Here is a 57,671-nt window from a genome sequence, read left to right on the forward strand (position 1 = left end):
ATTTTAATGAGGTGACTTTTGTGAACAAAGGACAGCGCCATATACGCATCCGTGATATTATTACAAATAACGAAATCGAGACACAGGACGATTTAGTCGATCAGCTGAAAAATGCCGGATACAACGTCACTCAAGCAACGGTTTCACGAGATATTAAAGAATTGCATTTAGTAAAAGTACCGTTACAGGACGGTCGTTATAAATATAGTTTACCAGCAGACCAACGTTTCAACCCAATTCAGAAATTGCATCGTTCGTTGGCAGATGCTTTCGTTTCGATTGATGGAGCTTCACATTTTCTAGTAATGAAAACATTGCCGGGGAATGCGAATGCAATCGGATCATTGCTGGACCATCTGGACTGGTCGGAAATTTTAGGAACGATTTGTGGAGACGATACGATTTTAATCATGTGTCGAACAGAGGACGAACGTGAAGAAATAAAAAATCGCTTATTAGATATGCTGTAAACCGAGGTGGAATGGTTTGTTAAGAGAATTAAGCATTCGAAATTTTGCTATTATTGATGATTTAACCGTTAGTTTTTTCGGTGGTTTAACTGTTTTGACAGGTGAAACAGGTGCCGGAAAGTCGATCATTATTGATGCGGTTAATATATTGGCTGGCGGACGCGGCTCTACCGAGTTTATCCGCCACGGAGAAAAAAAGGCGGAACTGGGCGGATTATTTCATGTAAATAATAGTCTGCATCCGATTTTTGCGAAACTCGAAGAACATGGGATTGAATCTGAAGAAGATACGATTATTTTACGACGTGATTTGCATGATTCAGGAAAAAGTGTTTGCAGAGTGAACGGCAAACTTGTTCCATTATCTGTTTTACGGGATATTGGCGGCAGTTTAATCGATATTCATGGTCAACATGAAAATCAGGAGCTTATGGATGAAAAATTCCATATCAATTTACTGGATCATTATGCACATAATATGCTTCAGCCAGTGAAAGCGAAGTACGATGAAGCATATGAAGCGTATCGTCAATTAAAAAGAGAAGTGGCCGAGCTAAGTATGGACGAGCAGCGAATGGCACAGCGCATTGATTTATATCAATTCCAAATCCAGGAATTGGAACAGGCCGGCTTAAAAATTGATGAAGAAGAGGCATTGGATGAAGAACGCCTCCGTTTAATGAATTTCCATAAAATATTTGAACGTGCGAACATTGCGTATTCAGCGATTTCCGATGATGGAACAGGACTGGATTTCATCGGTAATGCGATGAATGCACTAGAAGACATTGTGGCACTTGATCCGAATTTCAAAGAGGCTTCAGAAGCGGTCACTTCAAGTTTTTATGCATTGCAGGATGCGGCATATCAGGTAAAAAATGTACTCGATGATTTAGAGTATGACGCAGAGCGGTTGAATGAGGTTGAGCAGCGTCTTGCTTTATATCAAACTATGAAACGTAAGTACGGTACGACAGTTGAAGAGATATTAACGTATCATGAAAAAATTGAAGAAGAGTTAAGCCAGCTTATGAACCGTGATGAAACATTGCAGAAAAATGAGCAATTGCTGGCGAAAATGGAAGCAGAACTAAATGAAATTGCCGTAGAGTTGACGACAATTCGCAAAGAAAATGCAATCAAGCTAAGTGATGCGATTATGAATGAGCTGCGTATGCTTCATATGGAAAAAGCGCAGTTTATCGTTAAATTTGAGCCGCTGAATCAGCTGGACGCGAACGGCAAGGATTTTGTCGCATTTTACATTTCTACAAATGTTGGAGAACCACCGAAGTCGTTACCTAAAGTCGCTTCCGGCGGGGAACTTTCGCGTATGATGCTGGCGCTGAAAACTATATTCTCTTCGTCAAACGGCATTACGTCAATTATTTTCGATGAAGTCGATACGGGTGTAAGCGGACGTGTCGCTCAGGCTATTGCCGAAAAAATTGCCGCAATTTCAGTTAATTCACAAGTTTTATGTATTTCTCACTTGCCGCAAGTTGCCGCAATGGCTGATCATCATTACTACATTAAAAAGCAAGTTGAGCATAACCGTACATTTACTTCAATTACGGAAATGGAAGAAAAGGAACGAATTGTGGAAATCAGCCGCATGATGAGCGGGGCAGAAATCACAGATCTGACATTACAACATGCTTCAGAATTAATCCACATGGCCAATGAACGTAAGGAAATGATGAATTAAATATACAAAAACCGTCTAAAATTTAAAAATTTTTAGACGGTTTTTTATTTTTTAAAACGTATAAGTTTCAAGGTCGCGGAGCAGCAAGGATTACAACGAATACATACTAATTTTTCCTCATATCAACAAAATTTTTCCGTTCATAACTCCGTCAAATTTTCACATAGTAAGCGCATAGAGGAGGTGAAGAATGATAAAAAAATGGTCGATACTCGTTGCATTGCTTTTTATGTTATCACCAATAGAAGTATTGGGGAAATCATTAATTCCAATGGGCCATTCAATTGGCGTTCAGTTGGAGATGCCTTATGTAATAGTTGCACAGGACGTATTATTGGAAAATAGTGAGTGGTTGAAAAAGGGAGAACATATTTTAAAACTTAATGGTGAAAAAGTAAGCCAGTTAGAAGACATTGCCGGCAAAGGCGAATCATTTACACTGACCGTTGAAAATGGAAAGCAACAACGAGAGATCAGCGTATCAGCTCATGAACTGGTGCATTTAAAACCATTTTTAAAAAGTGAAACAGATGGAATAGGGACGTTAACGTATATCGATCCTGAAACGATGGAATACGGAGCGCTTGGACACCAAATTGTAGATTCTACAATGAAGCAGCCTCCGAAATTCAATGATGGTGCAATATTTGAAGCATCAATATCACAAGTGAAGAAAAGTACGCCTGGACAGCCAGGTTACAAAATTTCAGTTGTTGATAAATCTCAAATGCCACTTGGTTCAGTAATAAGCAATGATGTATACGGTATTTTTGGTAATTGGAAACAATCTTTACATGACAGTTTGCATCCGCCGCTGGAAATTATACATGCAAATGAGTTGAAAAAGGGAAAAGCACAAATCTTAACGGCAATCGACGGGGAAGAAGTCAATTTGTTTAATATCGAAATTGACAAACAAACGGATAATACGTTTACTTTCAACGTCGTCGATGAACGTCTTATAAAGAAAACGGGCGGTATTGTTCAAGGGATGAGCGGAAGTCCTATTATACAGAATAACCAGTTTGTTGGTGCGGTAACGCATATGTTTATCGAAGAACCAACAAAAGGTGCCGGTATTCTTGTTATTGAAATGCTGAAAAAGAGCCCGTACTAAAATACTTTTGACTATACTTTTTTAATAAAGTGTAGTCTTTTTTTGATTTTTTCATTACAATAGTACATAATGATAAATCGACAAATGATGAACCATATATTTCCTTGTCGAGAAACAGAGAAAAGATAATACTTGTTACTTATTTTTTATGAAAGAAAAGGAAATTTAGTAATTCTGTCGAAACTTCACTAAAGGACAATGCAAAATAAGAGAGATCGAAAGACAACTGTCGCTCATTTTTGTTACAATTGTATTACACAGGAAGTTTGTACATTTGTAAGAAAGCTCATACAATTTGCCATTGTAATGAATATATAATAGATAGAATTATAAAAGGGGGATTTTATTTGTCAAAGGTGAAAATTGCGATTGCTGATGATAATCGCGAATTAGTTAAAATGATGGAAGTGTATTTTACGAATCATCCGCAAATTGAAATTGTTGCAACAGCTTCTAACGGAAAAATCTGTATTAAAATGTTGGAAGAGCATAAAATCGATGTTCTGCTATTGGATATCATTATGCCGCATTTGGATGGACTGGCTGTATTGGAAGAGATGTATAACGATGAACGTCATACACAGACTCAAGTCATAATGCTAACTGCTTTTGGCCAAGAAGATGTAATGAAGCAGGCTGTGAATTACGGTGCATCTTACTTCATGTTGAAGCCTTTTGAATTTGAACAGCTTGTTCAAAAAATTCTGCATTGTGCAGGCAAGAAAATTGAACAAGAAAAACGTACACCGGTTTTATCAACGAGTACTCCTGCAAAAATGGACACACGCTTATTAGATACAACGATTACAGGCATCATTAAAGAGATTGGTGTACCTGCACATATAAAAGGATACGCTTATTTACGTGAAGCGATCCAGATGGTTTACAATGATATTGAGTTACTAAGCTCGGTTACGAAAATCTTATATCCGGAAATCGCGAAAAAATTCGGGACAACCCCGTCACGTGTGGAACGTGCCATTCGTCATGCCATTGAAGTAGCCTGGAACCGAGGCAGCTATGAGAACATTTCGGAGCTGTTCGGCTATACAGTGCACCATATGAAATCAAAACCGACTAACTCAGAGTTTATCGCAATGATTGCGGATAAGATCCGTATTGAAATGGTAGCGAGTTAAGCGTTGGTATGACTGCCTTTGTAGCGTACAGGCTATCGGAGAATGACCGGTAAACTTAATATAAATACCGATTATATAACGGAATCAATAGCGCCTTCTAAGACAGTTTATTACGACTGTTTTGGGAAGCGTTTTTTCTATGGAATTAAGTCCGTTTTTAATCGAATTGATCGGTACATGCTTGATTGTAGTGGCAATAGGATTCTCAAAAAAGACGATGAGTTCATATGAACAGTCGTTAAAACTTTTTGCACGTTACTAATGGGATTCATTTAATATTGACGAAGTTTTGGAAATGACAACGGAGCATGTGCGAGCTTATATCCGTTCAATTGAGTGAAGAGGCAAGTTCGAGGTAAGCGCTGAGGAAAATCCTGTTAATTATCCTAAGCGTAGAGGAGATTACAGTAAGGCAGTAAGCAAAACGACCTTAGCAAATTATTTCCGTAACATTAAGGCGTTTTTGTCGGATCTATATAACAAGCAAACTACATAAAAATTTGTTAAAGAATAAAAAAATGGTTATATAGATAGTCAATTTGTATTTCTGACCAATCGTTGCTTAAAACATCGTTTAGGAAGTGTGTAGAACGTTCTTTAAGTCTTCATAGTCGGGATGTTGGTTTCTAAGTAGCTCCGCTAAATCCGTTGCCCCCCCAACGGCACTACGCTAAACTGCGCCGTCTGTAGTCAGTAAATTGTAAGCATCAAATTTAAAACACATCAACTCTTGAGGTTTATACAGGACGCACCATTCCATAAAACTCCGCAGCCTCTATATATTTCGCTACAATTCTTCAAAACTATCCGATTAATCCTCCTCAGTATAATCGATTAGCATTAGTTTTAATGCCCGTTTGCACTTGATATGCCAAATCAATCCTTTGGTTAGCAGTTTTTTAACGTCGATATTATCGGTATTAGCGATTAATATCCGTAATTTTTTAGTGCGTACTTTATGGAGCCGTATATCGTCTAAACATTTCCTTCTCTCAAGCTCATCCAAGTTAGCACCTCATTTAGTTTGGTTAACATTACCACATCGCGGATACATTTACACTATAAATCTTATTAATGCGCAGTGAAATTTAACTATGCAAGTAGTTAACCATCTCGCATCGCCTTAATTTAGCTCATGTATAAAATGGTGGAACCAGTGCACCATAAGAAATCAAAACCGAGTAACTCAGAGTTTATCGCAATGATCGTGGATAAGATCCCGTATTGAAATGGTAGTGAGTTAAATATTAGTTTAAGTGCGTTTTACCACGGAATCTAATTTTTTATTACGAGAATATTACTTTATTAATTAGCCTTCTTAAACAGTTTCTTTCGACAGTTTAAGAAGGCTTTTTTATGTCATTATGATATTCGATTTTTTTATACCGTTCCAAAGGAATTATCCATTCTATTTGCTATAATGGAAATGTCTTCATCAACGAATATGAACGTATCCTTGATTATTACATAACTATCAACTGCTTGAGCTAGATGCTCATCATTATCTAGTAGTTCTTTTAAATCTTCACTTACAAAATAACAGTCTTCCGAACTATCATAAGAGCAGTCTTCTATCTCACTAATACCGGCATCTTTAAAGTAATTATTCATTTCGTTCAAAATGTTATATAATTTTTTATCAGAGAAATACTTATATTCACTGCCATCAAACATCTTGATATATAAATATTCGAACTTATACTCACTCCATAGTTCATCCTCATTCATAAGTAACAGGAAAAGAAATCTTTCCTCTGCTTTATCATTTCTATAATAAATCTCTTCAGTATTCAACTCATAATTTTTAATCCTTTTTAGAAAAAGCCGTTTGTTATCAAGTACAATAACACTCATTTCATAACCATCCTTTTACATTCATTGGTAATTTATGAGCATTTTAACCTAAAAAGAGGTTTTTTAGACTTTGTGAAACTATAATTGATGTACATCATGTTACGCGAATAAAGAAATTTGTAATTAACGTTTAACAAAAAATTACAACGGGTAGAATTAAATAGTAAGGCTAAGAAATTATTCGTCTTCGTTTTTACCTCCTTTCTTTGGATAATATGTTTGAAAACGTATTATTCTTTTTGTGTCTAGCCGATGCTGGACACTTTTTTTGTTGTCATAGGATTTTAATATTAATTTCACATTATTAATATAATTTCGCAGTAGAATAGGGGGACAACAATAAGGAGCGATGATAAATGAAACGATGGAAATACGTATTGATACTTCTCGGCGTCCTAATGTTTTTTCTGCTTGTTAGATTTCCGCAAGATTTTGATGCATCTCCTACGACAACGGCCATTTCTCCGGATGAGGTTGTAAAAAAATATAAGGAAGAACTACATGTTCAACGTGAGACGTGCTATAACGATATATTGCTGCTTGGTACATTAAGTAACACACAGCTTCAAACGATGGAAATGGAGCTTGAAAATTATTTAAGTGAACTGGGCACTTTAAGAAACGAGATTATAGAAAATAATATAAACCATCAAAACTTAACCAATTCAATTGAACTAGATATACTAATGATTAATCGAACGCTTAGGGCTATTGAAACACAGGATGAAAAATATTTAAAAGACCTGTCAGATATGTATCATAATCTACTCCAATTCCAACATTCACTATAATAAAATATTATAGATGTTTCTAACTTATGAAATAGATACTTTACGACTAATTAGTGGACATGCTAAAAAACCTCCTTACAATCCAATTTTTAACTAAACAATTATCGGAATTATGTATATACTGTAATGTATGAGGAGGTGGAATGGCATGATTATTCATGAAAATCACTTTTTTGAGATAATAAAAAATGATAGGAAAGTATATATACAAACACGACAGCCAGGTTTTATGCTAAAAGACTTCGAAACGATTGTGCGCCAAAATCCTCGTATTAAATTAACGAATTTTGCATTATTAAAAGAGGGACTAAATGAAGTGACTGACACCCCCGTTGAAATCGGTATATGGCTTCCATCGATTGTAATCGAAGTTTCCCGAGATAAAATGTCGGCTTCGCTTTTTGTATATGAAACGGCGGAATATATTAAAGGGAATGTGCAATCCATACAAAATAAGGTTCAGAAGCTTCTAGCTGAAGATAACATAACGCACGGGATTTTAAATGTGAAATGGGAATCTATTGTCACTGCGAAGGCTACATTGATTGCGCAAGGAACTCCACCTGTCAAAGGGGCAGATGCACAAATTACCTATTTAGAATTACCTGAGCGAAAACCGGTTATAAGAGAAGATGGCAAAGCGGATTATTATGATATGAACTTCATTTATGAAATTGAAGAAGGCGCATGGCTTGGTGAGAAAATTCTTGCACAGCCAGGTATTCCGGGAACAAATATTTATGGGGAATCGATTCCTGCACCTCTGGGGAAAGATTTGCCGTTGAAATATGACCAGAAATCAGCATATGAAGTTGAAGAGGAAGGAAAAACGATACTTCGGTCGAAAATTAGCGGGGTAGTTGAAGAACACCAAGGAATGGTGAGAGTCAATCAGCATTTACCAATTGTCGGTGATGTCGGCATTGAAACCGGGAATATTGAATTTAATGGGTCTGTCTCGATCAAAGGAACAGTCCAGCCAGGCTTTTCCGTTGTTGCAAATGGTGACATTTCAATCGAACATCCGGAAGGTGTATCCGGAGCAAAACTGATTAAGTCCCTTTACGGAGATATTTTTATTCGAGGAGGCATATTCGGGTTAAGCGAAACACTAGTAGAAGCTGCCGGTGATATATTCGTTAAACATGTAAATGACGCCCATTTAGTCGCAGGTCAAAATCTGAATATTGGATTTTATTCATTGGGTTCGAATTTATCCGCACATTCCATTTTAGTTGATGAGCGTAAAGGGAAAATCATTGGTGGAACTGCAATCGCAAAAAGTACAATCGTTTCGGCTTTTACAGGGAACCGATTGGAAAGACCGACTGAATTAATTATTAATAGCATAAATAAAGCACAAAGTCTTGAGGACATCCAACACAAGGCATCAATGCTAAAATCAACGCAGGAAGATATATTACAGTTTGAGACACAAATAGAACGCATCCTTCCTGTTATACATACGTTAACACAACGACAATTGGCGGCACTGGAGCTAACAAAACAAAAGCTCGCTTCCAATAAAGAAACTGCGCAAAATTTAGATCGGGAAATTAAACAATTAATGAATGATTTGCGCAAAGTTAGTAAAGCAGAGATTCATGTGACGAAAGAAGCATATCCTGGTACATATATACAGATTGGCAAAAAGTCCACTGTTTTGACGTCTATAACAAATGGACGATTTTTAATAGAAAATGGAGAGTTGAATGTATAATGAATAACATACCCATTTTTGCCCACCGAGGGGCATCAAGCTTTCACTTAGAAAATACGTTTGCTGCCTTTAAAAAAGCGAAAGAACTAGGGGCAGATGGCATTGAACTGGATCTCCAAGTTTCAAATGATGGTATATTAGTGGTATTTCATGACAATGACTTAAAGAGACTTGCCGGTATTAACAAAATGGTTAATCAGTGCTCTTATGATGAGCTTATTCACTATAAATTAGGTCCGCGGTTTAAACGGCTGTTTCGACGTGATCGGATGATTGCCTTTGCCGACGTACTCGAGTGGGCGAATGCTGAAAAAATTGCGTTGAATGTAGAGCTTAAAGAGTCGTTAATAACGAACGAACATGTTCTGAAGGAATTACTGCAAACGATTAGCTTACCTGAAAATAGCCATTTTTCGTCATTCCATGATTCTCTGCTAAAACTTGTGAAAGAGATTCGCCCGGACATCGAGACAGGGTACATTATTACAAGGAAATTCTATTGGGCCACATTAGCGGAACAAAATTTTTTCGATGCGATACATGCACATAAACGTTACTATAAAGGGCAATATTTAGAGGCTTGTAAAGCGGCCAATATCAGCATGCGTTTTTACGCAATCCAGGGAAATGAATCTTTCTTAAAAAATCCCCATTCCATTGTAAAAGGGTGGATTACGGATTTTCCGCATTTAGTTCAGGAAGCCCAGATAAATCGACAAGTTTAATTATTTTAATGGAGGATGGAAGTCACTCCCTATTTACTTTTACCTTAATAATTTTGTGGAATGACGCTATAACATTACTTTTATTAAATGAATAATTAACTGAATATGCCAAAAAATCAAATTTCCCTATAAAGGGAAATTTGATTTTTTTGTCTTTATTTCTGCCAGCGCTCCGATACTTTACCGCGCTTGCGATCCCGGTGCAGTAAAAACCCTGCAAAAAATAAAAATGAAACGGCAAAAAATATGGCACCGACGATGAATTGTAACCAAATCCAAGGAAATGGTGAAATTAAAATACCGAATAATGTATCTCTCATAAACTTTATCCCGGCAGCCATTAAAATTGCAGGAATGACCAGTACGATAAATGCAGCCATACGTGCCATTTACAAACCTCCTCCAGACAAAAAACAGTAAAAGAAACAATGTCTGAGATTATTTTACTATCACTTAATTTTACAATGCAGGTAGAGAAAGTCAATAATCGGGTATAGATTCATAGAATGGAAATATGGGTATAGCCAAACAAAACTGAAATTACTATACTAAAATAGTAATTTCGAAAGTGTTTTCGTGCTATTTTCAAGTGTAATTTTAGATGTAAATTGTCCGAATATTCTAATTTAAATTAAATTAGAGATTTCTAGTTGCATCCTTTTAGATTTATAAGTATTGTAAAAATAACGATAATAAAGTTATACCATTTTAAGTATTTATTATCTTTAATTAACAGAAAATAATAATATACGAGAAAGTAAGCGCTTTCTTGAGTGGAGGGGTATAGTATTATGGAAATTTTCAAGTACATGCAGAAATATGATTTTGAACAAGTAGTCTTTTGCCAAGATGAGGCATCGGGGTTAAAAGCGGTCATTGCTATTCATGATACAACATTGGGTCCAGCTCTTGGGGGTTCGCGCATGTGGACATATGCCTCGGAGGAAGCAGCTATTGAAGATGCACTTCGTCTTGCACGCGGTATGACTTATAAAAATGCGGCGGCAGGCTTAAATTTAGGTGGCGGTAAAACAGTTATTATTGGAGATCCATTCAAGGATAAAAATGAAGAAATGTTCCGTGCATTAGGACGTTTCATTCAAGGTCTGAATGGTCGATATATAACGGCAGAAGATGTAGGTACAACAGTTGCAGATATGGATTTAATCCATGAAGAAACAAATTATGTAACAGGTATTTCACCGGCATTCGGCAGCTCTGGCAATCCATCGCCAATTACAGCGTATGGTGTATATTTAGGAATGAAGGCAGCAGCGAAAGAAGCGTTTGGAGATGACTCGCTGGCAGGTCGTAAAGTGGCAGTTCAAGGTCTTGGGAATGTTGCGTACACATTATGTGAATACTTGTATAATGAAGGAGCGAAACTAATCGTAACTGACATTAATCAGCAAGCAATCGACCGTGTCGTTGCAGACTTTGCCGCGGTAGCAGTAGCACCTGATGAGATTTACGCACAAGATGTGGATATTTTCTCACCGTGTGCTCTTGGCGCAATTGTAAATGATCAGACGATTCCGACGTTCAAAGCGAAGGTTATCGCTGGATCTGCAAACAATCAGCTGGCAGAATCAAGACATGGTAAAGTTTTGCATGATTTAGGGATTGTTTATGCACCGGATTATGTGATTAATGCAGGCGGTGTTATTAACGTAGCAGACGAGTTATACGGCTATAATCGCGAGCGTGCAATGAAGCGTGTTGAAACGATCTACACAAGCTTGGAAAAGATTTTTGCAATTTCAAAAGATGAAGATATTCCAACTTATTTAGCTGCAAACCGTTTAGCAGAAGAGCGTATTGCTCGTGTGGCGAAATCCCGCAGTCAGTTCCTTCAAAACGAAAAAAATATTTTAAACGGTCGCTAATATGCGATTACGAAAGAAGAACTTGATTTTGTAACTGGAAAAAGGGGTGTCGGTTATGGCGAAAGATTATGATGTCGTTATTTTAGGCGGAGGCACAGGCGGTTATGTAGCCGCGATCCGTGCGTCACAGCTCGGATTGAAAACGGCAATCGTCGAAAAAAATAAAATGGGGGGTACATGTCTGCATGCGGGCTGTATCCCGACAAAAGCATTGCTCCGAAGTGCGGAAGTATATGTGCAATCCAAAAAGGCACTCGATTTTGGAGTGGAAGTAAATGACGTCAAAATCGACTTTGAACGTGTCCAACAACGAAAGGCTACCGTTGTAGATAAACTTTACAAAGGTGTCCAGCACTTGATGAAAAAAGGAAAGATCGATGTGTATGACGGTTTTGGACGCATTTTAGGACCATCTATTTTCTCGCCGATGCCAGGTACGATTTCAGTGGAAATGAATGATGGTACAGAAAATGAGATGCTTGTGCCGCAAAACGTGATCATTGCGACTGGTTCTCGCCCTAGAACATTGGACGGATTGAAAGTTGACGGAAAAAAGATTTTCACATCAGATGAGTTCCTGACAATTGAAAAGCTTCCGAAGTCAGCCATTATTATCGGTGGTGGCGTAATCGGTGTCGAATGGGCGTCAATGCTCACTGATTTCGATGTCGAGGTCACGATTATCGAGCTTGGTGATCGTCTACTGCCGACTGAAGATGCAGCAATTTCCGCAGAGATGCTGAAATCTTTGAAGAAGCGCGGGGTAAACGTTCATTTCAATGTCAAACTCGATCCTTCGGCAATTGATACGAAGGAAGATGTATCAATTCAAGTGAATGATGAAACCATTTCAGCGGAAGTACTTTTACTTTCAGTTGGAAGGTTAGCGAACACTTCAAATATTGGTTTGGAAAACACGGAAATCGAACTGGATAATGGATATATTTCAGTAAACGAACATTTCCAGACGAAAGAACGTCATATATATGCTATAGGAGATGTTATCGGTGGAATGCAGTTGGCACATGTTGCTTCACATGAAGGAGTTCGTGCTGTCGAACATATTGCGGGACAGAATTCGATTCCACTGCATTATGCAAATATTGCACGAGGCGTCTACAGTAATCCGGAAGTCGCAAGTGTCGGCCTTACAGAAGAGCAAGCGAAAAACAACGGCTATAAAGTTGTGACAACAACATTCCCGTTTAAAGCGATCGGTAAAGCGATTGTTTATGGTGAAACAGCAGGCTTTGTGAAAGTAGTTGCGGATGAAAATTCGAATGATGTTGTCGGCGTCCATTTAATCGGACCGCATGCAACGGATTTAATTTCCGAAGCTGCACTTGGCTTGTTCTTAAATGCCTCACCATGGGAAGTTGGACAGATGGTGCATTTGCATCCTTCCTTAAGCGAAATTATTGGGGAAGCCGCGCTGGCGATTGAAGGCAAAGCGATTCATTTTTAATAGTGACAAGGGGGTATTTTATGACGGACACTAATATTACACATGAACAATTGGGATTGACGGATGAAGATGTACTGAAAATGTACGAAACAATGCTGATGGCACGACGTATTGATGAGCGGATGTGGCTGCTAAACCGTGCAGGCAAAATACCATTTGTTATTTCATGCCAAGGACAAGAGGCAGCTCAAGTAGGTGCTGCCTTTGCCCTTGATCATACAAAGGATTATATTGCGCCGTACTATCGTGATATGGGGGTTGTCCTTCATTTTGGGATGACGGCAAAAGATTTAATGCTTTCGGCATTTGCGAAAGCGGAAGATCCGAACTCTGGCGGGCGTCAAATGCCGGGGCATTTCGGGCAAAAGAAAAATCGTATACTTACGGGTTCTTCTCCTGTAACGACACAAGTACCACACGCGGTCGGTGTTGCACTTGCAGGGAAAATGCAGCAAAAGGACTTTATCACATTTGTAACACTCGGTGAGGGATCGTCAAACCAAGGAGACTTCCATGAAGGAGCAAACTTTGCGGGAGTGCACAAATTGCCGGTTATTATCATGGTAGAAAACAACCAATATGCAATTTCTGTTCCGGTTGAGCGTCAACTGGGCTGTGCACAAGTATCAGACCGTGCGATCGGCTACGGGATGCCTGGTGTAACGGTAGACGGTAAAAATCCGTTGGAAGTGTACAAAGTGGTGAAAGAAGCGGCTGATCGTGCACGTCGCGGTGAAGGGCCTTCATTGATCGAAACGGTTTCGTTCCGACTGACAGCCCATTCTTCGGATGATGATGATCGTCAATATCGTACAGCTGAGGATATTGCAGAAGGAAAAGCAAAAGACCCGATTATTTTATTTGAAACATACTTAAAAGACAACGGTATAGCGGACGATACGCTATTGGAACAAATGAACAAAAAAATTATGGATACTGTCAATGAAGCGACAGATTATGCAGAAAATGCAGCCTATGCCTCGCCAGAACATGCATTGCGTTTTGTGTATGCGGAAGGAGAAGATGCGTAATGCCGGTAATTTCTTATATTGATGCCATTAACTTAGCGATGAAAGAAGAAATGGAGCGAGATGACCGCGTCTTCGTATTAGGTGAAGATGTTGGGTTAAAAGGCGGCGTATTCAAAGCGACAACAGGCCTGTATGACCAGTTCGGCGAAGCGCGTGTACTGGATACACCGTTAGCGGAAAGTGCGATTGCCGGTGTTGCAATCGGTGCAGCGATGTACGGCATGCGTCCGATTGCTGAAATGCAGTTTGCGGACTTTATCATGCCTGCTGTAAACCAGATTGTTTCGGAAGCGGCAAAAATTCGTTACCGCTCAAACAATGACTGGAGCTGTCCGTTAGTTGTGCGTGCGCCATTTGGTGGGGGAATTCATGGTGCCCTTTATCACTCGCAATCGGTTGAAGCGATGTTTGCAGGAACTCCTGGATTGAAGATTGTCATTCCGTCAACACCATATGATGCAAAAGGACTGTTGAAGGCAGCCATTCGCGATCCGGATCCGGTACTGTTTTTCGAACATAAACGTGCATACCGCCTTATTAAAGGTGAAGTGCCGACAGATGATTATACATTACCGATCGGAAAAGCCGATGTGAAGCGTGAAGGCGATGATGTAACAGTCATTACCTACGGCCTGGCAGTACATTTTGCATTGCAGGCAGCAGAACGCCTGGCAAAAGACGGTATCGAAACGCATATTTTAGATTTGCGTACCGTTTACCCGTTAGATCAAGAAGCCATTATCGAAGCGGCAAGAAAAACAGGGAAAATCCTTCTTATCACAGAGGACAATAAAGAAGGCAGCATTATGAGTGAAGTGGCGGCCATCATTGCAGAACATTGCCTATTTGAACTGGATGCACCAATCAAGCGTCTCGCAGGACCGGATGTACCTGCAATGCCATACGCACCAACAATGGAAAAGTTCTTCATGATTAATCCTGACAAAGTAGAAAAAGCAATTCGCGAACTCGCTGAATTCTAGTTGATAGAATTGGGATTGTATAAGAATCCTAAATGAACAGCAAATGCCTATTAGTTAAAGGGGGATTGTTAAATGACAATTCAAAATATCGTCATGCCGCAACTTGGAGAAAGTGTGACAGAAGGTAAGATTGAACGCTGGCTTGTACAAGTGGGAGATAAAGTAAACAAGTATGATCCATTAGCAGAAGTAACAACAGATAAAGTTAATGCCGAAATCCCTTCTTCGTTTGCAGGGGTAATTACAGAGTTAATTGCAAACGAAGGCGAAACATTACCGGTAGGCGCAGTTGTATGCGCGATTGAAGTGGAAGGCTCTGAAATGCCGCCAGCGCCAGTAGAAAAAAGCTCGAATGTCAGCTCAGCAATTCTAAATGCCGGCTCACAGAAGAAAGAAGAAGAAAAACCGGCAGCGAAAAAAGAAGACAAACCGGTTCGCACAGAACGCAAGCCTGGTCGTTTTTCACCTGCTGTTTTAGCATTGGCAAATGAACATGATGTCGACTTGGCCGAGATTACCGGTACAGGTGTCGGTAATCGGATAACAAGAAAAGATGTTGAAGCTTATGTTGCTGCAGGTAAGCCGACAAGTCAGGATATTTCGAATGACGAACAACCAACAGCATTTGCTGAGCCAAAACAAGAATCGTCTTCGCAAGCGTCAGCACAAGGTACAACACAAGTTCCGGCAGCTGCGCCCCAGCCGAAACAGGAGATTCCAGTTGCTGCTGGAGACATCGAAATTCCGGTTACGCAAGTGCGTAAAGCAATTGCGAAAAATATGCTGCGCAGCACACATGAAATTCCGCATGCATGGATGATGATGGAAGTCGATGTAACAGAGCTTGTAGAATACCGTGACAGCATAAAAGAAGATTTCAAGAAAAAAGAAGGATTCAATCTGACGTATTTTGCATTTTTCTTAAAAGCTGTTTCCCAGGCGCTAAAAGAATTCCCAATCATCAACTCTGTTTGGGCGGAGGATAAAATCATTCAAAAGAAAGATATTAATTTATCGATTGCTGTAGCTACTGATGATGCGTTATTCGTGCCCGTCATTAAACATGTCGATGAAAAATCGATTAAAGGCATTGCAAAAGAAATTCATGAATATGCACATCTTGTACGCAATGGAAAACTGAAATTGGAGCATATGCAAGGTGGTACATTTACAGTCAACAATACCGGATCGTTTGGTTCTGTTCAGTCAATGGGCATTATCAATCATCCACAGGCAGCAATTTTGCAGGTGGAAAGTATTGTAAAAAGACCTGTAATAGTACAGGGGAATATGATTGCTCCACGCTCTATGGTGAATTTATGTTTATCTTTAGACCATAGAATTTTAGATGGTATGATTTGTGGTAAATTCTTATCTCGTGTGAAAGAAATTCTCGAAAATGTCGATAAACAGAAGATGTCAGTCTACTAAAAATGCCGTGAAAGCCTGTGAAATAAGGCTTTCACGTTTTTTTTCTCTTTATTGTCAGAACATTCTCGTGTAAACTATAGTACAGAAATATAACAAGGGGGGAAGCTACTTAGCGACCACATGTCAATGAATATGAAAGAGATCGAATTTCAAACAGCTAGCTATGAGAAGTGGAAGGAAGAAGCGGTCAAAGCATTAAAAGGAAAACCGTTTGAATCCTTATTTACAAAGACAATTGAAAATATCACGCTTGACCCACTTTATACAGAAGAAAGCTTAATCGAAAAATTGGGAGATCAACTGGATAAACAAGTATCAACAATCCGTTCTCTAACAAAACAGACGAGCTTCACTGTTGCACAGCAAATCGCTGGCAATGATGCAGCAAGCTTTTTTGCCAACATCGAGGATAGCTTATCGCGCGGCAATGAAATGATTACAATCAACAGCCCGGTTGCATTTGACTGGTCTGAACAGGACAGCGAAAAACTCGCTTCTTATTTATCGGAAAATTCATTTAAATTTACCGTCGCTTCTGCTGAAGATGCAGTGCTGGATGTGTTCAAATATATTGACGAAGCTAAACGTAATGACGTTGTAGGCTATATTGTTTCACCTGAAACATTAGAATTAGCTGACTATCCAAACGTCCGCACGTTTTGTGCAAATACGATTCCGTTCCATAATGACGGCGCTAATGCGGTACAAGAGCTTGCTGTTGCGCTTACACAAGCAGCTAAACTTGCTAATACGGCAGAAGATTTTAAAGCATTTGAACAGAAGTTTTTCGTACAGTTCGCTGTCGATACACAATTCTTTGCAGAAGTAGCAAAACTTCGTGCCTTTAAAGTATTATGGAAAGCGTTTGCTTCAGCATTCGGCAATGAAGCAAGCGCTGTCCCGGTCGCAGTGGAAACTTCGGTACGCAGCTTCTCGAAATATGATGTTTATGTAAACTTATTACGTGCAGGCAATGAAGCGTTCTCAGCAGCAATCGGCGGTGCAGATATTATTACGGTACATCCGCATGATGCATTGACAGGTGTTTCAGGGCAGTCGATCCGTATAGCGCGAAATGTTTCCCTTGTAACGAAAGAAGAGTCGCATGTAACGAATGTAATCGATCCATCAGGCGGTTCGTACTTTATCGAATCATTAACAGCAGACTATGTAAAAGAAGCATGGGCACTGTTTTTGGAAATCGAAATTGCTGGCGGACTGGAAGCATACGGTATCAATGCTCAAATCGAGGAAGTGTATGCGACACGTATGAAGCAAGTGGAAACACGCAAGCATTCACTAATCGGTACTAACATCTATGCAAACCCGCAAGATACAGTAGCAACAACTGAAAATGCTCAATTTGCAGGTGTAAAACGTCTTGCCATTCCATTTGAAAATTTGCGTGCCACGTATGCACAAACTGGATTCAAGACAGCAATATTAACATTCGGGGAATTGAAAAACTATAAGCCGCGCGCAGATTTTGTACAAGGATTCTTCGCAACAGCGGGCATTGTAGCATATCAGACAGCAGGCTTCCAAACAATCGAAGATGCAACAACTTGGCTGGCAACTGCCGACTATGACTATGTAGTCGTAGCTGCAACGGATGAAGATACTAAAGCCATTGTGCCGGCATTACTTGAAAACAAAAAACAATCGGTTGTGTTGGATGCAGCGGGTAAATTTAAAGAAGATGAAGCGGCGTGGACTGCAAATGGCTTAAACGGCTTTATTTATGCAGGTCAGAACATCGTTGAAAAGCTATCGGATGTCGTGATGAGCGTGAAGGGGGTACAACAATGAGTAAAGCAAATTTCGCTACTGTTGTCATTGAAGATGTATTAAAACAAGAGCAACTTACTTCTACAGGCTCGTACGTGACAAATGAAGGCATTGAAGTGAATTCTGTCTACAATAAAAAAGATATTCAAGACGCAAAACATTTAAAAGATGTGGCTGGTATTGCACCAAATACACGTGGGCCATACCCGACAATGTATGTAGCGCGTCCATGGACAGTGCGTCAATATGCAGGTTTCTCGACTGCGGAAGAATCAAATGCCTTTTACCGTCGTAACTTGGCAATGGGTCAGAAAGGGCTTTCAGTAGCATTCGACTTGGCAACACACCGCGGTTATGACTCGGATCACCCTCGTGTAACAGGGGATGTCGGAAAAGCCGGCGTTGCGATCGATTCAGTTGAAGATGCAAAAATTTTATTCGACGGCATTCCACTTGATCAAATGTCGGTATCGATGACGATGAACGGTGCAGTTTTACCGATTCTTGCATTCTACATTGTTGCAGCTGAAGAACAGGGAGTATCGCCTGATAAATTGGCCGGTACAATCCAAAATGACATTTTAAAAGAATACATGGTACGTAACACATATATTTACCCGCCGGCAATGTCGATGAAAATCATTGCGGACATATTTGAATATACGGCGAAATTCATGCCGAAATTCAACTCGATTTCCATTTCGGGTTACCATATACAAGAAGCGGGTGCGACAAATGATATCGAGCTTGCGTACACATTGGCAGACGGTCTTGAATATGTTCGTACAGGTTTAAAAGCAGGAATTGATATTGATGCATTTGCACCACGTCTATCGTTCTTCTGGGCGATCGGCATGAACTATTACATGGAAGTTGCGAAAATGCGTGCTGCACGTCGCATTTGGGCGCAAATGATGTCTACATTCAATCCGAAAAACTCGAAGTCACTTGCATTGCGTACCCACTCGCAAACATCAGGCTGGAGTTTAACAGAACAAGATCCATTCAATAACGTAACACGTACACTAATTGAAGCGAACGCAGCAGCGATGGGCCATACACAGTCGCTTCATACGAACGCGCTGGATGAAGCAATTGCTTTACCGACGGACTTCTCGGCTCGTATTGCACGTAATACACAGCTATTCCTGCAAGAAGAAACAGGAATGACAAAAGTTATCGATCCATGGGGCGGTTCGTACTATGTCGAAAAATTGACAGAAGAGCTGACAGAAAAAGCATGGGCTTTAATTGAAGAAATCGAAGCTCTTGGTGGAATGGCGAAAGCGATTGAAACAGGACTTCCAAAAATGAAAGTTGAAGAAGCAGCGGCTAAACGCCAGGCGAAAATCGATTCAAAAACAGAAACGATTGTCGGCGTAAACAAATACCGTCTTGCAGAAGAAGATCCAATCGACATTTTGGATATCGACAATGCGATTGTACGCGAATCACAAATTGCCCGCCTTGAAAAAATGAAGGCGACACGTGATGAAGCGGAAGTACAAAAACATTTAGCGCGTTTAACGAAAGCGGCTGAAGACGGCTCAGAAAACTTATTAGCCGTTGCAGTGGACGCAGCAAGAGCACGTGCATCATTAGGTGAAATTTCGGATGCGATTGAAGCGGTATCTGGCCGTCATAAAGCAGTTATCCGTTCAATTTCTGGTGTCTACTCTGCAAACTTCTCGGATGATGAAATGATTTCGGAAGTGAAGCAAATGACAGAAGACTTCCTGGAAGCAGAAGGTCGCCGTCCACGTATTTTAGTGGCGAAGATGGGACAGGACGGGCATGACCGCGGTGCAAAGGTTGTTGCAACTGGCTATGCGGACTTAGGTTTCGACGTCGATATTTCTCCGTTGTTCATGACACCGGAAGAAACTGCACAAATGGCAAACGAAAATGACGTTCACTGTATCGGTGTATCATCTTTGGCAGCGGGTCATAAAACATTAGTGCCTGAACTTGTAGGTGAGTTGAAGAAATTAGGTCGCGAGGACATTATCGTCATTTGCGGCGGGGTTATCCCAGCTCAAGATTATGACTTTCTGTATGAAGCAGGTGCAGCGGCTATCTTCGGGCCAGGTACTGTTATTCCAGTATCGGCAATTCGTATTATAGAAGAAATTTATAAAAAGTTAGGTTATGAGGAAGTGGCAGAGTAGTGATGCCACAAGAAGAGAAAAGCGCTTTATTTGTCATGGATGGTGTGAAGGGTGGTCATGATGGTATGAGCTATTCAAACCCGAAAAAGTTCAGGAAAAAAAAGCAGGAAACAATTGATCTGCAGACGCTGGCAAGCGAAGTACGTGCAGGTAACCGCACTTCGCTTGCCAAAGCGATTACGCTCATTGAAAGCTCGAACAATACCCATAAGGAAGAAGCACAGAAGCTGCTGCAGGAGTTATTGCCTTATACGGGCAATTCAATTCGAATTGGTATCACCGGTGTACCAGGGGCGGGGAAAAGTTCTTTTATCGAAGCATTCGGAACGATGCTGTGCAGAATGGGTAAGCGCGTTGCGGTACTTGCAATCGACCCGAGCTCGTCGCTTTCAGGCGGCAGTATTTTAGGGGACAAAACACGAATGGAAGAACTGGTACGCCAGGAAAATGCATTTGTGCGTCCATCACCGAGTGCCGGTACATTGGGCGGTGTCCATAAGAAATCCCGTGAAACGATGCTGTTATGTGAAGCAGCAGGATATGACGTCATTCTGATTGAAACAGTCGGTGTCGGCCAAAGTGAAACGTATGTGCGCGGCATGGTCGATTTCTTCTTGCTGCTAGTCTTAACTGGTGCGGGAGATGAACTGCAAGGGATGAAGAAGGGCATTATGGAGCTTGCAGACGGCATTATCGTTCATAAAGCGGACGGGGACAATGTACGCCCTGCACGTCGGACCATGCAGGAATACAAGCAGATTCTTCATTTCCTTCAGCCATCGACTCCTGGCTGGCTCAGTACGTCACTGACCGTATCGTCCCTTGAAAAAAAGGGGCTCGACAAAGTATGGGATATGCTGATGGAGTTTGAGCAAAAAACGAGGCAGTCGAATTATTGGACGACACGTCGCCATGAACAAACGCGCGACTGGTTCCATACAATGATTACCGATCATTTAATAGATTCGTTCTATAAAAATCCGGAACGCAAAAAGCAGGTCCGGTCACTTGAGGAAGAAATATTGCATGGCCAGCTAACGGTAACACAAGGGGTTAATGCATTATTTGGCGAAAAAAATGAATAAATCAATTACGCCTTGGCGTAATTGTGTCCAGATTTTTTGAGTTTGGACCCACACGTAGTGGGTCAGTCAGCCGTTCGCATGATGCGACGCATTTAGGCTGTAAACCTCTATAATTCCTTTAAAAAATCTGTGACATCCGCCGGAGGCTTATTTTCATTCAGCGGGAGTTTCCGCTGAATGAAAATAATGATAATCAAGAGTCTTTGCACATCTTTCGTAACCTTGCTATGATAAAAAGGAACATAGAAAGGGGCTAAAAAGCTTATGAACATGGATTATGATTTATTTATGCAACAAATTACAACGACTGCACGTGCAGAGATGGAAGCAGCAGGTTATGAACAACTGCGCACTCCGGAAGACGTGGAAGCAGCGTTTGCTCGTGAAGGAACAACTCTTGTTATGGTGAATTCTGTGTGTGGCTGTGCTGGCGGTATTGCACGTCCTGCAGCAACACATGCTGTACATTACGATAAACGTCCTGACCATTTAGTAACAGTATTTGCCGGTCAAGATAAAGAGGCAACAGCAGCTGCACGTTATTATTTCGGTGAAGATCACATCCCATCATCACCATCATTCATTTTATTGAAAGATGGACAAGTTGTAGGAGAAGTTGGCCGATTTGAAATCGAAGGACATGACCCAATGAGTGTTGTAACAAACCTTCAAGGTCACTTCGAGGAAAACTGCGAAGAAATCTAATACTACTAGAGTAATTGTGAAACGGGTGCGTAGCGAACGTACCCGCTGCACACCTATAACGGGGGAGTTCAACCGATATGAAGAAATTTTCAATCGGCTATCGTACTTTAAAAACAGCCATTGGTGCTGCTGTTGCGATAGCAATTGCCCAATATTTTGATTTGCAGTTTTTTACGGCCGCTGGTATTCTGACGATTTTAAGCATTCAACCAACAAAACGTAAATCTCTCCATGCAGTGTATACCCGGATTGTTTCAACATTTATCGGGATCGCTTATGCATTTATATTTTTCGAAATATTCGGTTATTCGCCGGTTGTTTTAGGTATCGTTATGATTCTTTTCATTCCCACAATTGTTTCACTTAGAGTTGTGGAAGGTTTTATCTCAAGTTCGGTAATCATGATGCACATATATTTGACCGCCAATTTTACGGTCGATCTGCTAATAAATGAATTTTACTTAATGGCAATCGGTTATGGGGTTGGTTTAGTCGTAAATATGTACATGCCGGATATCCAGCAAGGCCTGTATTACCACCGCGAAAAAATGGAGTCGTTATTGAAGAAAATTCTTGCGGAAATCGCAGGGTATTTGAGAGATGGCGATACATTATGGGATGGTCATGAACTGATTGAAGCGGCGAAAGTGGTCGAGGCAGGAAAGGCGCTGGCATTCCAAGATGTTGAAAATCACGTGACTCGTAAAGAAAATACATTTTATCTGTATTTTGATATGCGTGAAAGACAGCTGGAAATTATAGAGCGTGTGTTGCCGAAAATTACTACACTGCCGGTAATGACAGAGCAGGCTACATTAATTGCAGCCTTCATGGAAGACTTGAGCGAGCACGTCCATTCAGGAAATACGGCAAGCCGCTTTTTGGAAAAACTCGACAAAGTAAAAGAAGAGTTCGCCAAAATGCCATTGCCAAATGATCACGAAACATTCCTCGCAATGGCCGCATTGTACCAGTTCATCGAAGAAATGGATGAATACCTGGTCATCAAGCAATCGTTCAAGGGGATGAAATAAAAAAAATGGATGCATAAACATCCATTACATAAATGCTGCGACACCCATTGCAACAGTTGAGATTAACATGATAACAACCATTGAATAAACGACTATTTTTTGAAACTTTTTGTTGCTCATTCTTTTCGCTCCTTCAATATGAACTAGTACTAGTTTATCAAATTTGAAGGAATTCTCAAGTACATTAGATTTTACATTTTCGAAATTTTAAAATTTTTTATCGGAAGTACAAACAACCGTTAAAAAAAGCCTCGAACAAATGTCTGGCACGATTCAGATGAGGCGGAATTAATAATTTTATTCAAAAGGGAGTCAGTACCGTGGAAAAAGTGGATCATATCGGCATTGCCGTACGTAATATTGAAGAACGTATTACATACTACACAGAAACGCTAGGCTTGAAATTATTAAAGATGGAAGAAGTAGAATCACAGCAAGTAAAAGTTGCTTTTATCGATGCAGGCAACGTAAAAATTGAGCTGCTTGAGCCAATGAGTGAAAAAAGCGCAATCCATGGCTTTTTGGAAAAGCGCGGAGAAGGCATTCATCATGTTGCATTCGGCGTAACAGGTATTCGTGAGCGCATGGCTGAACTTCGTGAAAAAGGTGTACGACTATTATCGGAAGAGCCGGGACCAGGTGCTGGCGGCGCGGAAGTAGCATTTTTACACCCGAAAGACTCATATGGTGTACTTTATGAATTATGCGATAAAAGCGGAAAAGGGGATAAATAACGATGACAACAATGACAGTAACTCCAGATATGTTTGATAAAATTAATGAGCTTTATGACCGTAAAGAAGCGATCCAGCTTGGTGGCGGGGATGCGCGTATCGAAAAGCAGCATGAAAAAGGGAAAATGACTGCCCGTGAACGCATTGATATGTTATTGGATGACGGGTCATTCGTTGAAATCAATCCTTTCATCACACACCGTACAGTTGATTTCGGTATGGATAAACTAGAAGGCCCTGGTGATGGCGTAGTTACAGGTTTTGGTAAAATCAATGGCCGTAATGTGTATTTATTTGCACAGGACTTCACAGTATTCGGCGGTGCGCTTGGTGAAATGCACGCGAAAAAAATCGCAGCGGTAATGGATTTGGCAGCAAAAAATGGTACGCCGTTTATCGGCATTAACGATTCAGGCGGTGCGCGTATTCAAGAAGGTGTATTATCACTTGACGGCTACGGTCACATTTTCTACCGTAACTCAATTTATTCTGGTGTAATTCCGCAAATCTCAGTAATTATGGGACCATGTGCGGGTGGTGCAGTTTATTCACCAGCGATTACAGACTTTATTTTAATGGTTGATAAAACATCTCAAATGTTCATTACAGGACCTAAAGTAATTGAAACAGTAACAGGCGAGAAAATTTCAGCTGAAGGTCTTGGCGGTTCTAAAGTGCATAACGCTACTTCAGGGAATGCCCACTTCCGTGCTGAGAACGAAGAAGCTGCAATTGCACAAATTCAGCAATTACTTTCTTACTTACCACAGAACAACCGAGAAAAAGCACCGAAACAAGCTGCTCCAGAAGGCGATAACTTCCGTTCAGAACTTGTTGATGTTGTGCCGATTGACCAAACAAAATCTTATGATGTCCGTAAAGTAGTAGAACAAGTAGTTGACGAAGGTTCATTCATGGAAGTGCAAAAAGATTTCGCGAAAAACATTGTAGTTGGTTTTGCACGCATCGCTGGTGAATCAGTTGGTTTAGTATGTAACCAGCCAAAATTCCTGGCTGGCGGATTAGATATCGATTCGTCTGATAAATTAGCTCGTTTCGTACGTACATGTGACGCATTCAACGTGCCTGTTATTACATTTGAAGACGTATCTGGTTTCTTCCCAGGTGTTAAACAAGAGCACGGCGGGATTATCCGTCACGGTGCGAAAATCCTCTATGCTTACTCAGAAGCAACTGTACCAAAAATTACAGTCATTTTACGTAAAGCATATGGTGGTGCATACGTAGCATTGAACTCGAAAGCAATTGGCGCGGACTTAGTATTCGCTTGGCCGAATGCTGAAATCGCTGTAATGGGTGCTGCCGGTGCGGCAAACATTATTCATGCAGGTGAAATTGCGAAATCCGCTGATCCGGAAGCAACACGTGCAGCGAAAATAGAAGAATACAAAGAAAAATTTGCAAATCCTTATGTAGCGGCATCACGCGGAATGGTTGACGATGTTATCGATCCACGTGAAACACGTATTAAGCTAATCCAGGCATTGGATATGCTTTCAACAAAGCAGGAAGACCGTCCATACAAAAAGCACGGGAATATTCCACTATAAATTTTAATTGAAGCACTCTAAAAAACATCTCTTATATGACTTGTATAAAATACAATCATTTTTGAGGTGTTTTTTTGCTTATATTGAGCACTAAAAGAAATAATGCAGGAAAAATACTAGAAAATTATTAAAATATATTTACCTATAATATGGTAAATCCTCCTATTTTATTATAGTGAATTTTACAAAAAGCCATTATGCTAGATAAAGGGAAAGACGATATAGGAGGACAAAAGTATGAAGGAAATCAATCAACTACAAAGGGCAATTGATTTAAGGAGGGATGGGGAATTACTACAATCCAATCAACTATTATTGAGTTTAGTTGAACAACATCCGAACGAGGCCTATCTAAATTACCAGTGCGCATGGAGCTTCGATGTGCTTGGAAAAGAATCGAATGCTGTACCGTACTATGAAAAGGCAATTAAAGGTGATTTGAATGATGAAGATTTAGCAAATGCTTATTTAGGTCTTGGCAGTACATACAGAACGCTAGGGGAATACGAAAATTCAAAACATACATTGGAAAATGGGCTGGAGATGTTTCCGCACAATTTAGCCATTCAAGTATTTTATGCGATGACATTGTTTAACTTGAAGGAGCATGAGCGTTCAATGGAACTTCTATTGAAAAATCTAGCAGCCACTTCGTCTGACCTGCAAATTAAGAAATATAAGAACGCCATTACATTTTATAGTGATAAATTGAATGAAGTGTGGAAGTGAGTGATAAATTAATTTTGGGGTTTGCAGATGATATGATAATAATATTTAAGATTGTAAACTACTTCATCTATACGGCGATGGTCAGCCTGATCGGCTACAGCTGTTATTTCTTATCGGTATTGTTTATCGGTTCGATGCTATTTACTGCAGCAGATGCTCCGCCGGGAGATATTTCAAATTCGGGCAGGTTGCTGACCATTGCTTTTAATGCTTTTGGAACTTTTATTGCGCTATTTATATACAGTGTTGTTCACTGGACCATCGCATGGTTTTTGAACATACCGTTTCCAAAGCGATTTATACTCATTTTGAATTTTATAATCATTAGTTTAGTCGTTGGTGCGTTAATTTTTAAATTCATTATTATCGACGGCAGTTATTTATAAAATTAATCCACCGCTCTAGAAAGATTGAATGCTGTTTGCTGTTTTTTCGGTTCCTTTTCATACGGATGTTTGTGCTCGGCAAACAGGAAGATTGCCCCAAGTTCTATGCCATGCCCATAATGGGCGGTTTCTTCAGGAGTTAAGTGCAAAATTCGTAAACTCATTTCATACACATTTTTCCGTGTGACAAAGCTGATAAGCTGGTCGAGCCAGTTGCCGGCATGATGGACTTGAATGTCGGTGTACATTTTCAGTGATTGTAAAGGGTAGATATCTTTTGGAAACACATGGATTTCATGCTCGGAAAAACCGTGCCCTCTAATAATGTTCAGCTTTGTCATAGCTTCCTCAACACTGTACACTAAAGCGATTTCACGTCGATACTCCATATGATCACCTCTTTTTTATTGTAATGGAATTTTTATTGAGATGGTAGTGAATGTAAGCGATCATACATCAATACAATTTTAAAATGCAGAAAATTCGAAACTTATACAGTGCTTAATACGTAGAAGATGAAAAGGGAGGTTTTACTTTTGGGGAACTATTCCATTCGCGATTTTGTCAACAAGACGCAGCAAGACCAGAATGAAAATGATTATTTTGAATTGGAAACCGATCGTGTACTCGAAGTGAATCTGAACGGGGAAGTATGGTCAAAAATGGGCGCGATGATCGCCTATGTCGGTTCGATCAAATTTGAGCGTGAGCGCATGCTGGAGCATGGCGTGTCGAAAATGTTTAAGAAAGCATTGACTGGCGAAGGTACGCAATTGATGAAGGCGAAAGGGAAAGGCCGGCTATATTTAGCAGATCAAGGAAAGAAAATCACAATTTTTGATTTGCAGAACGAAAGCCTGTGCGTGAACGGCAATGACCTGCTTGCATTTGAGCCATCGATCAATTGGGATATTCGACTTATGCGAAAAATGGCCGGTATGATGGCAGGTGGCTTATTCAATGTTATGCTGGACGGCAAAGGAAAAGTGGCGATTACAACCCATTTTGAGCCATTAACATTAATCGTTAAGTCGGGTGAAACAGTGTATACTGACCCTAATGCAACAGTCGCGTGGTCAGGTAATTTGAAGCCGGAGTTTGTAACGGATATTACGTTCAGAACACTCATTGGACGCGGCAGCAATGAATCTATTCAAATGGCCTTTTCCGGTGATGGGTTTGTCATCATTCAGCCATTTGAAGAAGTGTATTTATCGTCTGAATCATAAGGGCTGCGTTATAAAGTAAGGAGAATACAGATGTTTTTAAAATCAGTCAAACTTAAGAAAGAACAAATAACGGATTATAGCAGATACCCCTTTTCGATTCCTTTTATTCGCCATATGGATGAATTGGATGTGGATGCGCGGGTCACGTTTTTCGTCGGAGAAAACGGTGCGGGTAAATCAACATTACTCGAAGCCATTGCAGATCAGATCGGCTTCAATCCGGCAGGTGGCAGCACACAAAACTATAAAGCATATGAAGTGGATCAATCCGAATCCGCGCTTGGCGATTATGTGAAACTCTCCTGGTGGCCAAAAGTAACAAACGGTTTTTTTCTGCGCGCTGAGACATTTTATCAGTTTGCGTCGCATTTGGATGAAATCGATCAGAACGGATACAAAGCATATGGCGGGAAATCGCTGCACCATCAATCACACGGTGAATCTTTTTTCTCGCTGTTCCAGCACCGATTCACAGGGCAGGCAATCTATTTACTGGATGAGCCGGAATCCGCATTATCTCCCACTAGACAGCTGGCATTTTTAACATTGATGAATGATTTAGTAAAACAGGGTAATGTCCAATTTATTATCGCAACACATTCGCCAATTTTACTTGGATTCCCGGATGCGGTCATTTATCAATTTGATGAGCATGGCATCGAGCAGGTGAAGTATGAAGAAACCGAGCATTATCAGATAACCTCATATTTTTTGCAGCACCGTGAAAAAATGCTGCAGGAGCTGTTTGAAGATGATGAGGAAGAACTATATTAGCAATCGTTTGCGGATGAAGGTAGCTACAATGTATTTATAAAGGAGTATAGAATATGGGATGGCAGCAATTGCAACAGCAATCAGAACAGTATCACATTCAACTTTATGTTTACGATTACTTTTTCGATAATATCTTTACCGATTGATCGGTTCATTCCAAAATTACAACTGCGATCGATCAACTATTGCGTGTGCAGGATGATGTAGCGAATACACTTCGCGATTTGAAGCAAAAATTGAGCATCACAATCGAAAAAGAACAGGCGCTGCAAGAAGAAAAACAAAGCATTTTAAATGCCGATGATCAATCGTTGTTTTTTCAAAAATAGAGGCGTACAATAAAGCGTAAACTAGTTATTTAAAGGAGTTTTCGAACATGAACCGAGTAGTAGAAGAGTTTCTGGAATTAGTGCAAATTGATTCTGAAACAAAACATGAAGAAGTTATCGCACCAATTTTAGTTAAAAAATTAGAAGAAATGGGTTTTAATGTTTTTCAGGATGATGCGCATACACGCAATGGTCATGGCGCAGGCAATATTATCGCAACATTAAAAGGAGATGAGTCAATCGAGCCGATTTATTTTACAGTACATATGGATACAGTCGTGCCAGGTAAAGGCATTAAACCGGAAATTCGTGAGGACGGCTATATTTATTCTGACGGCACAACGATTCTTGGTGCGGATGATAAAGCAGGTATCGCAGCATTATTCGAAATGGCACGTCGTTTAAAAGAAAAAGACAGCGCTCACGGTACAATCCAGTTCATCATTACAGCAGGTGAAGAAAGCGGATTAGTCGGTGCTAAGGAACTTGATCCTTCAAAAATTATCGCCAAATACGGTTTTGCAGTTGATAGTGACGGCAAAGTAGGCGGCATTGTAGTTGCAGCACCATTCCAGGCAAAAGTATTTACGAAAATCATCGGTAAAACAGCACATGCAGGCGTTGCACCTGAAAAGGGTATTTCCGCAATAACTGTTGCAGCAAAAGCTGTTGCCCAAATGAAGTTAGGTCGTCTAGATGAAGAAACAACAGCTAATATCGGGCGTTTTGAAGGCGGTCAAGCAACAAATATCGTATGTGATGAAGTGTCAATTCTTGCGGAAGCCCGTTCGATTGATGAAACAAAACTGAATGCCCAAACTGCCCATATGAAAGAAACATTTGAACGTGTTGCACAAGAAATGGGTGCGCGTGCTGAAGTTGAAGTGAAGTTAATGTACCCAGGTTTCCGCGCAACAGAAGAAGATCAAGTTGTGAAAGTTGCTAAAGCAGCGGTTGAAGCAATCGGTCGTACACCACAGCTCGGTATTTCAGGCGGTGGTAGTGATGCAAACGTTATCGCTGGGTTCGGTATTCCTACTGTAAACTTATCGGTCGGCTATGAGGAAATTCATACGACAAACGAAAGAATGCCGGTGGAAGAACTGGAAAAACTGGCTGATTTATTGGAAGAAATCGTTGTTCAAACAACGAAATAAGAGGTATCAATATGAGCATTGAAAAAGCAGTCGTATTTTTATGCGGTACAGAACAATATGCTGTGCCGGTTGAGCAGGTTGTTTCGATTGAAAAGCTGGAGCGTGTAACTCCGATTCCTCATTTACCGGACTACTTGCTAGGCTTTACGCGAATTCGAGGGGAACTTACACCAATAATCGATTTTCAGACCATTTTATACAATCGCCCGACAAATACACAAACGGCGAAAATCATTGTATTGAAGACAGAGTTGATTAATTACGGATTGGTCGTTGCCGATGCGAAAGAAATTATCGACTTTGAAGAAGGCGTATTAAAGCAGATGGGGCTTGTCAATTATGAAAAGACGAAATATTTTACAGCGGTTGCCAATTTGGAAGACCGCATGATTTCTTGTATTGACCCAAATATTCTCGTTCATTCGTTGGATGGCATCCGTGAAATTATCGAATATTTACATGAAATGAATCAGCAGGAAAATCAGACAAACTAAAAAAAGGAGCTTATCATCTGAACGTGATAGGCTCCATTTTTTCAATCGGCAGTAACCGCTTTCTTTTTTTTGAATTGTTTAACATACGCATAACCTGTGAAGCTAAATACGAAGATGGAAATAATCGTGAGTGTCAGGACGAGATTTTCTTCAACCCATGGAATATTTCCGAGTAAAAAGCCACCGCCCAGCCAAACAACTGTCCAAAGTACGGCCCCTATGAAGTTGTAGCGTAAAAAAGTCCCATACGAAAAGCCGGAATATCCGCATATAAACGGTGTCATTGTCCGCATCAACGGTACAAACCGTGAAAACGTAATGGCAATCCGGTCATAGTTTTCCAGGAATTTCAGTGCTTTATCATTAGTTTCCTCTGATAAAAAACGCATGAACAGATTACGCTTCGGCGGAATTTTCCGTATTGATTTTCCGATAAGATAGTTGCTGCTATCGGCAAGCGTTGTTGCAACGATGAAAATAATCAGCAATGTCAGAAAATCGAGCTTATCAATCGCTGCAAGTGTACCGCTTGTGAAAACCGTACTATCCCCGGGTAAAAATGTTAAAATTACAAATGCAGTTTTCGTGAAAACAACCGCAAACAACAGAATATAAATATAAAGTCCGAGCTCTTTTATGTAATAAAATATGACTTGGTCGATTTCCCGTAAAAATTGAATAATATCAAGTAGCATAAGTAGTTCTCCTATCAAGAGGATGATTAAATTCAAGTATAGCGGATATTGGCAAATTATTGTTATAAAAAGTGCTAAGTAAAAAAACTAAAAGAGGTGATCGAAATGAGCTTGACGAAACGCCCTAAAATGGAGATTCCAAAAACGGAATCCGAATGGCTGATGGATATTATCGGCTATATAGTACTAGCGTTTATGGTTATTGTACTATTCATGAACTGGCGTGAACTGCCAAATGAAGTTCCTGTCCACTTTGACGGCAGCGGCAATGTCGACCGCTGGGGCTCTAAATGGGAACTGTTAATATTACCGGGCATCGGGATTGCCATGCATTTCTTTTTAAAGATTTTTGAAAAATTCCCTGAAACGCACAACTATCCGGCACGAATCAATGAATCAAATGCCGAGGTATTTTACCGAAATAGTTGCCAAACATTAAATTATATGCGTAACATCTTAAATATATTATTCGCCTACATCGTGTACCGCACCATTGCGATTGCTTTAGAAGAAGCAACAACGATCGGGTGGCCGTTTTTCATCATATTGGCAGCGCTGTTTGCTGTGCTGATTTGGAAGATGGTTAGGATTTTTAGGATTAAGTAAAGTAGAAAGTTTCGAGGGGAATGTGGAACGCGGCGGAGGAAAATTAGAAGATTTCGGGGCAAAAATGGACACTCTTATCGAAAAGTAGAATCTTTTACGAAGAAAGTAGAACCTTCATTTAAAAAGGAAGATTCCTCATCAAAGTTCCAAAGTATCTCATTAAGCAGATGCTTTTTTCAATTAAAAACTTTTAAATTAAATTACATATTTATATTTCTAGTTCGTCTATATAAGTAAGAGAGGTGATGGACATGGATTTTGATGAGCTGTATGAGCAGGAGTTCCGCAAGACTTATCAGTACATACGCTACATGGTATCTAACTCACAAGTCGCCGAAGATTTAACACAGGATACGTTTGTGCGAATTTATACAACGGACTTGACATGTTGAAAGTGGAAAGGTACAAATTCTTATTTATTGTCCTGTTATTTCTTATTTGGATTATCATGGCGTAATATTAAAAATGAAATTGTATGGTCCTTTATGTAGAAGCGGCCATGTTTTTTCATCTTAGATTATAAAAGGAATTTATTTGAAACTTTTTGTCGGAAAATTCGTATAAATTAAGAAGCGAAAAGAAGGAGGCATTTGAATGAAGAAACATTTTAAAGAACAGTTCGGTCGGTATTTTTTAGACGGTGAATTTGATGAGATTTACGGAAAAACAGCAAAGTCGTTTCAGAACCTTGTATCGTTTGAACAATTTCGTGAGCTTTCTTTAGACTATAATTCAGATGTGGGCAGTTATACATGTATCATGTCCAATACTTTTCAAGGGCTCGATCGGCATATTTGGGTCGATGATACGTATTCCAAAGCAGTTGTCGTCGCGTTCGACGGGCAGGACATTATTCAGGCAATCTATTTAAAACCGTTCGAAACTTATCCGAACAGTGATAAAATATGGACAAAAAATACATACAGCATGCCGATTAATGACGAATGGTATGTTTTTTGGGGCGGAACAAACGAATTTATTAACTATCACTATCCGTATGAACAGCAGCGTTATGCTTACGATTTAGTCAAAATGGTCAATAACGAAACATATAAAAACTCGAACCGGCAAAATGAAAATTACTTTGCGTTTGGAGCTGAAGTCGTAGCACCGGCTGATGGCGTGGTGGTCGAAGTGCTTGATGGAATTGATGACAATATTCCGGGCGAGATGGATGAGAAAAATTTAGCAGGAAACTATTGCATCATTGAACATGAACACAATGAATACAGTATGATTGCCCATTTCATGAAGGATTCGATTTGTGTGAAAACAGGGGATAAAGTGAAGGCAGGTCAACTGCTCGGCCTATGCGGGAATTCGGGTAATTCTTCGGAAGCACATATCCATTTTCAAGTAATGGATCATCGGGATTTCCTAGAAGCAAAATCACTGCGTGTTAAGTTTCATCATGGTGAAGAACCAATTCAGGGTGATTTTGTAAAGCACAGCCCGGCAAACAAGCCAGAGTCCGATACGTATAATAAAATTTAAAACACTGTTTCCGGCTGGAGAACTGCTGTTATTAATTCCCCGAATATTAGGCAGTTTTTTTGTAAAAGTGAACCTAGAAATGAGAGGCGTTATGAAATGGTACGAAGAAGAGGAATATATGAAGTGAACGTCATTGGCAAGCCGCTTGTTTGTTTATTTTGCCAAGATACGAAATTCAGGCACCGTGAAGTATATGTAAAACTGACGAATCATGAACCAGGTGTGCAGAAAAAGAAATTAACGCTGCAATCTTTTTCCTGTATTACATGTGCGCAGGAAATGAAATTTGAAGAACAAAAAAGTAATGGGCTTAGTTCGATTGAATACGTACAGGTAGGTGAGTAAATGGTAGATTATCTTACAGCAGAAAAGAGCCGTATATATATATTTAAAAAGCCAATCTGTTGTCATATATGCGCCCATGATACTTTTATCCCACACGAAACGTATACAGATGTTGAAAAACCCGGCATTAAAGTGCTTTTTGTTCATAACACAGCAATTTGCCAGCAATGCGGGTTTGTCATTCAATTTGGCGATCCAAGTTATTATGATGGAGAGAAGGATATGTACCGATGGGCATTTGATCAGGAGCTGATTGAAGAACAACCGCTTTTAGAACCCCACGTCCCCTATATAGATAAGAAAACAATGGATAGGTATAAAAGATGCATTCCTTTAGCACTTCAACTTCTAATACGTCGAAACGAGGCACCTGGGAAACTGCTCAATTTATGTGGCAATGACGAATATATAGCAATTGCTCAATATTTTAATGCAAATTATGAAGAAACATACAGTCAGCTTGTTGCGCGAGATTGTTTAGTTCTATTATTAAATAGGCTAATGGAAAAAAGATTAGTTAACCCGGATGAGTTAGTAAAGGTACTGCAGTCTGAAGAAGACTTATCTCTTGAAGCGTTTTTAAAAGCATCGATCGAGAAGTGAAATATATTTCCCCAGAATAATTGGTGTGAAAGGATAGACTAAATGAATCTCGGATTAAAAAAGAATGAAGTTATTCTAGTTCCGCATGATGCAGGTTGGAAGAGAGAATTTGCTGGGACTAAAGAAGAAATAATAAAGCATACAAGTATACAGCCTCATCAAATAGAACATATCGGCAGTACATCTATTGAAGGGATTCAAGCTAAGCCGGTCATTGATATTGTAATCGGTGTTGAAAATTTTAACTCGCTCGATGAAGACTTTTTCACTGGACTCAAGGAAGCCGGTTTTTATCGCTTGCAAGTCGAAAGACCCGATGAAATTGTTTGCGCAAAATTTACTGATACTACATTTGAAACGAAAACACATTTCATTCATCTTGTAGAATTTAATGGAGAAAAATGGCGGCAGATGCGTTTTTTCCGAGATTATTTGAATGCAAATGTGGCAGTAAAAAAAGAATATGAGATGTTGAAAGATGCATTCTTGAAGACAGGTATGGAAGGGATTACAGAGTATACAAAATATAAAGAGCAATTTGTTCAGTCGATTTTTATGAAAATGGATGAATGAGGGATTGTTATGGTCTGCATTTTTTGTGAAAGAATTGATGAGAGACAAATATTACTGCAAACAGAAAATTATAAAGTGGTTTTAGATATAGATCCAATCCAGTCTGGTCACTTATTGATTATATCGAAAAAGCATTTTATGGATGTGCGTGAAATTGCTGATTCAGCATTAATGGAGCTAATTGAGCTGCAGAAAAGAATTATTAATGTATTTGATACGTGGTTTTCGGTAGACGGGTTAAGCATCATTCAAAATAACGGCACGATTATGGATGAGGGGACTCATTTTCATATACATATAGTACCTCGATATAAAGGGGATGACTTTTGGGCACATCAGAAGGTCAACTGCCATCCTTTATTAATTCCAGAACTTGTGAAGCAGCTTCAAATTGAAAGGGAGTGACTGCCTTGAAAATAAGAAAATTCAACTCAGAAAATGAAGAATTGATTGATTTACTATGTTCCAATCTTTGGCCATTCCATGTGAAGGTTCAGCTAGGACCGGAAACGATTAAAAAAGCGATCGAGAAGGGCTATTACTCTGAAGGAAGAGAAACATTTTGGATTATTGAAAACGAACAAAAAGTAGGCATTTTAATAATCGAGGATATTGAAGATACGATCCCTTTATTTGATCTCCGTTTAACAGAAAAAGCAAGAGGGAAAGGCATCGGTCAAAAATCTTTAAAATGGCTTAAAGATTATTTGTATAGTAAAAAAGGTAAAATTCGAATTGAAGGTTATACAAGAGCGGATAATTTAGCGATGAGAAAGTGCTTTACAAAGGCAGGCTTCGTAAAAGAAGGCTATTTACGTAACGCATGGGAAAATGAAGATGGTTCAATCTCAGATACGGTCTTGTATGCTTCCATTTTTGATGATTGGAAGGATAATATAACAACACCGATTAAATTGGATGAAGTCCCTTATTAAATTGATATCGGCTGCCCGGAAGTTAGAAATAAATTCTAATTTCCGGCAGCCTTTTTTATTGTGAGAATGATGCTTAGGCATAATTGGAAAGGATGTTTAAGTTTTCTTCTTCTAACCGTGCAAACCCTTTTAAATCCTGGTAATTTTTGCAACAAACATTTCTCTTGGTAGCTGATGCAATATCTACTATAATTAGAAATCGATTGGGTATGCAGTGGAGGTGTTTAAACAGGTGATACAATTACAGCAAGTCACAAAAAAATTTGGTTCTTTCGTCGCTGTGCAGAATGTGACGTTGACGATTGCTAAAGGGGAAATTCATGGTTTGATTGGGGCGAGCGGTGCAGGAAAATCAACGTTGCTGCGTCTGATGAACTTGCTGGAAGTTCCGGACAAAGGAGCTGTTGTTATCAATGGCCAACAACTAACAGCTTTAAAAAATGCTGAACTTCGTGAAGCGAGAAAATCAATCGGGATGATTTTCCAACATTTTCACCTCGTCGCAAATAAAACTGTCCATGAAAATGTTGAAATTGCACTTGTCCTGGCAAACTATCCGAAAAGGCTGAGGAAGGCGCGCGTAATTGAATGCCTGAAGTTTGTCGGGCTGGAACAGTTTGCAAGTCAATATCCGGCCCAGCTGAGCGGCGGGCAAAAGCAGCGTGTGGCGATTGCAAGAGCTCTTGCGAACGAAACTGCGGTCCTGCTCTGTGATGAGCCAACCTCTGCGCTCGATGCAAACACCGCTGCGGAAATATTGCGCGTTTTACAGAAGGTCAATGTTGAGCTCGGTGTGACGATTGTGCTTGTCAGCCATGAGCTTGATGTTGTTAAAAGTATTTGTCATCGGGCTACGGTGCTGGATGCAGGGCAAATATACGAAACAGTTGAGTTAACACCTAGTGGCATACTTGAAACGAGCCATCATCCGCAAAGCTTCGTCGATCAGCTCGTGAAAGGTGGAATCGGACATGCCTGATGTATTACGTCAATATGAGGCCGAAATTTGGCAGGCGATCAGCGATACATTTTTCATGGTAGGTGTGTCAATTGTAGCTGCTGTATTAATCGGATTACCAATCGGTACATATTTATTTCTTTGCGGGAAAGAAAAGTTGCTTGAAAACCGTGTCGTTTACAACATACTAAACTTAGTGGTGAATACGATTCGCTCGTTTCCATTTCTGCTGCTGGTCGTATTCTTGATTCCCTTTACAAGGCTCATTGTCGGTACGGCAATCGGCACGGTTGCGGCAACAGTTCCGTTATCGATTATTGCCATTGCCCACTATGCAAGGCTTGTCGAACAGTCGCTGCTTGATGTGCCGAAAGGTGTAATTGAGGCTGCTGTTTCAATGGGTGCTTCAGTGCGGCGGATTATTTTCAGTTTTCTTTTTGTGGAAGCGCGGTCAGGCCTTGTGCTCGGCTTGACGACTTCGATTGTCAGCTTCATCTCTTATTCCACAATAATGGGTGTAGTTGGCGGTGGCGGAATCGGTGACTTTGCGATTCGTTATGGTTATCAGCAATTCAAGACAGATCTAATGCTTTACATGATTTTAATTATGATTGTTTTGGTGCAGCTTATTCAAATGATAGGTACGACTGCAGCAAGATGGTTGGACAAAAGATAGGAGAATGATTGTGAAAAAAAGATGGATGTTAAGTGTAGCAGCAGTACTTGCTTTAGTAGGTTGCGGACAGAATGAAGAAAAAGAAACGAATAAAGAAGTGGAAAAGGAAGAGACAACTTTAAAAGTTGCATCATTAATTTCACCGATGACAGATATTTTGGAGCTAGTCGAGCCTAAATTAGAAGAACAGGGCATTGATCTGGAAATTGTCGTATTAGGTGATAATGTACAGCCAAACAGTGCACTAGCTGCAAAGGAAGTTGATGCAAACTTCTTCCAGCACGTACCGTATATGGAGGAATTCAACCGTAACAATGACGCTAATTTAGTGCCAATCCAGCCTATTTACTTTGCGAATTACGGTGTGTATGCTAAAGATTATGATTCAATCGAAGAATTGCCAGAAGGGGCGACAGTTGCAATTGCCAATGATATTTCAAATGTTGACCGCTCGTTAATGCTGCTTGCCCAGCACGGTGTCATTACATTGAAGAAAAAAACGGATGTGTATTACACATTAGCAAGCGTAAAGGATAACCCAAAAAATCTTCAGTTTAAAGAAGTCGATCTGTTAATGCTTGCGCGTATGTACGATGATGCGGATGCGGTTGTTATGACACCTGCCTATGCGGCACCACTAGGTCTAACACCGAAAAGTGATGCGCTGTTAACTGAAGGCGTGGAAAACGACTTTGCCATTACATTAGTGGCACGTGAAGACAACAAAGACGATGAAGCAATCAAAAAGCTTGCAGAAGCGATGACGAGTGAAGAAGTACGTAATTTCCTGACAGAAAACTACGATGAAACGGCTACTCCTGCGTTCGAATAGATGAATAACCTGAAAACACCGAGACGCGGTAAGATTTTGCGTTTCGGTGTTTTTATTGAATGGAATAATCTGAGGAGTACACTAAGCGATTACCCCATCAAAATTGTATCTATAATTAAAAATCAGACTTAATTATTATTTCCAATGCCTTTTTCAGCACTTCTGTATCGTTATCTGTCAAGTTTTCAAGTACTTGATTATTCAACTTAATTGTTGCAGCTTCAACTTCATCTCTTATTTCTTCCGATTTTTGAGTCGCCATTACTAAAACATTTCTGCGGTTGTTTGGATCAATTGTACGTTCTATTAGTCCGGCTTTTTGCATTTTATCTAAGATCCCCGAGACAGTAGGGGCTTCTAAATAAACCATTTCACCAATTTGTTTAGGCGATAATTGTCCTTCTCTCCACAAACAATTCAACACACCATATTGGGCGGGTGTTACTCCATAACCCTCCAAAAGTTTGCTGAAATATTTAAAAACCTTATTTTGACTGGCACTCAACAAAAAATTCATGCAATCTTTTAATTCCATTTTATCTCCCCCATATTGACAATACCTATCATAACATGTTAGGTTTTGTAATAAAACATTTTTGATATCGAAATGTTTTGTTGCAGAAGGGGGCAAATAGTTATGGATCAATTCAAGGCAATTATTGTAAAAGAAGAGCAAGATCAGGTGATTTACGGTTTGGAGGATGTTAATCTCGACAGTCTTTCGGATGGCGAGGTTCTGATTAAGGTGTCCTATTCTTCAATAAACTATAAAGATATGTTGGCTGTTCAAAAAAATGGAGGCGTTATCCGGAATTATCCGCTTATCCCTGGAATAGATTTAAGCGGAACTATTGTTCATTCAACAGATAATCGCTATACAGAAGGACAGAAAGTAATTGTGACAGGTTTTGCTATGGGTATGAGCCACACAGGAGGTTTTGCGGAATATGCCAGAGTCTCGGGAGATTGGATTGTTCCTTTACCTGACAATTTATCTTTAAAAGATGCGATGGTTTTTGGAACAGCCGGATTCACGGCAGCCCTTTCTATCATGGCATTAGAGGAGAAGGGTATGGATGTAAACAAAAATCCTAGGATTTTGGTCACTGGATCAACTGGCGGAGTAGGTAGTATAGTTGTCCAGATTTTATCAAAAATAGGTTACAAAAATATTGCTGCTTTAGTCCGGAAAGAACATCAGATTGACGTAGCAAAATCTTTAGGAGCTACTGATGTCATTTTTGCAAACGAATTAGGAGAACTCAATAAACCGTTGAATAAGCAAAAATTTGATTTTGTAGTAGATACTGTTGGTGGAGAAATAGCTTCAGTAATAATCCCGCAAATTTCCTATGGTGGAAGTATGAGTATGTGCGGCAATGCAGGTGGGATCAAACTAACATCGACAGTGCTGCCGTTCATACTTAGAGGAATTAACCTTTTAGGAATTGATTCTGTAAATGTGCCAATTAAAAATCGAGGTTATATTTGGGATAAAATAGCGAATGAATGGAATATTGCTCAAACCTCTCTAATAAGCGAAATTTCATTAGAAGAAGTCCCACAAGCGATTGAAGCCATCAAAAATGGTCAGCATTTAGGAAGAACAATCATTAAATATTAATTAGTATATTTTTAAAAAAGTGCTTTTCTTCTATGAAAGAAAAGCACTTTTTTATAATCTAGACATCTATCAAACAAGAATGACAACTCCTTTAAAATCTATAGAATAAGTCAAAAAATCCACAAAATCATGTATAATAAATATGAATATTAAGAAAATTCTTGCATTATGATAAAATTATTCTTATTTATACTACTTTTTCTTCGTACGGCGGGAGGGTGCTATGTTTAATTATATAACTAATGAATCTACGCAGGTATATTTAGAACGCACAATGGAGGAAGAAAAGCATAGAATAAAAAATTTTTATGTTCTTTCTGTCAATGATGCTCCTATTGAAAAAATGAATTACAGTCTTTTTTTCGACAGACATATTGAAGAGGGCTCCATTGTCGATCTGGAACAGGATGAAGGCAATACGAATACTCCGAGTTATATTATTGATGAGGAGGAGTATGCTAGAAATAAGGAGTTATATTACAAGATTCGGCTACAGCTGCGAAAAAGAATAATTGAAAAAATGGCGATTTCCATTAACTTTTATATTGTAGCCCATAGCACTCAGGGAATTAATGAAATTTTAATTAACGATCAATTGTTAGAGAATTCTATTGAGCAAACGAAGACAATTATACAGAATGAAACATTTATAGGTAGAGAAGATACGTGGGATAACTTTTATATTTGGCTCCAGAATCAATTGAAAATCTTTATTTTAGAGGAAATGATTCTGCTGGACGGAATCAGGGGTATCAAAGAATTGACGGTAGAAGAGTTAAATGTGAAATTTTTTGAATTACTGCGCTTTAATCTGGCAACTAATAAATCATTTATCAGAAAGTTCAGTCATAATGTCGATCATTATCTTAAAGAATGGCAAAGAAAACTGATCAATGAAATAAATAATAATGTTTCCGCTTCTTTACAACTTGGAAATGTCAACGGACAGCCTGAAAATGGTGGGACCGGCAGTGATGCACTTCAGCCGAAATACATATCCAACTATGCAAATGTTCTGAACAATGTAGCCTATCATGTAGTGAGAGAAGCGATTTATAAACAGAAGTTTCTGATAGGTGATGAAGGTATTTGGCCGAAATATATTTTTGAGAAGGGAAATACGAGCGGGAATATTCAAATCATTCCTTTGGTTCAGGAAAACCGAACCCTTTCTTCTGCTTATGAATATATGCAGCAAATGGCTGTAAATATAGCTCGGCAAATGTCCATTATCGATGTGGATGTGCTGGATATTCTTTGTCATCTTTATTTACAGCTGGCTAAAACTCTCGACGATATTGTTGAAATTGAATTAAGAGATATTTTAACAATGAGGGGTCTACGGCCTAAACTCAGTGGAGACGGGCGGCGTGGAGGCTTTGAAGCAAAACAGAGGGAACAGGTAATCCATTCCTTAAAGGTGATTCAAAGTCTTTGGCTAACAATTGATAAAACCGTGATGTACAAAAATAACAAGCCAATTCAGGTAGAAGTCCAAGGCAGGACCTTTTTATTTAAACATTCAAACGGAGAGGAATATGAAGTGAATGAGGAAACTTGCGGTAAGTCCTTTACATTTACGGTCGATAAAGTATTCGCGAAATATTTAGTCTCCTCGAAGCGGCAGATGGCATTACTTCCCCTAAAAGCAATGCATTATCACGCCGCACGTTTTAACTTAGAGAAAAAATTATGCCGCTATTTAAGCTGGAGATGGAGGACACAGGCATATAAAGGGGACTACCAGCAATTAAACCGGGTGAATACGCTGTTGGAAGTGTGCGGACAGGAGATAAATAATCGTCTGCCGATCAGAACAAGGGAGCGCTTTGAAAAGGCGCTGGATAAATTAGTGGAGGATAAAATCATTGCCGACTGGTACTATATCAACTGGGATGAAAATAGAGCAGAAGGAAAGGGATGGGCCAAATATTGGCTAAATACTTCCATCATTATCGATCCTTCCCATGAAATAAAAGAACATTACCGGTCGATTGAGAGAGTGAAGAAGCCTGCCAAGTCTTTTGCGGCCAGTAAGAACATGCAGAGCAGTTTCCAGAAAGAGCTCATTCAGCGTTTGATTCGAGTTCGCAGGAATCATAACCTTACTTTAATGAGTATATCGGAGGAAATTGAAGTTTCTGCTTCGTATTTAAATAAAATCGAGAGAGGACTTGTTGTAGGTTCCTCTAAAATTCAAAAGAAAATATGGGATTGGCTAGAGCGTTTTGACTAAAGCTTCTGAAATTATTCAGAGGCTTTTTCTTTTTGCCGCTCTCTTGAATGAATGCGCTTACACGGATGTGAAGTCGAGATTATAAGGATGGAAAGTCGGGGTTAGTGTGAACATACGATTTTTTTCTCTTTATTAAAATCGCAGCAGTTACAACGTTTTAAATGAATTATTCCAGTATATTGACATCATAATAACTCTATTAATTTACTAATCAGAATTTTCTGTATAAATAAATAAGGAAATGTATGATGGGTTCATAGATGAATCATCTAAAAACATTTTAGGAGGAATGCAAATGACTCAAAATGTAGAAAGCTATGAATCAATTAGGCCTTTACTTTATCCTGAATCGGTCGCGATTTTAGGCGCATCTGAGAATAAGTACAAAATAGGCAACATTCAGCTCCAGGCACTGATTGACGGTAAATTTCAGGGCGAAATCTATCCGATTCATCCGAAAGCCGAGCAAATTGCGGGCTTGAAAAGCTACCCAACATTGGCAGATGTTCCGAATTCGATTGATCTCGTTATTTTTTGTGTAGCTTACGATCAGATTAAAAATGGCCTCATCGCCTGTGCAGAAAAAAAGGTGAAAGCTGCGATCATTTTTGCTTCCGGTTTTTCGGAGGCTGGTGAAGAAGGAAAGAAACTACAGCTTGAGTTGGCGGAATATGCCAAATTAAATAATATTCGATTGCTGGGTCCTAACTGTGTCGGTTTAGTCAATACATCGAATGGTTTAATCGGGACATTCTCATCTTCTGTTTTAGATGTTCCAATGACTGGTAAGCGAGGGGTTGGCTATATATCACAGAGCGGTGCATTCGGAGTTTTAACATATATGGCAGCAGCCCAGCATGGCATCAACTTCAATTATTTTATCAGCAGCGGAAATGAAATGGATACAACACTGGAAGATTATATCGACTATATGGTCAATGATGATGAAATTGAAGTGATCAGCGGCTATATCGAAGGAGCTAAAAATCCCGAAAAGCTGAAACAGTCGGCTCGTAAAGCATTGGAAAAGAAAAAACCGATTGTTTTGATGAAAACCGGGCGTAGTGATGCCGGGAGCAGAGCAGCTGCCTCTCATACAGGTGCCCTTGCTGGATCAGATAAAATCTACGATGCGTTTTTCAGGCAGCACGGCATTATTCGTGTAGAAGATGCAGAGGATGTCATTGCCTTTACAAAGTTGTTTAATCCGAATCGATTGCCAAAAGGAAAAAATACAGCGATTATTACAAGCTCCGGCGGCCGGGGTATTAATGAAGCGGATCGCTGTGAGGCATATGGTTTGAATATTGTCAGACTTTCCGATGAGACAATGGCGGAATTGCGGAAGACTTTACCGGATTACGCAAGTGTTACGAACCCAATTGATTTGACTGCCGCAGCCTCTTTCACAAATCCGGAATTTTTCCTGGATACCCTAAAGGTGCTCGTGAATAGTCCTGAGGTTGACAACATCCTGCTGACAGAGTTTCCGCATAGCTGGGATAAGCATAACGAGTATTTCAAAGAGTTTATAACCGTCGCAAAAAATAGTGGAAAATTTATTGGTTTTTTCCCGTTCCCATTAGGAGAGATCACATACCCACAAACGACTCCGATCTTAATTGAAAATGAAATAGCGGTAGTATCAGGCGCATTAAACCCGGTGCGGGCATTAGCACAAATAGCAGAATACAGTCAGTTTTTAAATACCGTTCAAACAGCTGGGATGGAAGAACTTTATGAACATGAGAAAATTGATGATTTGTTAACACCTGGTGCTGTTTTAAGTGAGTCAGAGGCGAGTGAGGTTTTAGCGAGATACGGCATTCCGACGACTAAGCGCTATGTAGCACTTTCTGCTGAAGAAGCCGTCGAAAGAGCATTGCAGATTGGGTTTCCGGTTGTGCTGAAAATTGATTCGCAGCAAATCCCTCACAAAACAGAGGCAGATGCAATACGTTTAAATGTCTCTTCTGAAGAAGAAGTGAAGGAAGCATTCCAGGAAATTATGAGAAATGCAAGGAGCTACAATCCTGGTGCTGTTTTAAATGGTGTTTCTGTACAGGAAATGTTGCCGAAAGGGATAGAAGTGATTATCGGCGCAAAAAATGATGAAGTATTCGGACCGGTTATTATGGCTGGTTTAGGTGGCATTTTTGTCGAGTTATTTAAGGATATTGCCTTCAAGGTAGCACCATTAAGCAGACAGGATGCCGGGGCACTATTGGACGAACTGCAGGCAAAAGCCATTTTGGACGGGGCTCGGGGTCAGGCAGCGGTAGATAAAGAAGCGATTATCGATGTGCTTTTAAGAGTTTCCCAGTTAATGCTTGATCATAAGGATCAGATCAAAGAATTGGATATTAATCCGTTGATTGTTTATGAAAATGGAATCAAGGCTGCAGATGCCATGCTTGTAGTGAGTGAAGAGAGTACTAAAAAAGAATTGATTGGAGGATAAAGCGATGGAGCTTGCACATTTAATCGGTAAAACAGGAAAACCCTTTACCTTCAAGGTGGAGCAGCGTCATATTAGGCAATTTGCGCTGGCCATTGGCGATACGAACCCGCTTTATACGGATGAAGAATATGCCAAAAATACACCTCATAAAGGGCTCATTGCACCGTTGACATTTCCTGTCGCGGTGACACCTGACGATGAAAATGACGCTTTGGATTTAGGGTTGGATTACAGACGAATGCTTCATGGCGAACAGCAGTTTATCTATAGCCGCCCGATTCGTGTTGGAGAGTTGCTGTACTGCCAGATGAGAGTGACGGATGTATATGAAAAAGAAGGAAAAAACGGCATGATGGAGTTCATTTTGTTTGATACAGAAATAAAAGATGAAAACGGCGGGCACATAGTAACAAGCCGAACTAATATCGTGTATCGACCGTTGGTGCTGAATTGAATTTCTTATGCAGAAAGGACAGATTAATATGATTGATCTTAGCCAATTAGTGGAAGGGCTGAATCTGCCGGAATACAAAAAAGAAAAGGTAACAAAGGTTCAGCTTGTAAAATATGCAGGAGCTTCAGGTGATTTTAATCCTTTGCATACAGATGATGCTTTCGCCCAGAAAATTGGATTAAATGGTGTGATTGCACACGGAATGTTAATCATGGGTTTTTTAGGAGAATACGTGAATAAAATTGTATCGAATGAAGGAACAGTAACCGATTTTAAAATGCGCTTTGGTGCAATGACTGTTCCGGAGGATGAAATTGTGTGCAAAGGAATCGTCAAGGAAAAAACGAAAAATGATGGCAGGACAGAGGTTGTTTTGAAATTATATGCAGTAAAGGACATAGGCGAGGTTGTTGGGTCTGGCGAAGCCATTATCCAATTTTAATATAGAGGGAGTGGGCTGAATGGGAAAAATAAAGGAGAAGTATTCCATTGTTGGTGTAGGCGAAAGTAATCGTTCAAAAAATTCCGGGGTTACCCCATTGGAATTGGCGTTGGAAGCAGCACGGGCTGCACTAGCAGATGCAGGTTTGGAAGCAAAGGACATCGATGGGTTCATGAGTTATTCGGAGATGGATTCTTGTAATCCGCACCAGGTGGCAACATATTTAGGGGTTCGGCCTAAAGTTGTGAAAGAAATGTTCGGCGGGGGGAGCAGTACCGAACTCTTAATCGCAGAGGCCATTGGTTTGATTGAAACAGGACAGGCAAATACCGTACTTATTTTCCGCTCGATGAATGGACGTTCCGGTGTCCGTATGGGCGGGGGCGGTTTCAGTATTGATGCCCTTCAAAACGGTTTTGATAACGGGAGCTTCATTATTCCTTATGGAGCAGGCAGCCCAGGGCAATGGTTTGGTTTGTTTGCCACTCGTCATATGCATCTGAACGGCTTGACACAGGAACATTTAGGGCATGTTTGCACAAGCTTTTACGAGCATGCACAGCGGAATCCGAAAGCATTTTTTTACGGGAAGCCATTGACGATGGAAGAATATATGAACACGGCACATTTAAGCTCACCATTTACAAAGCATGACTACTGTCTGGAGTCGGATGAAGCTAATGCGATTATTGTGACATCCACAGAGCGTGCGAAAGACTGCAAATCCGTGCCTGTAAAAATTTTGGGAATGGCTGCAAGGGAAGTAGTATCACACGCACATTACTGGAAAAATATTGATGAAGTTGCAGCGGATTATGTTGCACCACGATTATACGAGAATGCGGGCGTATCACCTGAGGATATTAAGGTTGCGTCGATTTATGACTGTTTCAGCTGGGTTGTTTTACGTCAGCTCGAGGCATACGGACTTGCACCAAAAGGCGAAGTAGGGGATTTTGTCAGTGCCGGAAACTTGCGGATGGATGGCAAGCTTCCTACAAATACAGCGGGCGGTATGCTTTCGGAAGGCTACACACACGGCATGAATAATGTATTGGAAATTGTCCGCCAAGTACGACGTGAATATGAGGGAACCGAACGTCAGGTAAAAGATACAGAACTGGCAATTTGTACAGGTTGGACAGGACCGGATGTTGCCGGTGCCATGATTTTATGTAAATAGGAGGAATGACAATGAAAGAAGAGACGAAAGTAATTTACGAAAAGCCAATTCCTTTGAAAAACACCTATAATGCTCCTTACTGGGATGCGGCAGATCGACATGAGCTGAATGTGCAAAAATGCAATACATGCAGCAATTATAATCATCCCCCCGGGCCAAGCTGTGCAAACTGCGGAAGCATCGATGTAATCTGGGATAACTTAGGCTCAACGATTTCAGGTGAGGTTTACACGTATATCGTTTCAAATAGACCGTTTTTACCGGGCTTCCAGAATGAACTGCCAACAGTGATCGCTGTTGTCCAATTGAAGGATTACCCAGACATTAAGATCATTGGTAATGTCCTGCATGGCAATATGGAAACAGTTTCAATCGGAACAAAGGTAAAAATGGTTTGGATAGAGGCTACTGAGGAGCGAGCGATTCCACAGTGGGTATTAGTCTAAATTCTTTAAGAAGGAGGGATATGGATGGACTTTTCGTACACAAATCAAGAGGAACAGTTTCGTCTGGAGCTTCGCGAATGGTTGGAAAACAATCTGCCGGAAGGATGGCTGGATGGCACATTTAAAATGCCTGAAAATCAAGAAGAGCTAGGTCAATTTTTACGAAATTGGCAAAGAAAACTTTCAGAGGGAAGATGGGCAGCGATTGCTTGGCCGGAACAGCAAGGCGGCCGTAATGCGACGCTGATGGAAGAAATCATATATCATCAGGAAATGGTTCGTGTGAAGGCACCTCCACTTGTTAACTATGTGGGTTTACATATGGTAGGCCCCACACTAATGCAGATCGGCAGCAAGGAACAGCAGGAAAAATATATTTCAAAAATCATTACTGGTGAGGAAGTATGGTGCCAGGGTTACTCTGAACCGAACGCAGGCTCGGATTTGGCGGCTGTTCAAACGACAGCGGTGAAAGACGGTGATAAGTGGATTATAAATGGGCAGAAAATCTGGACAAGTTTTGCGCATTTTGCAGATCGATGCTTCTTAGTAGCCCGAACGAGTAAGGGCGAGAAAAAGCACCATGGTATTACATGCTTTTTGTTGGATATGAATCAGCCGGGGGTCGAGGTTAGACCAATTATTCAGATGGACGGAGAGCATGATTTCAATGAGGTTTATTTGAATGATGCGATTGCCTATGAAAGTGAAATTATTGGTGCTGTCGATGATGGATGGCGTGTAACAATTGCGCTGCTCATGCATGAAAGAACGGGGATTGGTGCACAGGTGTTCTCATTGGAACAGCAATTTAATGAGCTGGTGGAATTAGCCCGCAATGTAACAGAGGATCATGTGCCTGTAATTGAAAAGCCGGATGTCCGCAAAAGACTGCTGGATTTGTATATTAAGTCGCGAGGGTCCTTGCTTAACTATTACCGCAATTTAACAAAGCAGCTAAAAGTGGGTCATCCGGGAGTGGAAGGTTCAATGGACAAACTTTTTGTCAGCGAAAATACGAAAGAACTGTTCGCAGAAGCGATTTCAATTCAGGGGCATCAAGGGTTGTTATGGAAAAGGGATGCCGTGTACGGGGACTCGTATTGGCAAAGGAATTATCTCTATGCCTTTGGTCAAACAATCGGAGGCGGTACGAGTGAAATACAAAGAAATACAATTGCCGAACGAATTTTAGGCCTGCCAAAGGATATTGGCAAATAAATTGAAGAAGGTGAATAGATGGACTTTTCGTTAAGCCAGGAACAGGAAATGTTTCGGGAATATATAAAGAAATTTTTAGGAGATATGGAACAAACGAAAATTGCAAGAGATTATATTGAAAACAAAACAGAGCATGTAAAAAACATTTTATCGGATTTAAAGGAATTAGGCTGGACAAAATTGAATATCCCGGAAGAATTCCAGGGAATGGGCTTAGGTCAGCTCGATCTAGTGCCGATCATGGAAGAGTTCGGCAGAGTATTGCTTCCGGGTTTATACCTTGAAACAAATGCATTGGCAGTTCCTTTGGTTGAACGTTTCGGAACGATGGAGCAGAAGCAGTATTTTTTAAGGGGAATAGCCGATTCGAATTTAAATTTAACGATGGCATGGCTAGAGCCAGGTGGCAGCTATAAAGAGCAGGGAATCCGTCTTTCTGGTGAAGTGATCCAGGGGCAGATTATTTTAAATGGTGTAAAAACACAGGTGCCAGATTTAGAGCTCGCACAGCATGTTATAGTTCCGCTGCGAATCCACAATGAAATTACATTAATCACTGTGGATCTCAGCACACCAGGAATTTCGGTAACACCACAGGATAATTTTGCTGAAACGAGAAAGCTGTCAATGGTTGAATTTGAACAAGTGAAAGTTCCGGCTGAAAATGTTATTGGCCAAATAGGAGACGGCTGGGGAATGTTACAGGAGGGCTTGCTTTATTATAATGCTGCGTTATCTTCCGTGGCGGTAGGTGCAATGGAGCATATCGTGGAGATGGCCAGCGAGTACGCTAAAATCCGTGAACAATTCGGTAATCCTATCGGCAGATTCCAGGCGATTAAACATCGTCTGGCAGATATGAAACTGGATTTGGAGACTGCACGTTCCCTTTCCTATTATGCAAACTGGGCATTGGAGACTTTTTCGGAAGACCGAATTGAGGCAATTAGCACCGCACGTATTTTTGCAACTCAGGCATTCATTCGATTGGCGTCCCATAATATCCAAATTCATGGCGGGATCGGATTCACGGAGGAGATCGATTGTCACTTATATATAAAGCAGGCTAAATACTACGAAAATTACTTAGGAAGCATCGATCAATATTATGATCTGGCAATTAATGCTTTAAATTGGACCGGCCAAAATTCTGTCCAAACAGAGCAGCAAGCAATTATGGCGAATAAATAGGCTTATATATAGAGAGAGTGATTTGCGTTTAAATATAAGAGATATTTAAATCAAGTCGCTCTCTATTTTAATTGATTTCAGAAAATCAGTCCGAATTTACAGATATGATGTCTGATTTGACGACAAAACATTTTTTAGTTCGGGTTATTAGTTTAATTGAGCGGAAAGTTTAGTCTAACAAAAAATCAAAATCAAAGAGGTGATTTTGTTCATGTTAAAAACGTCTAAAACTGTTGAGTCGCTAACATATAAACAAAAGGTTTTATTAATGATTGGGGTCTTTATGTGTATTGAATTGGGGCTTATGGTTTCCTCCCAGTTTTCTGTCGCGCTGCCTAAAATTATTGATGATATTGGCGGCATCGAGTTTTACTCGCTCGTATTTACTGTAAATTTGACTGTAAGTGCAATAATGACGCCAATTGTAGGGAAGATGAGTGATATTTACGGTCGCAGACAAATTTTGATTATTGGTATTTTAGTTATTTTAGTCTCCGAAATAATAACACCTTTGTTAGTATCGAACATTTATCATTTAATGATTTTCCGGGCGATACAGGGCTTTGGCGGCGCACTTGCGGCTGTAGTTGGTCTGATCGTCATCAGTGATATCTTTGATTTGGCGAACAGGGCGAAGTTTTTAGGGTTTTATGGGGCATTAAATGCCATTACAGCAATAGTCGCACCTACACTGGGTGGAATATTTGTCCAGTATATGTCCTGGCACTGGGTATTTTATTCGATTGCTCCAATTGGAGTAATCGGTTTATATCTTGTCGTTAAATATATGCCGAATATTTCAAGGGCAGAAAATGCAAAACTCGATTATAGGGGAATAAGTATTTTAAGTGCCGCTATTTTAGTTTTTGTTGCGATTACAACATTTGGCGGCTCAAGAATCCCTTGGCTATCTGTCCCGATGTTCGTGTTGTTTATCGTCTTTGTGCTGTCGATTTTCGGTTTTATTACTAGCCAAAAGAAAGCTGCACATCCGGTCGTGCCATTACGGTTATTTAAATATCGCGTTTTTGTAGTTTGCTTGTTAAGTGTTTTTGCCGTTATGTTTGCCGCAAGTGGACTAATTTTCTTACTGCCAATGTTTTTACAAAATTTATTTGGCTATACACCAACTGAAACAGGCTTGTTTATGACGTATCGAGGGACGACTTCCTTCATTTTTGCTGCAGTGAGCGGATTCCTTGTTGTAAAGTTAAAGGATTTCAAATTGGTGGCAATCATTGCGATGGGTATTTTTGCTTCTATGATTTTCGCATTAACGTTCTTTACAACATCTGCTTCTACAGTAGCCTTAACGGTAATTTGTTTAATTTGGGGGACGTCCAGCGGTGTACTGATTTCAATTTTCCACACAGGAATTCAAATGAATCTGCCGGATAAAGATATCAGTGTTGCAATGAGTGTCATTCAGTTGGCCGTTGCAGTATCTTCGTTATTGGCAACATCTTTCCTTGGACTGTTTTTACGACTTCCAAACTTAAGTCAAGGTTTGTCGTACTTACTGTTTGCAAGCTTAGGCGCAGTTGTTTTTGCTCTTGGAATCTTTGTCATTACATTGCAAAAGCGTAATTTGAAAATAGAAGAAGAAGAAACTGTCACAGAGCAACTCGTTTAAATTAAAAGGGTTAGTAATAGGAGAATTTTATTTTATAAAAGGGAGTGGGAAGATGAGTTTTTCTACGATAAACAAGCTGCAAAGTATTTTTGACAAGCAAAAAGATTTTCAGTGGCAGGCACGTCAGACGACAGCACAGCAACGTATCAAAAAACTGCTGAATTTAAAAAATGCGATTTTGACCCATATACAGGATTTAGTAGAGGCTGCAAACAGGGATTTTGCCATGACGACTATGACAGCGGAGCAACAAATTTATTCCGTCACATCGGCGATTGATTTTACTGTTGAGCATCTGGAACAATGGATGCATCCTGATCGGGTAGAAAATCCTCAAGATGGCGAAGCCTATATTTTATATGAATCGCGTGGCTGTGTTTGCATTTTCGGGACTTGGAATTCTCCGATGTCCGTAACAATTCATCCATTAGTGGATGCATTGGCTGCAGGAAACTGTGTATTAATTAAACCAAGCGAGTTTAATCCAGCCTATAATAAGATATTGCAAGATATAATAGCATCGGTATTTGATGAGCAGGAGGTCGCGTTCGTACAGGGGGAAGCCGATGTATCCGAGCAATTACTGAAGCTGCCGTTTGATCATTTCTTCTTTACGGGAAGTCCACGTGTCGGAAAAATAGTCATGCGTGAAGCAGCCGAGCATTTGGCAACTGTAACGCTTGAGCTTGGAGGCAAATCGCCAGTTATTATTGATAAAGGGTACGATCTTTTCAAAGCGGCGCAAACAATCGTTTTCGGAAAAGTAATGATGGCTGGCCAGTTTTGTATTTCACCAGATTATTTATTTGTTCATGAAGACGATTTAACAGATTTTGTGCGGGCTTTTCAGCAAATGACGCTAAATATGCTCTATGAAAACGGTAAATTATGTACAACGGAGCGCACCCAAATTGTCAATGATGCACACTATTATCGGATTAAGAGTTTATTCGAGGATGCATTGAAAAAAGGAGCTACCGTATTAAGCGGAGGGATATTTGATGATGAAAATCGTTTAATCGAGCCGACTTTGTTAGGAAATATTATGCCTAACATGCGGATTGATGACGAGGAAATCTTCGGGCCTCTCACATTTGTGAAAACGTATAAGGATGTATCTGAAGCGGTTCGCCATATCCAGCAGAATCCAAAGCCTTTAGCGCTATATATTTATAGTGAGGATGAGCATATCCAACAGCAGGTGCTCCTTACGACGTCTTCTGGCGGAGTGACGATCAACGGAATATTTATGCACAATACGCATCTTCATTTACCATTTGGCGGTGTCAATAACTCGGGAAGCGGTAATTTCCATGGAATCCATGGTTTTAAAACTTTCTCGCATCAGCGCGCTGTTTATAAAGTTCTTTCATGACCTACCTAAGAACTACAGATAACACTTTTCCCATAAAGAAAAGTGTTATTTTTTAATTTAATATTGAATAATATATCCCCAAGTTATTTTAAAAATATATACGTGAAAACGGGTACTAAAGATACTAATCTATCCCTCTGTATTTCTGTTCGGATAAAAAGATTACATGGTTAACGATAGTTTTGTCGATGAGTGTTGTGGTATGTATAATAATTGAAGAAAATGTGCTTTTATTTAAAGTTTAAATGGAGATTATTCAAAAAAGTGAACGCTAATAGTTACATTTACATAATCTACTTAAAGAGAAGGATTGTGAAGGGATGGAAAATTAACATGGATTTTATGCCAAGTACGTATGGTAATTGGAATTATGGAAACGGCATGAATGTGAGAACAGACTATGGCAAAAACCCCTTTGTCATTAATATTCGTGGAGCGACGATGGGGAATCATACGTTTCGGACCGTATTATGGACAGGGGAACATCTGCAATTGACTGTCATGAGTTTACATCCAGGCGAGGATATTGGATTGGAAATGCATCCGAACGTCGATCAATTTTTACGGATTGAACAAGGGCAAGGAATCGTTCAAATGGGTAATGGAAAAGACAATCTAAATATGCAATGGATCGTTTTTGTTGATAGCGCCATCATCATACCCGCAGGCACATGGCATAACTTGATCAATACCGGAAATGTTCCGCTGAAGCTGTATTCCATCTATGCACCGCCGAATCATCCATATGGTACAGTGCATACTACGAAACAAGATGCGAATAAGCATGAGTACTAGTTTTGGAGCTTGCACAAATGTGCGAGCTTTTTTCTGTTGACAATATACCCAATGGGGTATATGCTGTATTTAGAAATAGATGAGGTTGTTGAGAAAAAGCAACAGCAACTGAGGAGAATTTAAAGTTTGACATATACCCTGAGGGGTAGTATAGTGTGATTAATAATTATTCTAAATGAGGTGAGCATATGCAGTATGATCCAAAAGTATTGGCTCGAATGAAAAAAGTCGAAGGTCAGCTACGCGGCATTTTAAGGATGATGGAAGAAGAAAAGGACTGCAAAGATGTGATAACGCAACTAAGTGCTGTCCGTTCTGCTGTTGACCGTACAATCGGTGTCATCGTGACGGATAATTTAGTCGAATGTCTTTCAAAAGAAGATGCTGATACAATCGATAAAAATGCTATGGTCAAACAGGCAGTAGATTTACTAGTAAAAAGTCGATAAGGCTTTTTATTTTTAAAATATATTATACCTATAGGGGTAGGGGGACTTTAATTGGAAAAGAAAAGAACAACAATCGTATTATTCAGCGGTGATTACGATAAGGCAATGGCTGCTTACATTATTGCAAACGGTGCGGCTGCATATGATCATGAGGTAACAATTTTTCATACCTTCTGGGGTATCAATGCATTACGAAAACAAGAACCCGTAACTGTTAAAAAAGGGTTCCTTGAAAAAATGTTTGCCAAAATGATGCCGCGTGGTGCAGAAAAACTAGGGCTATCAAAAATGCAGATGCTCGGCATGGGGCCAAAAATGATCAAACATGTAATGAATAAGCATAACGCCTTAACATTGACACAACTCGTAGAAATGGCGCAGGAACAGGACATTAAGCTTGTGACATGTACGATGACGATGGATTTATTGGGACTTCAAAAAGAAGAATTGCTGGATGGCATTGAATACGCGGGTGTAGCGGCCTATTTAGCGGATGCGGAAGACGGGAACGTAAACCTATTCATATAAGGGGTGTCATATGGAAACAATAATATTAATTGCCGTGATTGTGGCCTTTTTTGCCTGGCGCATGAAGCCGGCAAAAGGTGTCAAAACCATTTCAACGGCACAGCTGAAAGCAATGATTAATGACAAGGATAAAGTGTTTGTTGATGTACGTACACCTGCTGAGTATAAAGCACGTAATGTAAAGCAATTTAAAAATATTCCGCTTGGTTCGGACTTGACAAAACTGCCAAAAGATAAAGAAATTGTCGTCATTTGTCAGAGCGGCATGCGTTCAAAGCAAGCATGCAATCAACTGAAAAAATTAGGCTATAAACAAGTTATAAATGTTCGTGGCGGCATGAGTGCATATTAAGGAGGAAATCATGATGAAAACTATTTTACCGAAAGAAGTACAATCAAAATTAGAAGCCGGTGATGCGGTTCATTTAATCGACGTTCGTGAAGTAGCGGAAGTAGAGGCAGGTCATATTCCTGGGGTTACCCATATTCCGCTAGGATTACTGGAATTCCGTATGCACGAGTTAGATAAGAAAATACCGTATATAATGGTTTGCCGTTCTGGTGGACGCAGCGGTCAGGCAACTGCCTTTTTAGAGTCACAAGGATTTGACGTGACAAATATGACTGGTGGAATGCTCGAATGGAATGGCGAAGTTAAGTAAGTAAAATTTTTTTAAATTAAATAATACCCATGCTGGTATATAAGTGGAGGAAAAAGATGATTAAATCAGACGTACAACTTGATGCAAAAGGTTTAGCTTGCCCAATGCCGATTGTCAAAACGAAAAAAGCAATGAATAACGTGGCAGAAGGGCAAGTGCTGGAAATACAGGCAACAGACAAAGGTTCTGTGGCGGATTTGGCCGCATGGTCGAATACAGTCGGTCATCAATATATCGGTTCGAATGAAGTAGATGGTGTGTTTTATCACTATATCCGAAAATGTAATCCTGAAATGAGTGAAGCAGCGGAAAAATCATATGAACAAACGATTTCAAATGAAGATGCCGTGATGGAAGGGGGGTTAATTTTGGATGTCCGTGAAGCAGCAGAATATGCTTTCGGCCATATCCCAGGGGCAAAATCAATTCCTATGGGCGAATTAGCAACACGAATGGATGAACTCGATAAAGACGTAACAATTTATGTTATTTGCCGAACAGGAACACGCTCGGATTTGGCAGCCAAACAACTCGCTGAAGCAGGATTTTCAAAAGTATACAACGTCTTGCCTGGTATGACAGGTTATGAAGGCGAATTGAAGAAAGAGGTAGAGTAATATGACAAACAAAGTAGCAATTATTGCAGCAAACGGTGGGCTTTTCGATGCTTATAAAGTGTTTAATATCGCAACGGCAGCAGCAGCTTCTGAAAAAGAAGTAGCCATCTTTTTCACATTTGAAGGTCTTAATTTAATTCATAAACAAGGGATGAATGCACTTGAAATGCCTGCTGGCAAAGGACACTTTGCGGAAGGCTTTGCTAACGCAAATGTACCGGCAATCCCTCAATTAGTGGAAATGGCACAGGATTTAGGAGTGACATTCATTGCCTGCCAAATGACGATGGACGTGATGGGTCTGACAAAAGAAGATTTTGTGGATGATATTGAAGTAGGTGGCGCTGTTACATTCCTTGAATACGCAAAGGATGCAGCACCAACATTAACGTTTTAACGTAAAAATTTTTAGTTTAAAATATACCTATGGGGGTAATTCGGATGACAGTAACAGCATGGACAGCCGCACAAGTTGCGCGAAAAGTAATTGATAATAAAGAGTTGTTTATTTTAGATGTTCGTAATGAAGATGCATTTAAAGACTGGAAAATTGATGGTCACAAATTTGATTATTTAAATATTCCTTACTTTGAACTGTTGGATGGGGTAGAAGAAATTTTACCGCAAATTCCTGCCGAAAAAGAAGTATTGGTTGTATGTGCTAAAGAAGGATCATCTATCATGGTAGCAGAAATGTTAGCTGATGCTGGTCGTGAAGTTGGCTATTTAGAAGGTGGTATGAAGTCTTGGTCAATGTACCTTGAGCCAATTAAAGTCGGCAATCTGACTAACGGAGGAGAGTTATACCAATTCGTACGTTTAGGTAAAGGCTGTCTTTCTTACATGGCCATTTCTGAAGGCGAAGCTGCGATCATCGACGCAGTACGCTTCACAGATGTATTCACAAAGTTCGCTGAAGATAAAGGTGTTGAGATTAAACACGTTTTCGATACACACTTGCACGCTGACCACATTTCTGGTGGTCGTCACATCGCTGCTGCTACAGGTGCAACATACTACTTACCACCGAAAGATGCAGAAGAAGTGGTATTTGACTACGCACCACTTGAAGACGGTTTAAAAGTACAATTAGGTGCTTCTGAAATCGAAGTAGGCGCACTTTATTCACCTGGTCACACCATTGGTTCAACATCATTTGTCATCGATGGTAAATATTTATTAACAGGTGACATTCTGTTCATCGATTCAATCGGTCGTCCAGACTTAGCTGGACTTGCTGAAGACTGGGTTGGTGACTTACGCGAAACATTATACTCTCGCTACCGCACATTAGCAGAAGACTTAATCGTATTACCGGCTCACTTTATGATCATTGACGAGCTAAACGAAGACGGCACAGTGGCAAAACGTTTAGGCGACTTATTCGCTGAAAACCACGGTTTAAATGTGGAAGACGAAGAAGTATTCCGCTCAATGGTAACAGATAACTTACCACCACAACCGAATGCATACCAAGAAATTCGCCACGTTAACATGGGTAAAATTACACCTGATAACGACGAACAAACAGAAATGGAAATCGGTCCAAACCGTTGCGCAGTACGCTAATTTAGTTAGCAATGAGATGTTACACCAATGCGTGCCTCACGCTCAAGAGGCACGCAACCGTGTTACACGGTAAACTTATAGATTGCTTACAACAAACAAATTTAAGAATAGAGGAATTTCAAATGAATATTACACAAACATTAGATGCAAAAGGCTTAGCATGTCCAATGCCAATCGTAAAAACGAAAAAGGCGATTGATAAAATAAACTCTGGTGAAGTACTAGAAGTTTTAGTAACAGATAAAGGCGCATTAAATGACTTCAAGGCATGGGCAGGTGCAGGCGGCCACACTATCGTAGAACAAAAAGAAGAAGCAGGCGTCCTGTACTTCTATATTCAAAAAGCATAAGAAAATAGCGGGTAGATGAAGCTTCTACTCGCTATATCTTTATTCAGCGGGTGTATACAAACGCCCGCTGAATAAAGATAAACCACTGCTGAGTTCGTAATTACTTGGCTGGGGCATAAATTGAATTTTTGAAAGAAGGAAAACATATGGAAATCGATTTATCATTTATGTATATAGCCGTCATATTCGGGCTTGGATTTATCGGATCGTTTCTA

At 40.0% G+C, this 57,671-nt stretch carries 64 protein-coding genes (1 of these 64 only partly in view); 58 read left to right on the plus strand and 6 right to left on the minus strand.

What is annotated here, in order from left to right:
- The first annotated feature begins 20 nt into the window (after positions 1-20).
- The 5 genes from ahrC to ABS917_RS03900 all read left to right on the plus strand — a co-directional run bounded on the left by ahrC (position 21) and on the right by ABS917_RS03900 (position 4,696).
- Entirely contained in the window at positions 21-470 is a 450-nt protein-coding gene (gene ahrC, locus ABS917_RS03880) for a transcriptional regulator AhrC/ArgR (RefSeq protein WP_079527588.1), read from the plus strand.
- A 16-nt stretch (positions 471-486) separates the two neighbouring features.
- Entirely contained in the window at positions 487-2,178 is a 1,692-nt protein-coding gene (gene recN, locus ABS917_RS03885; protein ID WP_350477756.1) for a DNA repair protein RecN, read from the plus strand.
- Positions 2,179-2,368: 190 nt separating this feature from the next.
- Positions 2,369-3,295 carry a SpoIVB peptidase S55 domain-containing protein gene (locus ABS917_RS03890; RefSeq protein ID WP_350477757.1) on the plus strand — a complete coding sequence of 309 codons (927 nt, stop codon included), beginning with the start codon at positions 2,369-2,371 and terminating at the stop codon, positions 3,293-3,295.
- A 347-nt stretch (positions 3,296-3,642) separates the two neighbouring features.
- The gene (spo0A, locus tag ABS917_RS03895) at positions 3,643-4,434 is read left to right on the plus strand and encodes a sporulation transcription factor Spo0A (RefSeq protein WP_350477758.1); all 792 of its coding nucleotides are present in this window, start codon (positions 3,643-3,645) and stop codon (positions 4,432-4,434) included.
- A 139-nt stretch (positions 4,435-4,573) separates the two neighbouring features.
- Positions 4,574-4,696 (plus strand): hypothetical protein, encoded by a 123-nt coding sequence (locus ABS917_RS03900; RefSeq protein WP_350477759.1) that lies wholly within the window; start codon positions 4,574-4,576, stop codon positions 4,694-4,696.
- 1,118 nt (positions 4,697-5,814) lie between these two features.
- Here the strand turns inward: ABS917_RS03900 and ABS917_RS03905 are convergent.
- Positions 5,815-6,288, minus strand: coding sequence for a DNA polymerase III subunit alpha (locus tag ABS917_RS03905; RefSeq protein ID WP_350477760.1), 474 nt, complete (start codon positions 6,286-6,288; stop codon positions 5,815-5,817).
- Positions 6,289-6,644: 356 nt separating this feature from the next.
- Here ABS917_RS03905 and ABS917_RS03910 point away from each other — a divergent pair, with 356 nt between their 5' ends.
- The 3 genes from ABS917_RS03910 (at position 6,645) to ABS917_RS03920 (ending at position 9,524) form a co-directional block, all read left to right on the plus strand.
- Positions 6,645-7,079, plus strand: a complete 435-nt coding sequence (locus ABS917_RS03910) for a hypothetical protein (protein WP_350477761.1) — start codon at positions 6,645-6,647, stop codon at positions 7,077-7,079.
- 148 nt (positions 7,080-7,227) lie between these two features.
- Complete coding sequence (locus tag ABS917_RS03915) at positions 7,228-8,799, plus strand: flagellar assembly protein A (RefSeq protein ID WP_350477762.1); 1,572 nt, start codon at positions 7,228-7,230, stop codon at positions 8,797-8,799.
- Positions 8,799-9,524 carry a glycerophosphodiester phosphodiesterase gene (locus tag ABS917_RS03920; protein ID WP_350477763.1) on the plus strand — a complete coding sequence of 242 codons (726 nt, stop codon included), beginning with the start codon at positions 8,799-8,801 and terminating at the stop codon, positions 9,522-9,524. The genes ABS917_RS03915 and ABS917_RS03920 overlap by 1 nt, the downstream gene beginning before the upstream one ends.
- Positions 9,525-9,679: 155 nt before the next feature.
- Here ABS917_RS03920 and ABS917_RS03925 read toward each other — a convergent pair whose 3' ends face one another.
- Positions 9,680-9,913 (minus strand): DUF2627 domain-containing protein, encoded by a 234-nt coding sequence (locus ABS917_RS03925; RefSeq protein ID WP_008404214.1) that lies wholly within the window; start codon positions 9,911-9,913, stop codon positions 9,680-9,682.
- A gap of 402 nt (positions 9,914-10,315) precedes the next feature.
- Here ABS917_RS03925 and ABS917_RS03930 point away from each other — a divergent pair, with 402 nt between their 5' ends.
- The 10 genes from ABS917_RS03930 (at position 10,316) to ABS917_RS03975 (ending at position 23,100) form a co-directional block, all read left to right on the plus strand.
- A complete protein-coding gene (locus ABS917_RS03930; RefSeq protein ID WP_350477764.1) occupies positions 10,316-11,410 on the plus strand; it encodes a Leu/Phe/Val dehydrogenase in 1,095 nt (364 codons plus the stop codon).
- Between the two features lie 55 nt (positions 11,411-11,465).
- Entirely contained in the window at positions 11,466-12,875 is a 1,410-nt protein-coding gene (gene lpdA / locus ABS917_RS03935) for a dihydrolipoyl dehydrogenase (protein ID WP_350477765.1), read from the plus strand.
- Positions 12,876-12,895: 20 nt separating this feature from the next.
- Entirely contained in the window at positions 12,896-13,906 is a 1,011-nt protein-coding gene (locus ABS917_RS03940; protein ID WP_350477766.1) for a thiamine pyrophosphate-dependent dehydrogenase E1 component subunit alpha, read from the plus strand.
- Positions 13,906-14,889: an alpha-ketoacid dehydrogenase subunit beta gene (locus tag ABS917_RS03945; RefSeq protein WP_339171688.1), complete on the plus strand. Its 984-nt coding sequence runs from the start codon at positions 13,906-13,908 to the stop codon at positions 14,887-14,889. Before ABS917_RS03940 ends, ABS917_RS03945 begins: the two co-directional genes overlap by 1 nt.
- 72 nt (positions 14,890-14,961) lie before the next feature.
- Entirely contained in the window at positions 14,962-16,320 is a 1,359-nt protein-coding gene (locus ABS917_RS03950; protein WP_350477767.1) for a dihydrolipoamide acetyltransferase family protein, read from the plus strand.
- Between the two features lie 126 nt (positions 16,321-16,446).
- The gene (locus ABS917_RS03955) at positions 16,447-18,129 is read left to right on the plus strand and encodes a methylmalonyl-CoA mutase family protein (RefSeq protein ID WP_350477768.1); all 1,683 of its coding nucleotides are present in this window, start codon (positions 16,447-16,449) and stop codon (positions 18,127-18,129) included.
- Complete coding sequence (gene scpA / locus ABS917_RS03960; RefSeq protein ID WP_350477769.1) at positions 18,126-20,276, plus strand: methylmalonyl-CoA mutase; 2,151 nt, start codon at positions 18,126-18,128, stop codon at positions 20,274-20,276. Before ABS917_RS03955 ends, scpA begins: the two co-directional genes overlap by 4 nt.
- Before the next feature lie 2 nt (positions 20,277-20,278).
- Positions 20,279-21,361, plus strand: a complete 1,083-nt coding sequence (gene meaB, locus ABS917_RS03965) for a methylmalonyl Co-A mutase-associated GTPase MeaB (protein ID WP_350477835.1) — start codon at positions 20,279-20,281, stop codon at positions 21,359-21,361.
- A gap of 264 nt (positions 21,362-21,625) precedes the next feature.
- On the plus strand, positions 21,626-22,066 hold the full coding sequence (locus tag ABS917_RS03970; protein ID WP_079527551.1) for a BrxA/BrxB family bacilliredoxin: 441 nt from the start codon (positions 21,626-21,628) through the stop codon (positions 22,064-22,066).
- 77 nt (positions 22,067-22,143) lie between these two features.
- Positions 22,144-23,100: an aromatic acid exporter family protein gene (locus tag ABS917_RS03975; RefSeq protein ID WP_350477770.1), complete on the plus strand. Its 957-nt coding sequence runs from the start codon at positions 22,144-22,146 to the stop codon at positions 23,098-23,100.
- A 24-nt stretch (positions 23,101-23,124) separates the two neighbouring features.
- Here the strand turns inward: ABS917_RS03975 and prli42 are convergent, their stop codons facing one another.
- Positions 23,125-23,220, minus strand: a complete 96-nt coding sequence (gene prli42 / locus ABS917_RS03980) for a stressosome-associated protein Prli42 (protein ID WP_350477771.1) — start codon at positions 23,218-23,220, stop codon at positions 23,125-23,127.
- Positions 23,221-23,420: 200 nt separating this feature from the next.
- On the opposite strand from prli42, the gene mce reads away from it, so the two are divergent.
- The 4 genes from mce (at position 23,421) to ABS917_RS04000 (ending at position 26,520) form a co-directional block, all read left to right on the plus strand.
- Positions 23,421-23,834, plus strand: coding sequence for a methylmalonyl-CoA epimerase (mce, locus tag ABS917_RS03985; protein WP_251687099.1), 414 nt, complete (start codon positions 23,421-23,423; stop codon positions 23,832-23,834).
- Between the two features lie 2 nt (positions 23,835-23,836).
- Positions 23,837-25,405: an acyl-CoA carboxylase subunit beta gene (locus ABS917_RS03990; RefSeq protein ID WP_350477772.1), complete on the plus strand. Its 1,569-nt coding sequence runs from the start codon at positions 23,837-23,839 to the stop codon at positions 25,403-25,405.
- A 237-nt stretch (positions 25,406-25,642) separates the two neighbouring features.
- Positions 25,643-26,134, plus strand: coding sequence for a tetratricopeptide repeat protein (locus ABS917_RS03995; protein WP_350477773.1), 492 nt, complete (start codon positions 25,643-25,645; stop codon positions 26,132-26,134).
- The gene (locus tag ABS917_RS04000; RefSeq protein ID WP_350477774.1) at positions 26,131-26,520 is read left to right on the plus strand and encodes a hypothetical protein; all 390 of its coding nucleotides are present in this window, start codon (positions 26,131-26,133) and stop codon (positions 26,518-26,520) included. The genes ABS917_RS03995 and ABS917_RS04000 overlap by 4 nt, the downstream gene beginning before the upstream one ends.
- Before the next feature lie 2 nt (positions 26,521-26,522).
- Here ABS917_RS04000 and ABS917_RS04005 read toward each other — a convergent pair whose 3' ends face one another.
- Positions 26,523-26,909 (minus strand): YflT domain-containing protein, encoded by a 387-nt coding sequence (locus ABS917_RS04005; RefSeq protein ID WP_350477775.1) that lies wholly within the window; start codon positions 26,907-26,909, stop codon positions 26,523-26,525.
- Between the two features lie 147 nt (positions 26,910-27,056).
- On the opposite strand from ABS917_RS04005, the gene ABS917_RS04010 reads away from it, so the two are divergent.
- From ABS917_RS04010 to ABS917_RS04025, 4 genes are all read left to right on the plus strand, one after another.
- A complete protein-coding gene (locus ABS917_RS04010) occupies positions 27,057-27,749 on the plus strand; it encodes an AIM24 family protein (protein ID WP_350477776.1) in 693 nt (230 codons plus the stop codon).
- A 30-nt stretch (positions 27,750-27,779) separates the two neighbouring features.
- Positions 27,780-28,523: an AAA family ATPase gene (locus ABS917_RS04015; RefSeq protein WP_350477777.1), complete on the plus strand. Its 744-nt coding sequence runs from the start codon at positions 27,780-27,782 to the stop codon at positions 28,521-28,523.
- A gap of 376 nt (positions 28,524-28,899) precedes the next feature.
- On the plus strand, positions 28,900-30,009 hold the full coding sequence (locus tag ABS917_RS04020) for a M20/M25/M40 family metallo-hydrolase (RefSeq protein WP_350477778.1): 1,110 nt from the start codon (positions 28,900-28,902) through the stop codon (positions 30,007-30,009).
- 11 nt (positions 30,010-30,020) lie between these two features.
- Positions 30,021-30,503, plus strand: a complete 483-nt coding sequence (locus ABS917_RS04025; protein WP_350477779.1) for a chemotaxis protein CheW — start codon at positions 30,021-30,023, stop codon at positions 30,501-30,503.
- 41 nt (positions 30,504-30,544) lie between these two features.
- Here the strand turns inward: ABS917_RS04025 and ABS917_RS04030 are convergent, their stop codons facing one another.
- Positions 30,545-31,198 carry a DedA family protein gene (locus tag ABS917_RS04030; RefSeq protein WP_350477780.1) on the minus strand — a complete coding sequence of 218 codons (654 nt, stop codon included), beginning with the start codon at positions 31,196-31,198 and terminating at the stop codon, positions 30,545-30,547.
- Positions 31,199-31,303: 105 nt separating this feature from the next.
- On the opposite strand from ABS917_RS04030, the gene ABS917_RS04035 reads away from it, so the two are divergent.
- The 11 genes from ABS917_RS04035 to ABS917_RS04085 all read left to right on the plus strand — a co-directional run bounded on the left by ABS917_RS04035 (position 31,304) and on the right by ABS917_RS04085 (position 38,220).
- Positions 31,304-31,804: a DUF1648 domain-containing protein gene (locus ABS917_RS04035; protein ID WP_350477781.1), complete on the plus strand. Its 501-nt coding sequence runs from the start codon at positions 31,304-31,306 to the stop codon at positions 31,802-31,804.
- Between the two features lie 251 nt (positions 31,805-32,055).
- Complete coding sequence (locus tag ABS917_RS04040) at positions 32,056-32,196, plus strand: sigma factor (protein ID WP_350477836.1); 141 nt, start codon at positions 32,056-32,058, stop codon at positions 32,194-32,196.
- Between the two features lie 202 nt (positions 32,197-32,398).
- Positions 32,399-33,298 carry a M23 family metallopeptidase gene (locus tag ABS917_RS04045; protein WP_350477782.1) on the plus strand — a complete coding sequence of 300 codons (900 nt, stop codon included), beginning with the start codon at positions 32,399-32,401 and terminating at the stop codon, positions 33,296-33,298.
- 96 nt (positions 33,299-33,394) lie between these two features.
- Positions 33,395-33,643, plus strand: a complete 249-nt coding sequence (locus ABS917_RS04050) for a hypothetical protein (RefSeq protein WP_350477783.1) — start codon at positions 33,395-33,397, stop codon at positions 33,641-33,643.
- Entirely contained in the window at positions 33,644-34,246 is a 603-nt protein-coding gene (locus ABS917_RS04055; RefSeq protein WP_350477784.1) for a hypothetical protein, read from the plus strand.
- Between the two features lie 42 nt (positions 34,247-34,288).
- The gene (locus ABS917_RS04060; protein WP_350477785.1) at positions 34,289-34,819 is read left to right on the plus strand and encodes a GrpB family protein; all 531 of its coding nucleotides are present in this window, start codon (positions 34,289-34,291) and stop codon (positions 34,817-34,819) included.
- Between the two features lie 9 nt (positions 34,820-34,828).
- The gene (locus tag ABS917_RS04065) at positions 34,829-35,224 is read left to right on the plus strand and encodes an HIT family protein (protein WP_350477786.1); all 396 of its coding nucleotides are present in this window, start codon (positions 34,829-34,831) and stop codon (positions 35,222-35,224) included.
- Positions 35,221-35,754, plus strand: coding sequence for a GNAT family N-acetyltransferase (locus tag ABS917_RS04070; RefSeq protein ID WP_350477787.1), 534 nt, complete (start codon positions 35,221-35,223; stop codon positions 35,752-35,754). The genes ABS917_RS04065 and ABS917_RS04070 overlap by 4 nt, the downstream gene beginning before the upstream one ends.
- 232 nt (positions 35,755-35,986) lie before the next feature.
- Positions 35,987-36,733: a methionine ABC transporter ATP-binding protein gene (locus ABS917_RS04075; protein ID WP_350477788.1), complete on the plus strand. Its 747-nt coding sequence runs from the start codon at positions 35,987-35,989 to the stop codon at positions 36,731-36,733.
- The gene (locus ABS917_RS04080; protein ID WP_350477789.1) at positions 36,726-37,388 is read left to right on the plus strand and encodes a methionine ABC transporter permease; all 663 of its coding nucleotides are present in this window, start codon (positions 36,726-36,728) and stop codon (positions 37,386-37,388) included. The genes ABS917_RS04075 and ABS917_RS04080 overlap by 8 nt, the downstream gene beginning before the upstream one ends.
- 10 nt (positions 37,389-37,398) lie before the next feature.
- Positions 37,399-38,220 carry a MetQ/NlpA family ABC transporter substrate-binding protein gene (locus ABS917_RS04085; protein WP_350477790.1) on the plus strand — a complete coding sequence of 274 codons (822 nt, stop codon included), beginning with the start codon at positions 37,399-37,401 and terminating at the stop codon, positions 38,218-38,220.
- A gap of 115 nt (positions 38,221-38,335) precedes the next feature.
- Here ABS917_RS04085 and ABS917_RS04090 read toward each other — a convergent pair whose 3' ends face one another.
- Entirely contained in the window at positions 38,336-38,755 is a 420-nt protein-coding gene (locus tag ABS917_RS04090; protein ID WP_350477791.1) for a MarR family winged helix-turn-helix transcriptional regulator, read from the minus strand.
- Between the two features lie 102 nt (positions 38,756-38,857).
- Between ABS917_RS04090 and ABS917_RS04095 the strand changes: the two genes are divergently transcribed.
- From ABS917_RS04095 to ABS917_RS04195, 21 genes are all read left to right on the plus strand, one after another.
- Positions 38,858-39,844, plus strand: coding sequence for a YhdH/YhfP family quinone oxidoreductase (locus tag ABS917_RS04095; protein WP_350477792.1), 987 nt, complete (start codon positions 38,858-38,860; stop codon positions 39,842-39,844).
- Between the two features lie 274 nt (positions 39,845-40,118).
- The gene (locus tag ABS917_RS04100) at positions 40,119-42,080 is read left to right on the plus strand and encodes a helix-turn-helix domain-containing protein (RefSeq protein ID WP_350477793.1); all 1,962 of its coding nucleotides are present in this window, start codon (positions 40,119-40,121) and stop codon (positions 42,078-42,080) included.
- A 295-nt stretch (positions 42,081-42,375) separates the two neighbouring features.
- Entirely contained in the window at positions 42,376-44,541 is a 2,166-nt protein-coding gene (locus ABS917_RS04105) for an acetate--CoA ligase family protein (protein ID WP_350477794.1), read from the plus strand.
- A 4-nt stretch (positions 44,542-44,545) separates the two neighbouring features.
- A complete protein-coding gene (locus tag ABS917_RS04110; RefSeq protein WP_350477795.1) occupies positions 44,546-44,995 on the plus strand; it encodes a MaoC family dehydratase N-terminal domain-containing protein in 450 nt (149 codons plus the stop codon).
- A 28-nt stretch (positions 44,996-45,023) separates the two neighbouring features.
- Positions 45,024-45,437, plus strand: a complete 414-nt coding sequence (locus ABS917_RS04115) for a MaoC/PaaZ C-terminal domain-containing protein (protein WP_350477796.1) — start codon at positions 45,024-45,026, stop codon at positions 45,435-45,437.
- A gap of 19 nt (positions 45,438-45,456) precedes the next feature.
- On the plus strand, positions 45,457-46,620 hold the full coding sequence (locus tag ABS917_RS04120) for a thiolase C-terminal domain-containing protein (protein WP_350477797.1): 1,164 nt from the start codon (positions 45,457-45,459) through the stop codon (positions 46,618-46,620).
- Between the two features lie 11 nt (positions 46,621-46,631).
- Complete coding sequence (locus ABS917_RS04125; RefSeq protein ID WP_350477798.1) at positions 46,632-47,066, plus strand: Zn-ribbon domain-containing OB-fold protein; 435 nt, start codon at positions 46,632-46,634, stop codon at positions 47,064-47,066.
- A 24-nt stretch (positions 47,067-47,090) separates the two neighbouring features.
- Complete coding sequence (locus ABS917_RS04130) at positions 47,091-48,287, plus strand: acyl-CoA dehydrogenase family protein (RefSeq protein ID WP_350477799.1); 1,197 nt, start codon at positions 47,091-47,093, stop codon at positions 48,285-48,287.
- An 18-nt stretch (positions 48,288-48,305) separates the two neighbouring features.
- A complete protein-coding gene (locus tag ABS917_RS04135) occupies positions 48,306-49,478 on the plus strand; it encodes an acyl-CoA dehydrogenase family protein (protein WP_350477800.1) in 1,173 nt (390 codons plus the stop codon).
- A gap of 211 nt (positions 49,479-49,689) precedes the next feature.
- Positions 49,690-51,111 carry an MFS transporter gene (locus ABS917_RS04140; protein ID WP_350477801.1) on the plus strand — a complete coding sequence of 474 codons (1,422 nt, stop codon included), beginning with the start codon at positions 49,690-49,692 and terminating at the stop codon, positions 51,109-51,111.
- Positions 51,112-51,163: 52 nt separating this feature from the next.
- A complete protein-coding gene (locus tag ABS917_RS04145; RefSeq protein WP_350477802.1) occupies positions 51,164-52,486 on the plus strand; it encodes an aldehyde dehydrogenase family protein in 1,323 nt (440 codons plus the stop codon).
- 342 nt (positions 52,487-52,828) lie between these two features.
- Complete coding sequence (locus tag ABS917_RS04150) at positions 52,829-53,281, plus strand: cupin domain-containing protein (protein ID WP_350477837.1); 453 nt, start codon at positions 52,829-52,831, stop codon at positions 53,279-53,281.
- A gap of 188 nt (positions 53,282-53,469) precedes the next feature.
- A complete protein-coding gene (locus ABS917_RS04155; protein ID WP_339194770.1) occupies positions 53,470-53,730 on the plus strand; it encodes a metal-sensitive transcriptional regulator in 261 nt (86 codons plus the stop codon).
- Positions 53,731-53,835: 105 nt separating this feature from the next.
- Entirely contained in the window at positions 53,836-54,258 is a 423-nt protein-coding gene (locus ABS917_RS04160) for a DsrE/DsrF/DrsH-like family protein (RefSeq protein WP_051032385.1), read from the plus strand.
- Positions 54,259-54,268: 10 nt separating this feature from the next.
- Complete coding sequence (locus ABS917_RS04165) at positions 54,269-54,610, plus strand: rhodanese-like domain-containing protein (RefSeq protein WP_350477803.1); 342 nt, start codon at positions 54,269-54,271, stop codon at positions 54,608-54,610.
- Positions 54,611-54,623: 13 nt separating this feature from the next.
- Complete coding sequence (locus tag ABS917_RS04170; protein ID WP_350477804.1) at positions 54,624-54,920, plus strand: rhodanese-like domain-containing protein; 297 nt, start codon at positions 54,624-54,626, stop codon at positions 54,918-54,920.
- Positions 54,921-54,976: 56 nt separating this feature from the next.
- Positions 54,977-55,537 carry a sulfurtransferase TusA family protein gene (locus ABS917_RS04175; RefSeq protein WP_350477805.1) on the plus strand — a complete coding sequence of 187 codons (561 nt, stop codon included), beginning with the start codon at positions 54,977-54,979 and terminating at the stop codon, positions 55,535-55,537.
- Position 55,538: 1 nt separating this feature from the next.
- Positions 55,539-55,934, plus strand: a complete 396-nt coding sequence (locus ABS917_RS04180; RefSeq protein ID WP_350477806.1) for a DsrE/DsrF/DrsH-like family protein — start codon at positions 55,539-55,541, stop codon at positions 55,932-55,934.
- Between the two features lie 44 nt (positions 55,935-55,978).
- On the plus strand, positions 55,979-57,106 hold the full coding sequence (locus ABS917_RS04185; protein ID WP_350477807.1) for an MBL fold metallo-hydrolase: 1,128 nt from the start codon (positions 55,979-55,981) through the stop codon (positions 57,104-57,106).
- 122 nt (positions 57,107-57,228) lie between these two features.
- The gene (locus ABS917_RS04190; RefSeq protein ID WP_008404128.1) at positions 57,229-57,456 is read left to right on the plus strand and encodes a sulfurtransferase TusA family protein; all 228 of its coding nucleotides are present in this window, start codon (positions 57,229-57,231) and stop codon (positions 57,454-57,456) included.
- Between the two features lie 146 nt (positions 57,457-57,602).
- Positions 57,603-57,671 carry the 5' end (the start) of a sulfite exporter TauE/SafE family protein gene (locus tag ABS917_RS04195; RefSeq protein WP_350477808.1) on the plus strand. The gene runs 717 nt beyond the window's last position, so 69 of the gene's 786 nt are visible here — the first part of the coding sequence; it begins with the start codon at positions 57,603-57,605; its stop codon lies off the right edge, out of view.

The organism is Solibacillus sp. (assembly GCF_040273735.1).
In the GTDB taxonomy this organism is placed as follows: Bacteria; Bacillota; Bacilli; order Bacillales_A; family Planococcaceae; genus Solibacillus.

Coding starts and splice junctions, on each gene's coding strand:
- ABS917_RS03890 (WP_350477757.1), top strand. CDS start 2,369: ATGATAAAAAAATGGTCGATACTCGTTGCATTGCTTTTTATGTTATCA.
- ABS917_RS03900 (WP_350477759.1), top strand. CDS start 4,574: ATGGAATTAAGTCCGTTTTTAATCGAATTGATCGGTACATGCTTGATT.
- ABS917_RS03905 (WP_350477760.1), bottom strand. CDS start 6,288: ATGAGTGTTATTGTACTTGATAACAAACGGCTTTTTCTAAAAAGGATT.
- ABS917_RS03910 (WP_350477761.1), top strand. CDS start 6,645: ATGAAACGATGGAAATACGTATTGATACTTCTCGGCGTCCTAATGTTT.
- ABS917_RS03915 (WP_350477762.1), top strand. CDS start 7,228: ATGATTATTCATGAAAATCACTTTTTTGAGATAATAAAAAATGATAGG.
- ABS917_RS03920 (WP_350477763.1), top strand. CDS start 8,799: ATGAATAACATACCCATTTTTGCCCACCGAGGGGCATCAAGCTTTCAC.
- ABS917_RS03925 (WP_008404214.1), bottom strand. CDS start 9,913: ATGGCACGTATGGCTGCATTTATCGTACTGGTCATTCCTGCAATTTTA.
- ABS917_RS03930 (WP_350477764.1), top strand. CDS start 10,316: ATGGAAATTTTCAAGTACATGCAGAAATATGATTTTGAACAAGTAGTC.
- lpdA (WP_350477765.1), top strand. CDS start 11,466: ATGGCGAAAGATTATGATGTCGTTATTTTAGGCGGAGGCACAGGCGGT.
- ABS917_RS03940 (WP_350477766.1), top strand. CDS start 12,896: ATGACGGACACTAATATTACACATGAACAATTGGGATTGACGGATGAA.
- ABS917_RS03945 (WP_339171688.1), top strand. CDS start 13,906: ATGCCGGTAATTTCTTATATTGATGCCATTAACTTAGCGATGAAAGAA.
- ABS917_RS03950 (WP_350477767.1), top strand. CDS start 14,962: ATGACAATTCAAAATATCGTCATGCCGCAACTTGGAGAAAGTGTGACA.
- ABS917_RS03955 (WP_350477768.1), top strand. CDS start 16,447: ATGAATATGAAAGAGATCGAATTTCAAACAGCTAGCTATGAGAAGTGG.
- scpA (WP_350477769.1), top strand. CDS start 18,126: ATGAGTAAAGCAAATTTCGCTACTGTTGTCATTGAAGATGTATTAAAA.
- meaB (WP_350477835.1), top strand. CDS start 20,279: ATGCCACAAGAAGAGAAAAGCGCTTTATTTGTCATGGATGGTGTGAAG.
- ABS917_RS03970 (WP_079527551.1), top strand. CDS start 21,626: ATGAACATGGATTATGATTTATTTATGCAACAAATTACAACGACTGCA.
- ABS917_RS03975 (WP_350477770.1), top strand. CDS start 22,144: ATGAAGAAATTTTCAATCGGCTATCGTACTTTAAAAACAGCCATTGGT.
- prli42 (WP_350477771.1), bottom strand. CDS start 23,220: ATGAGCAACAAAAAGTTTCAAAAAATAGTCGTTTATTCAATGGTTGTT.
- ABS917_RS03990 (WP_350477772.1), top strand. CDS start 23,837: ATGACAACAATGACAGTAACTCCAGATATGTTTGATAAAATTAATGAG.
- ABS917_RS03995 (WP_350477773.1), top strand. CDS start 25,643: ATGAAGGAAATCAATCAACTACAAAGGGCAATTGATTTAAGGAGGGAT.
- ABS917_RS04005 (WP_350477775.1), bottom strand. CDS start 26,909: ATGGAGTATCGACGTGAAATCGCTTTAGTGTACAGTGTTGAGGAAGCT.
- ABS917_RS04015 (WP_350477777.1), top strand. CDS start 27,780: ATGTTTTTAAAATCAGTCAAACTTAAGAAAGAACAAATAACGGATTAT.
- ABS917_RS04020 (WP_350477778.1), top strand. CDS start 28,900: ATGAACCGAGTAGTAGAAGAGTTTCTGGAATTAGTGCAAATTGATTCT.
- ABS917_RS04025 (WP_350477779.1), top strand. CDS start 30,021: ATGAGCATTGAAAAAGCAGTCGTATTTTTATGCGGTACAGAACAATAT.
- ABS917_RS04030 (WP_350477780.1), bottom strand. CDS start 31,198: ATGCTACTTGATATTATTCAATTTTTACGGGAAATCGACCAAGTCATA.
- ABS917_RS04035 (WP_350477781.1), top strand. CDS start 31,304: ATGAGCTTGACGAAACGCCCTAAAATGGAGATTCCAAAAACGGAATCC.
- ABS917_RS04040 (WP_350477836.1), top strand. CDS start 32,056: ATGGATTTTGATGAGCTGTATGAGCAGGAGTTCCGCAAGACTTATCAG.
- ABS917_RS04045 (WP_350477782.1), top strand. CDS start 32,399: ATGAAGAAACATTTTAAAGAACAGTTCGGTCGGTATTTTTTAGACGGT.
- ABS917_RS04050 (WP_350477783.1), top strand. CDS start 33,395: ATGGTACGAAGAAGAGGAATATATGAAGTGAACGTCATTGGCAAGCCG.
- ABS917_RS04055 (WP_350477784.1), top strand. CDS start 33,644: ATGGTAGATTATCTTACAGCAGAAAAGAGCCGTATATATATATTTAAA.
- ABS917_RS04060 (WP_350477785.1), top strand. CDS start 34,289: ATGAATCTCGGATTAAAAAAGAATGAAGTTATTCTAGTTCCGCATGAT.
- ABS917_RS04065 (WP_350477786.1), top strand. CDS start 34,829: ATGGTCTGCATTTTTTGTGAAAGAATTGATGAGAGACAAATATTACTG.
- ABS917_RS04080 (WP_350477789.1), top strand. CDS start 36,726: ATGCCTGATGTATTACGTCAATATGAGGCCGAAATTTGGCAGGCGATC.
- ABS917_RS04090 (WP_350477791.1), bottom strand. CDS start 38,755: ATGGAATTAAAAGATTGCATGAATTTTTTGTTGAGTGCCAGTCAAAAT.
- ABS917_RS04095 (WP_350477792.1), top strand. CDS start 38,858: ATGGATCAATTCAAGGCAATTATTGTAAAAGAAGAGCAAGATCAGGTG.
- ABS917_RS04100 (WP_350477793.1), top strand. CDS start 40,119: ATGGAGGAAGAAAAGCATAGAATAAAAAATTTTTATGTTCTTTCTGTC.
- ABS917_RS04105 (WP_350477794.1), top strand. CDS start 42,376: ATGACTCAAAATGTAGAAAGCTATGAATCAATTAGGCCTTTACTTTAT.
- ABS917_RS04110 (WP_350477795.1), top strand. CDS start 44,546: ATGGAGCTTGCACATTTAATCGGTAAAACAGGAAAACCCTTTACCTTC.
- ABS917_RS04115 (WP_350477796.1), top strand. CDS start 45,024: ATGATTGATCTTAGCCAATTAGTGGAAGGGCTGAATCTGCCGGAATAC.
- ABS917_RS04120 (WP_350477797.1), top strand. CDS start 45,457: ATGGGAAAAATAAAGGAGAAGTATTCCATTGTTGGTGTAGGCGAAAGT.
- ABS917_RS04125 (WP_350477798.1), top strand. CDS start 46,632: ATGAAAGAAGAGACGAAAGTAATTTACGAAAAGCCAATTCCTTTGAAA.
- ABS917_RS04130 (WP_350477799.1), top strand. CDS start 47,091: ATGGACTTTTCGTACACAAATCAAGAGGAACAGTTTCGTCTGGAGCTT.
- ABS917_RS04135 (WP_350477800.1), top strand. CDS start 48,306: ATGGACTTTTCGTTAAGCCAGGAACAGGAAATGTTTCGGGAATATATA.
- ABS917_RS04140 (WP_350477801.1), top strand. CDS start 49,690: ATGTTAAAAACGTCTAAAACTGTTGAGTCGCTAACATATAAACAAAAG.
- ABS917_RS04145 (WP_350477802.1), top strand. CDS start 51,164: ATGAGTTTTTCTACGATAAACAAGCTGCAAAGTATTTTTGACAAGCAA.
- ABS917_RS04150 (WP_350477837.1), top strand. CDS start 52,829: ATGCCAAGTACGTATGGTAATTGGAATTATGGAAACGGCATGAATGTG.
- ABS917_RS04155 (WP_339194770.1), top strand. CDS start 53,470: ATGCAGTATGATCCAAAAGTATTGGCTCGAATGAAAAAAGTCGAAGGT.
- ABS917_RS04160 (WP_051032385.1), top strand. CDS start 53,836: ATGGCTGCTTACATTATTGCAAACGGTGCGGCTGCATATGATCATGAG.
- ABS917_RS04165 (WP_350477803.1), top strand. CDS start 54,269: ATGGAAACAATAATATTAATTGCCGTGATTGTGGCCTTTTTTGCCTGG.
- ABS917_RS04170 (WP_350477804.1), top strand. CDS start 54,624: ATGAAAACTATTTTACCGAAAGAAGTACAATCAAAATTAGAAGCCGGT.
- ABS917_RS04175 (WP_350477805.1), top strand. CDS start 54,977: ATGATTAAATCAGACGTACAACTTGATGCAAAAGGTTTAGCTTGCCCA.
- ABS917_RS04180 (WP_350477806.1), top strand. CDS start 55,539: ATGACAAACAAAGTAGCAATTATTGCAGCAAACGGTGGGCTTTTCGAT.
- ABS917_RS04185 (WP_350477807.1), top strand. CDS start 55,979: ATGACAGTAACAGCATGGACAGCCGCACAAGTTGCGCGAAAAGTAATT.
- ABS917_RS04190 (WP_008404128.1), top strand. CDS start 57,229: ATGAATATTACACAAACATTAGATGCAAAAGGCTTAGCATGTCCAATG.